This window comes from Pseudomonas sp. GD03862 (genome assembly GCF_029840855.1).
GTDB classification, from domain to species: Bacteria; Pseudomonadota; Gammaproteobacteria; order Pseudomonadales; family Pseudomonadaceae; genus Aquipseudomonas; species Aquipseudomonas alloputida.
The window spans coordinates 1-57671 of the sequence record NZ_JAOCDI010000018.1 but is presented as its reverse complement, the minus strand read 5'-3'; the positions used below and the strand labels follow the sequence as shown (position 1 = coordinate 57671).

The 57671-nt window shown below is 62.2% G+C and carries 49 protein-coding genes, 1 pseudogene and 1 riboswitch (1 of these 51 running past the window's edge); of the genes and pseudogenes, 19 read left to right on the top strand and 31 right to left on the bottom strand.

The window, feature by feature from the left end:
- A protein-coding gene (locus tag N5D53_RS13950) for a LysE family translocator (protein WP_190869193.1) crosses the window boundary here: on the bottom strand, positions 1-187 show its start. Its footprint begins 395 nt before the window's first position; only the first 187 of its 582 coding nucleotides appear in the window; it begins with the start codon at positions 185-187; the stop codon falls past the left edge of the window.
- 291 nt (positions 188-478) lie between these two features.
- Between N5D53_RS13950 and N5D53_RS13945 the strand changes: the two genes are divergently transcribed.
- Positions 479-2050 (top strand): TerC family protein, encoded by a 1572-nt coding sequence (locus N5D53_RS13945; RefSeq protein ID WP_064493275.1) that lies wholly within the window; start codon positions 479-481, stop codon positions 2048-2050.
- Here the strand turns inward: N5D53_RS13945 and rarD are convergent.
- Positions 2013-2900, bottom strand: coding sequence for an EamA family transporter RarD (rarD, locus tag N5D53_RS13940; protein WP_003253870.1), 888 nt, complete (start codon positions 2898-2900; stop codon positions 2013-2015). The genes N5D53_RS13945 and rarD overlap by 38 nt on opposite strands.
- A 33-nt stretch (positions 2901-2933) precedes the next feature.
- Positions 2934-4520, bottom strand: a complete 1587-nt coding sequence (locus N5D53_RS13935) for an EAL domain-containing protein (RefSeq protein WP_104961565.1) — start codon at positions 4518-4520, stop codon at positions 2934-2936.
- A 298-nt stretch (positions 4521-4818) separates the two neighbouring features.
- Here N5D53_RS13935 and hppD point away from each other — a divergent pair, with 298 nt between their 5' ends.
- Positions 4819-5895 (top strand): 4-hydroxyphenylpyruvate dioxygenase, encoded by a 1077-nt coding sequence (gene hppD / locus N5D53_RS13930; protein ID WP_104961566.1) that lies wholly within the window; start codon positions 4819-4821, stop codon positions 5893-5895.
- Between the two features lie 23 nt (positions 5896-5918).
- On the opposite strand, the gene N5D53_RS13925 is transcribed toward hppD, so the two are convergent.
- Both N5D53_RS13925 and N5D53_RS13920 read right to left on the bottom strand, forming a co-directional pair.
- A complete protein-coding gene (locus N5D53_RS13925; protein ID WP_104961567.1) occupies positions 5919-6725 on the bottom strand; it encodes a CSS-motif domain-containing protein in 807 nt (268 codons plus the stop codon).
- Positions 6726-6854: 129 nt separating this feature from the next.
- Positions 6855-7541, bottom strand: coding sequence for a type 1 glutamine amidotransferase domain-containing protein (locus tag N5D53_RS13920; RefSeq protein WP_104961568.1), 687 nt, complete (start codon positions 7539-7541; stop codon positions 6855-6857).
- A gap of 193 nt (positions 7542-7734) precedes the next feature.
- On the opposite strand from N5D53_RS13920, the gene N5D53_RS13915 reads away from it, so the two are divergent.
- Entirely contained in the window at positions 7735-9798 is a 2064-nt protein-coding gene (locus tag N5D53_RS13915) for an ATP-binding protein (RefSeq protein ID WP_266024978.1), read from the top strand.
- 6 nt (positions 9799-9804) lie between these two features.
- On the opposite strand, the gene N5D53_RS13910 is transcribed toward N5D53_RS13915, so the two are convergent.
- The 7 genes from N5D53_RS13910 to gspG all read right to left on the bottom strand — a co-directional run bounded on the left by N5D53_RS13910 (position 9805) and on the right by gspG (position 20444).
- Positions 9805-11421: a response regulator gene (locus tag N5D53_RS13910; protein WP_190869194.1), complete on the bottom strand. Its 1617-nt coding sequence runs from the start codon at positions 11419-11421 to the stop codon at positions 9805-9807.
- A 78-nt stretch (positions 11422-11499) separates the two neighbouring features.
- On the bottom strand, positions 11500-12555 hold the full coding sequence (locus N5D53_RS13905) for a HEAT repeat domain-containing protein (protein WP_129932221.1): 1056 nt from the start codon (positions 12553-12555) through the stop codon (positions 11500-11502).
- A 224-nt stretch (positions 12556-12779) separates the two neighbouring features.
- A complete protein-coding gene (locus tag N5D53_RS13900) occupies positions 12780-14195 on the bottom strand; it encodes a TolC family protein (RefSeq protein ID WP_104961572.1) in 1416 nt (471 codons plus the stop codon).
- On the bottom strand, positions 14192-17371 hold the full coding sequence (locus tag N5D53_RS13895) for an efflux RND transporter permease subunit (RefSeq protein WP_003253849.1): 3180 nt from the start codon (positions 17369-17371) through the stop codon (positions 14192-14194). The genes N5D53_RS13900 and N5D53_RS13895 overlap by 4 nt, the downstream gene beginning before the upstream one ends.
- Before the next feature lie 12 nt (positions 17372-17383).
- Positions 17384-18625, bottom strand: coding sequence for a multidrug efflux RND transporter periplasmic adaptor subunit MexE (gene mexE / locus N5D53_RS13890; RefSeq protein WP_104961573.1), 1242 nt, complete (start codon positions 18623-18625; stop codon positions 17384-17386).
- 191 nt (positions 18626-18816) lie between these two features.
- Positions 18817-20007, bottom strand: a complete 1191-nt coding sequence (locus tag N5D53_RS13885; protein WP_049587690.1) for a type II secretion system F family protein — start codon at positions 20005-20007, stop codon at positions 18817-18819.
- 11 nt (positions 20008-20018) lie between these two features.
- Complete coding sequence (gene gspG / locus N5D53_RS13880) at positions 20019-20444, bottom strand: type II secretion system major pseudopilin GspG (protein WP_003253843.1); 426 nt, start codon at positions 20442-20444, stop codon at positions 20019-20021.
- Positions 20445-20629: 185 nt separating this feature from the next.
- Here gspG and N5D53_RS13875 point away from each other — a divergent pair, with 185 nt between their 5' ends.
- From N5D53_RS13875 to N5D53_RS13860, 4 genes are all read left to right on the top strand, one after another.
- Positions 20630-21223: a lytic transglycosylase domain-containing protein gene (locus N5D53_RS13875; RefSeq protein ID WP_020192387.1), complete on the top strand. Its 594-nt coding sequence runs from the start codon at positions 20630-20632 to the stop codon at positions 21221-21223.
- Between the two features lie 173 nt (positions 21224-21396).
- Positions 21397-22848 carry a HAMP domain-containing sensor histidine kinase gene (locus tag N5D53_RS13870; protein ID WP_104961574.1) on the top strand — a complete coding sequence of 484 codons (1452 nt, stop codon included), beginning with the start codon at positions 21397-21399 and terminating at the stop codon, positions 22846-22848.
- A 306-nt stretch (positions 22849-23154) separates the two neighbouring features.
- Positions 23155-24648, top strand: coding sequence for a HAMP domain-containing sensor histidine kinase (locus N5D53_RS13865; protein WP_104961576.1), 1494 nt, complete (start codon positions 23155-23157; stop codon positions 24646-24648).
- Positions 24617-26044 (top strand): sigma-54 dependent transcriptional regulator, encoded by a 1428-nt coding sequence (locus N5D53_RS13860; RefSeq protein ID WP_104961577.1) that lies wholly within the window; start codon positions 24617-24619, stop codon positions 26042-26044. The genes N5D53_RS13865 and N5D53_RS13860 overlap by 32 nt, the downstream gene beginning before the upstream one ends.
- 14 nt (positions 26045-26058) lie before the next feature.
- Here N5D53_RS13860 and N5D53_RS13855 read toward each other — a convergent pair whose 3' ends face one another.
- The 3 genes from N5D53_RS13855 to N5D53_RS13845 form a co-directional block, all read right to left on the bottom strand.
- Positions 26059-26361: a hypothetical protein gene (locus tag N5D53_RS13855; RefSeq protein WP_020192721.1), complete on the bottom strand. Its 303-nt coding sequence runs from the start codon at positions 26359-26361 to the stop codon at positions 26059-26061.
- A gap of 86 nt (positions 26362-26447) precedes the next feature.
- Positions 26448-27800 (bottom strand): GntP family permease, encoded by a 1353-nt coding sequence (locus N5D53_RS13850; protein ID WP_060489439.1) that lies wholly within the window; start codon positions 27798-27800, stop codon positions 26448-26450.
- 111 nt (positions 27801-27911) lie between these two features.
- Positions 27912-28451 carry a gluconokinase gene (locus N5D53_RS13845; protein WP_010954284.1) on the bottom strand — a complete coding sequence of 180 codons (540 nt, stop codon included), beginning with the start codon at positions 28449-28451 and terminating at the stop codon, positions 27912-27914.
- Between the two features lie 206 nt (positions 28452-28657).
- Here N5D53_RS13845 and N5D53_RS13840 point away from each other — a divergent pair, with 206 nt between their 5' ends.
- Positions 28658-29677, top strand: a complete 1020-nt coding sequence (locus N5D53_RS13840) for a LacI family DNA-binding transcriptional regulator (protein ID WP_003253830.1) — start codon at positions 28658-28660, stop codon at positions 29675-29677.
- Positions 29678-29913: 236 nt separating this feature from the next.
- Positions 29914-31233 carry a PAS domain-containing methyl-accepting chemotaxis protein gene (locus N5D53_RS13835; protein ID WP_190869195.1) on the top strand — a complete coding sequence of 440 codons (1320 nt, stop codon included), beginning with the start codon at positions 29914-29916 and terminating at the stop codon, positions 31231-31233.
- On the opposite strand, the gene N5D53_RS13830 is transcribed toward N5D53_RS13835, so the two are convergent.
- The 8 genes from N5D53_RS13830 to N5D53_RS13795 form a co-directional block, all read right to left on the bottom strand.
- Positions 31199-34480, bottom strand: a complete 3282-nt coding sequence (locus N5D53_RS13830; protein ID WP_104961579.1) for a transporter substrate-binding domain-containing protein — start codon at positions 34478-34480, stop codon at positions 31199-31201. The genes N5D53_RS13835 and N5D53_RS13830 overlap by 35 nt on opposite strands.
- A gap of 13 nt (positions 34481-34493) precedes the next feature.
- Entirely contained in the window at positions 34494-35108 is a 615-nt protein-coding gene (locus N5D53_RS13825; RefSeq protein ID WP_003253824.1) for a response regulator transcription factor, read from the bottom strand.
- 221 nt (positions 35109-35329) lie between these two features.
- Positions 35330-35572: a DUF1272 domain-containing protein gene (locus N5D53_RS13820; protein ID WP_064491192.1), complete on the bottom strand. Its 243-nt coding sequence runs from the start codon at positions 35570-35572 to the stop codon at positions 35330-35332.
- Between the two features lie 66 nt (positions 35573-35638).
- On the bottom strand, positions 35639-36391 hold the full coding sequence (gene cobM, locus N5D53_RS13815; protein ID WP_014590839.1) for a precorrin-4 C(11)-methyltransferase: 753 nt from the start codon (positions 36389-36391) through the stop codon (positions 35639-35641).
- Positions 36392-36425: 34 nt separating this feature from the next.
- Positions 36426-36812 (bottom strand): cobalamin biosynthesis protein, encoded by a 387-nt coding sequence (locus tag N5D53_RS13810; RefSeq protein ID WP_020190465.1) that lies wholly within the window; start codon positions 36810-36812, stop codon positions 36426-36428.
- Entirely contained in the window at positions 36812-37498 is a 687-nt protein-coding gene (locus N5D53_RS13805; RefSeq protein WP_014756910.1) for a CbtA family protein, read from the bottom strand. The genes N5D53_RS13810 and N5D53_RS13805 overlap by 1 nt, the downstream gene beginning before the upstream one ends.
- 9 nt (positions 37499-37507) lie before the next feature.
- Positions 37508-37696: a CbtB domain-containing protein gene (locus N5D53_RS13800; protein ID WP_014590842.1), complete on the bottom strand. Its 189-nt coding sequence runs from the start codon at positions 37694-37696 to the stop codon at positions 37508-37510.
- A gap of 92 nt (positions 37697-37788) precedes the next feature.
- Positions 37789-38012, bottom strand: a riboswitch (cobalamin riboswitch).
- A 119-nt stretch (positions 38013-38131) separates the two neighbouring features.
- Positions 38132-38611: a GNAT family N-acetyltransferase gene (locus N5D53_RS13795; protein ID WP_010954276.1), complete on the bottom strand. Its 480-nt coding sequence runs from the start codon at positions 38609-38611 to the stop codon at positions 38132-38134.
- Positions 38612-38735: 124 nt separating this feature from the next.
- Between N5D53_RS13795 and N5D53_RS13790 the strand changes: the two genes are divergently transcribed.
- From N5D53_RS13790 to N5D53_RS13775, 4 genes are all read left to right on the top strand, one after another.
- On the top strand, positions 38736-39365 hold the full coding sequence (locus tag N5D53_RS13790; protein WP_012052198.1) for a LysE family translocator: 630 nt from the start codon (positions 38736-38738) through the stop codon (positions 39363-39365).
- 21 nt (positions 39366-39386) lie between these two features.
- Positions 39387-40259: an alpha/beta hydrolase gene (locus N5D53_RS13785; protein ID WP_121161606.1), complete on the top strand. Its 873-nt coding sequence runs from the start codon at positions 39387-39389 to the stop codon at positions 40257-40259.
- Positions 40260-40355: 96 nt separating this feature from the next.
- Entirely contained in the window at positions 40356-41243 is an 888-nt protein-coding gene (locus N5D53_RS13780; protein ID WP_121161608.1) for a pirin family protein, read from the top strand.
- 259 nt (positions 41244-41502) lie between these two features.
- A complete protein-coding gene (locus tag N5D53_RS13775; protein ID WP_064491187.1) occupies positions 41503-41763 on the top strand; it encodes a DUF1652 domain-containing protein in 261 nt (86 codons plus the stop codon).
- An 81-nt stretch (positions 41764-41844) separates the two neighbouring features.
- Here the strand turns inward: N5D53_RS13775 and N5D53_RS13770 are convergent, their stop codons facing one another.
- The 6 genes from N5D53_RS13770 to N5D53_RS13745 all read right to left on the bottom strand — a co-directional run bounded on the left by N5D53_RS13770 (position 41845) and on the right by N5D53_RS13745 (position 48651).
- The gene (locus tag N5D53_RS13770; RefSeq protein WP_003253801.1) at positions 41845-42132 is read right to left on the bottom strand and encodes a hypothetical protein; all 288 of its coding nucleotides are present in this window, start codon (positions 42130-42132) and stop codon (positions 41845-41847) included.
- A 169-nt stretch (positions 42133-42301) separates the two neighbouring features.
- Complete coding sequence (gene alkB, locus N5D53_RS13765; RefSeq protein ID WP_104961582.1) at positions 42302-42949, bottom strand: DNA oxidative demethylase AlkB; 648 nt, start codon at positions 42947-42949, stop codon at positions 42302-42304.
- 158 nt (positions 42950-43107) lie between these two features.
- Positions 43108-44553, bottom strand: coding sequence for a curlin (locus N5D53_RS13760; RefSeq protein ID WP_104961583.1), 1446 nt, complete (start codon positions 44551-44553; stop codon positions 43108-43110).
- Positions 44554-44569: 16 nt separating this feature from the next.
- Complete coding sequence (locus tag N5D53_RS13755) at positions 44570-45043, bottom strand: curlin (RefSeq protein WP_020191832.1); 474 nt, start codon at positions 45041-45043, stop codon at positions 44570-44572.
- 15 nt (positions 45044-45058) lie between these two features.
- Positions 45059-47290 (bottom strand): Ig-like domain-containing protein, encoded by a 2232-nt coding sequence (locus N5D53_RS13750; RefSeq protein WP_104961584.1) that lies wholly within the window; start codon positions 47288-47290, stop codon positions 45059-45061.
- A 32-nt stretch (positions 47291-47322) separates the two neighbouring features.
- On the bottom strand, positions 47323-48651 hold the full coding sequence (locus N5D53_RS13745) for a hypothetical protein (protein ID WP_104961585.1): 1329 nt from the start codon (positions 48649-48651) through the stop codon (positions 47323-47325).
- 268 nt (positions 48652-48919) lie between these two features.
- Between N5D53_RS13745 and N5D53_RS13740 the strand changes: the two genes are divergently transcribed.
- The 6 genes from N5D53_RS13740 (at position 48920) to N5D53_RS13715 (ending at position 55325) form a co-directional block, all read left to right on the top strand.
- The gene (locus tag N5D53_RS13740; protein WP_064493220.1) at positions 48920-49831 is read left to right on the top strand and encodes a LysR family transcriptional regulator; all 912 of its coding nucleotides are present in this window, start codon (positions 48920-48922) and stop codon (positions 49829-49831) included.
- A 98-nt stretch (positions 49832-49929) separates the two neighbouring features.
- The gene (locus N5D53_RS13735; RefSeq protein WP_104961586.1) at positions 49930-50859 is read left to right on the top strand and encodes a hydroxymethylglutaryl-CoA lyase; all 930 of its coding nucleotides are present in this window, start codon (positions 49930-49932) and stop codon (positions 50857-50859) included.
- Positions 50860-50883: 24 nt separating this feature from the next.
- A complete protein-coding gene (locus N5D53_RS13730; protein WP_010954265.1) occupies positions 50884-52074 on the top strand; it encodes a CaiB/BaiF CoA-transferase family protein in 1191 nt (396 codons plus the stop codon).
- Between the two features lie 12 nt (positions 52075-52086).
- Positions 52087-52611 (top strand): gamma carbonic anhydrase family protein, encoded by a 525-nt coding sequence (locus N5D53_RS13725; protein WP_104961588.1) that lies wholly within the window; start codon positions 52087-52089, stop codon positions 52609-52611.
- A gap of 67 nt (positions 52612-52678) precedes the next feature.
- Entirely contained in the window at positions 52679-53995 is a 1317-nt protein-coding gene (locus N5D53_RS13720) for an MFS transporter (RefSeq protein WP_076403116.1), read from the top strand.
- A 49-nt stretch (positions 53996-54044) separates the two neighbouring features.
- Positions 54045-55325 (top strand): OprD family porin, encoded by a 1281-nt coding sequence (locus tag N5D53_RS13715; RefSeq protein ID WP_104961590.1) that lies wholly within the window; start codon positions 54045-54047, stop codon positions 55323-55325.
- 2 nt (positions 55326-55327) lie between these two features.
- On the opposite strand, the gene N5D53_RS13710 is transcribed toward N5D53_RS13715, so the two are convergent.
- Both N5D53_RS13710 and N5D53_RS13705 read right to left on the bottom strand, forming a co-directional pair.
- Positions 55328-56485 (bottom strand): DUF6708 domain-containing protein, encoded by a 1158-nt coding sequence (locus N5D53_RS13710; RefSeq protein ID WP_121161610.1) that lies wholly within the window; start codon positions 56483-56485, stop codon positions 55328-55330.
- Positions 56485-57671 (bottom strand): annotated as a pseudogene (locus tag N5D53_RS13705) (hypothetical protein); the annotation flags it as partial. The pseudogene N5D53_RS13705 and the gene N5D53_RS13710, both read right to left, overlap by 1 nt.

Below are 57671 nucleotides of genomic sequence, written 5' to 3'. Positions count from 1 at the left end.
GCAGTTGATGCAGGCCCAGCCCGACCAGCACCAGCAACAGGCAGAACCCCAGCGTGGCGCCGGCCACATGGGCAACGCTGGCGCGCAGGCCATGGCGGGCACCGCTGCCAAGGGCGACGATGTTGACCGGGCCGGGGGAGATCGAGGCCGCAAGGGCGAAGGCGGCCATGGACAGGTATAGGCTCATGAGGAAGATCCGCGTGGTTGGGGAGGCGTTATCCTCGCGTGGCCGGCGTTCTGATGTATTGAACAAAAGTACCTGCGCACGACTCGCGCCTGCAGGGCTAATGGCGATGCAGGGTTGTTACAGGTTTTGTAATAGTTTTGCGCTACTACAGAAACCTGCTGTGCTTGTAGCATCGTTCTCCCAATTTGTTATCAAGGTCTATATGAGCACCTTCGCGGAGCCCCCCAGTCTTCGGCCTTTCTGGCCATCCTTCTCCCGTCCTTGTGACGTGCCCCTCGTGAGTACCCGCTAATGGAATGGCTAGCCGACCCCACGGCCTGGTTAGGCCTGTTGACGCTTATCGTCCTCGAGCTGGTGCTGGGTATCGACAACCTGGTGTTCATCGCCATCCTCGCCGACAAGTTGCCGCCCCATCAGCGCGACCGCGCGCGGGTCATTGGCCTGAGCCTGGCGCTCATCATGCGCCTGGGCCTGTTGGCCAGCATTTCGTGGATGGTCACCCTGACCGCACCGCTGTTCGAAGTGTTCGGCAAGAGCTTCTCTGGCCGTGACCTGATCATGCTGTTCGGTGGTGTGTTCCTGCTGTTCAAGGCCACCATGGAGCTGCATGAACGCCTGGAAGGTCACGTGACCCAGGCCAGCGGCACGCTGCGCCATGCCGCGTTCTGGCCGATCGTTGCCCAGATCGTGGTACTGGACGCGGTATTCTCGCTGGATGCCGTGATCACGGCGGTCGGCATGGTCGATGAGTTGTCCGTGATGATGATCGCGGTGATCTTCTCGATCGGTATCATGATCGTTGCCAGCAAGCCGCTGACCCGCTTCGTCAACGCCCACCCCACGGTGATCATGCTGTGCCTGGGCTTCCTGATGATGATCGGTTTCAGCCTCACCGCCGAAGGCCTGGGCTTCCATATCCCTAAAGGCTACCTGTACGCGGCCATCGGCTTCTCGATCCTGATCGAGCTGTTCAACCAGCTGGCCCGTGCCCGCCGCAAGCGCAGCCTGCAACAGCACAGGCCGTTGCGCGAACGTACTGCCCATGCCGTGCTGCGCCTGCTGGGCGGCCGCCGGGTCGAGGCTGACGAGGTCGGCGAGGAGATTGCCGACCTGGTCGAGGGTGGCGGGGAAGAGGTGCTGTTCGACCGCCGTGAGCGTGTCATGATCAGCGGGGTGCTGAACCTGGCCGAGCGGCCGATTCGTACGGTGATGACTGCCCGTGCCGAGGTTGATGTGATTGACCTGGCGCAACCGGCCGACGCCATTGCCCAGGCCCTGGCCAATTCGCCGTACTCGCGCCTGCCGCTGATCCGCGATGGTCGCGTGGACGAGCCCTTGGGCTTTGTGCACAAGAAGGAACTGCTGAAGGAACTGCTCTCGGGCAGCCAGCCCGACCTGGAAAGCATGGCCCGGGCGCCGTTGAACCTGCTGGAGAGCTTCAGCATCCTCAATGCCCTGGAGCAAATGCGCGGTCAGTCGACCCATATTGCCTTCGTGGTCAACGAGTTCGGTGACTTCACCGGGCTGTTGACCATGACCGACATCCTTGAGTCGATTGCCGGTGAGTTGCCGGATGCCAGTGAGGTTGAAGGCCCGGGCATCGTTCAGGAGGGGGAAGGCTTCGTGGTCAGCGGCGCGCTGAACCTCAGCCAGGTGCAGGCGCGTACTGGCTTCAGCGCCCGTGCTACCGAGGATTACCAGACCCTTGCGGGCCTGGTGATGAGCTTGCTCGACCGCCTGCCGATGGTCGGTGACCGGCTAGCCTGGAATGGCTGGATGCTGACCGTGGAGGCGGTTGAAGAGCGACGGGTACGCCAGGTTCGGCTTACACCGAACGGCGACGCTGACGTAGCAGGTGCTTGAAGCCCTCAAGCACCAGCACCAGTACTGCGGCCCAGATTGGCAGGTAGGTCAGCCACTGATCCGGGCCGATGGTTTCGCCCAGCAGCAACGCCACGCCTACCAGCAGCACGGGTTCGACGTAGCTGAGCAGGCCGAACAGGCTGAATGGCAGCATGCGGCTGGCCAGCACGTAGGCGATAAGCGCCGAAGCGCTGATCGCGCCAAGGATCGGTACCAACACGTACAGCCCGGGGTGTGCTTGCAGGTCAGCGCTGGACAGTGGGCTCTGGATCACGAAGTACAGCGCCCACGGCAGCAGCAGGCACATGTCGCACCACAGGCCGCCCAGGTGGTCGGTGCGGCAGCGTCGGCGCAGCACGAAGTAGACCGGGTAGCCGATCGTTACCAGCAGGGTTTCCCAGGCAAAACTGCCATTTTGGTACAGCTCGTGGCCCACGCCCAGTGCGGCGCAGGCCACGGCTACCGTCTGCAGGCGTGACAGCCGCTCGCCATATACCAGCCGCCCGGTCAGGACCATGGCCAGTGGCAGCAGGAAGTAACCCATCGACACTTCCAGGCTGCGCCCATGCAGGGGCGCCCAGAGAAACAGCCACAGTTGCACCCCCATCAGCCAGGAAGTGCCGACCATGCCGAGCAACAGCACCGGTGTGCGCTTTACCCGGCCCATCAGTTCGCCCACCCGCTTCCAGTCTTTCGAGACAAGCATGAACAAGGTGAGGCAGGGCAGTGTCAGCAGGGTGCGCCAGCCAAAGATTTCTTCGCCATCGAGTGGCTTGAGCAGGGAGGTATAGAAGTACATCACAGCGAACAGGCAGGACGCCATGACCGATGAAACAATGCCTTTTGACACGAATGCCTCGAATACGGGAATTGAGCGGGTTGATCAGCCGCGCATGATCTCAGGGGGCGCATCTTGCGGCAACTGCGTTGCGCCCGGGCGAGTGGCCAGGGCTTCGAGGAACTGGGCGGCCGGCATGGGTCTGGCGAACAGGTAACCCTGCTGGAAGTCCACCCCGTGCGCGGCCAGGTAGTCGCGCTGCATGGCGGTTTCCACACCCTCGGCGACGATGCCCAGGTCCAGCTTTCCCGACAGTTCGATGATGGTCTCGAGAATGTGTACTGACAGCGCATCGGCGCCGATCATGGCAACAAAGCTCTGGTCGATCTTCAGGTAGTCGACCTTGAATTGCCGCAGATAGTTGAGGCTCGACTGGCCGGTGCCGAAGTCGTCGAGGGCAATCATCACGCCCATGGCATGCAGCTTTTCGAACAACTCAAGGGTGACCGGCGTAGGCTCGATCAGCTTGCGCTCTGTCAGCTCCAGGGTCAGCACCACCCGGCCGGGCGGAAAGTGCTGCAGGAATGTGCGGCAGTCATCCAGCAGGCTGAGGTCGCGGCAGTGGTCAGCGGTGATGTTGACACCAATATGGAAGCCGTCTTCCAACAGCCCGGCATAGGGCGCCAGGCTTTGCGCGGTATGTGTCAGCAGCGCGCGGGTCATGGCGACAATCTGCCCGCTGTGTTCGGCATAGGGGATGAACAGGTCGGGGCGAACCAGGCCCTCTCGCGGGTGGTGCCAGCGCATCAGCACTTCCGCGCCAGCCCAGCGGTAATCGCCCTTGCGCACCACCGGCTGAAAATACGGCAGGAATTCATCGGCCTGCAGGGCACGCTCCAGTTCGGCACGCGGAGAGGTGGCGCGGCGAATCTGCCAGCGGCACACCAGCGCCGCCAAGGCACCCAGTACCAGCAGCAGACTGAGCAGGCCAGGGTAGTGGCTGCGTAACAGTTGGCCTTGCTTGTCGGCACTGTAGCCGCCCTGCACGCTGAAAGGGTAGCGGGTTGAGCCAATCAGCACGTTGGCACTGGGGGCCGCAGGGGATACGCCTTTGTGGACCACCCCGTCCTTGCCCATCCAGGCGTCGCCCACGCGGATCTGCAGTTCTTCATCGGGGCCGATCAGGCGCAGTGCAGTCAGCAGGTGGTCGCCATCCACCGTGGTGATTGCACCGTGGTCGCCGTCGCTGGCACGGTAGACCAGCAGCGGGTGGCCCGGCGTAACCGAGTTGCCGTCCATCAGCCATAACTTGCCGTCGACGTAATCGCCAGGATTGACCGGTTCTTCGAACTCGCCGAACAGCGAAGTGCAATAAAGGTTGTTGTGCCTGAACAGGTTGGTCGAGCGCACGAAGGCATTGCGGGTAACCTGGGCCCGTAGCATAAGCTTGACCTGCTCGCATGGGCTGTCAGTCAGTGGAAGCAGCGAATTGGCGGCACGGGACAGGTCGTCGAGAATGTGTTCGACGTGCTCCAGTGCCTGGCGGGTGGTGGCCTGGCTGCTGGCCTGCATTTCGCGCTCGACCTGCCAGTTCATCACGGCCAGGCCGCACATGACCGGCAGCACGCCGACGACCCAGGGCAAGAGCGTGCGCCAGCTGAGTGCGGCGCGGCGTTTGACGGTAAGGGGCATGCTGATCTGACTATCATGAAGTAAAACGAGAGGATAGCCGTTTGTCGCCGCGTACGAGCAACTAAAACGCGACAAACCATTTTACGCAATGTAGAATCGATTTACGAATACAACAATAAGGTCCTTCACTTCCGAAGGATCAAGCCCGCCGAGAATGGGTCCATATGACATACCATGGGTTCAAGCTGATCATAGGTGATTACCTCGCCCGTAGTGTGCGGGGCATTCCGTGCTCACCGCCGTTCCTGTTCCACATCCCACGCAATCAATAATTTTCGCTGCAGATGAGAACACGAACATGGCTGATATCTTTGAAAATCCAATGGGCCTGATGGGCTTCGAATTCATCGAACTGGCTTCGCCGACCCCAGGCGTACTTGAGCCTGTATTCCAGATACTGGGCTTCACCAAAGTGGCCACCCACCGTTCCAAGGATGTGCACCTGTATCGCCAGGGTGGCATCAACCTGATCCTGAACAATGAACCCAAAAGCATCGCTTCGTACTTCGCCGCTGAACACGGCCCGTCGGTATGTGGCATGGCTTTTCGCGTGCGCAATGCCCATGAGGCTTATGCCCGCGCCCTGGAACTGGGCGCTCAGCCGGTAGAAATCGAAACCGGCCCGATGGAATTGCGCCTGCCGGCGATCAAGGGTATCGGGGGGGCACCGCTCTATCTGATCGACCGCTTCGAGGAAGGCAGCTCTATCTACGACATCGACTTCAACTTCATCGAAGGCGTGGATCGCAACCCGGTGGGTGCTGGCCTGAAAATCATCGACCACCTCACCCATAACGTCTACCGCGGGCGCATGGCCTACTGGGCCGGGTTCTACGAGAAACTGTTCAACTTCCGTGAAATCCGCTACTTCGACATCAAGGGCGAATACACCGGCCTGACCTCCAAGGCCATGACTGCGCCTGATGGCATGATCCGCATCCCGCTCAACGAAGAGTCGTCCAAGGGCGCAGGGCAGATCGAAGAGTTCCTGATGCAGTTCAACGGTGAAGGTATCCAGCACGTAGCCTTCCTGACCGATGACCTGCTCAAGACCTGGGATGCCCTGAAGGGGCTGGGCATGCGCTTCATGACCCCGCCACCGCAAACCTACTACGAAATGCTCGAAGAGCGCCTGCCTGGCCATGGTGAGCCGGTCGACCAACTGCAAGCGCGTGGCATCCTGCTCGATGGTGCGTCGCAGCCCGAAGACAAGCGCCTGCTGCTGCAGATTTTCTCGGAAACCCTGCTTGGCCCGGTCTTTTTCGAGTTCATCCAGCGCAAAGGTGACGATGGCTTCGGTGAGGGCAACTTCAAGGCGCTGTTCGAATCCATCGAACGTGACCAGGTACGCCGTGGCGTGCTGAGCACAGACTGATCGCCCCTGGAGTACCGTCGTCGTCATGTTCGTTCGGCGGCGGTACCCCGCCTGTTGGCACGTGCCCTGAACAGGGCCAGGTAGACGATCGAGCCGGTCACGATCCCCACCAGCATCAGTGAGGGGACGATCTGCAGCACCGACTGGCGGATTTCCTGAGCGGTGAAACCCGCTGGGTAGCCACCTTTGACCGTGTATCCATACTTGGCCGACATGGCGCTTGTAAAGAATTCGGACTGTGAAGGGCGTTCAAGGCCGCGGCTATCACCATTGCTCCATATGTAGCGGTCGCCAAACTCGACCAGCAGTGTCAGCCCATCCTGAAAGCCATCCAGTTCGTTGCGAATCTGCATGGCATAGGCTGTCACGATCACGCCATTGTTCTTGCCCTTCTGGTGAAAGTCGACCAGCAGCTTCTGGCGCGTGTCAGGAGGGCCGTAGGACAGTGCGACCCGCTGGCCGGACGACGCGAATGATGAATAATGCTCCAGCGAACCTGAAGCCGTGCTGCAGTAGGGTTGATTGTCTTTGAGCAAGGTCAGCGACCTGACCATGGAGCGGATGGCAACCTGGTCCTGCAAGGCGCTTTTGACGTTATCGCAAGATTCCCCTGCAAATGGCAGGGTGCGCAGGGCCGTCTCGTGCATTCTGTCCAGCGCATTGTCGACGCTGAAAACCGCCTCCTGAACGGAAATGCTGGCGTTTTCCGCAAGTTTCGCTTCCAGCTGGAAAGCCATCACCAGCAAACCGGAAACCACAGGCACCAGCGCCACTGCAATGAGCAGCAGCAGCTCCACCATGCTGCGCCCCGCGTGCATGATTTTCGACATAGGCTAATAGTTCTCCGCTCTGAAACTGTCCGTGGTGAACAGTTGAGCCCTGAGCCTATGTATTTGCTGACCGGGCTGCTGTAGTCCGGCTGCAGTTGAAGCGGTAGGAAAGCGAGCGCCTTGATGTAGCTAACTGCCCTTGAGCTTTTTCAGCACTGCCTCGGCCAGCAAGGCGGTGGAAGCGGGGTTCTGCCCGGTGATCAGCCTGTCATCGTCGACCACGTACGGCTTCCACGGCTCATCATGTTTGCTGTACTCACCGCCGCGCGCCCCAAGTTCGTTCTCCGTCAGGAACGGCACTACGTCGTCCAGTTCGGCCAGTTTTTCCTCTATGTTGGAAAAGCCGGTCACCTTGCGGTCTTTGAGCAGCAGGCAGTTGTTACTCAGCTTGATGTTCAGCAGGCCGACTACGCCGTGACAGACTGCTGCGACAATGCCACCTTTTTCATAGATTTTGCGTGCCAGTTCCTGCAGAGCCTGGCTTTCTGCGAAGTCATACATCACCCCATGCCCACCGGTGTAATAGATGACGCTGTATTCGTTGGCCTTCACCTGCCCTGGGGCCAAGGTACTGCCCAGGCGCGTCATGAAGCGCTTGTCGTCATACCACTGCCAGTCCAGGTCAGGGGCCATCTGCAGGCTTTTCGGGTCGACGGGAACGTAACCGCCCTGTGGGCTGACATAATCGACCGTGTAGCCGGCCTTTTCGACTTTCTCGACAAAGTGAACGGCTTCACCCAGCCACAACCCGGTCGCCCGTTTGAGGGTTGGATACTTCGCTGTATTGGTCAACACCACCAGAATTTTCTTGCTCATGACCCTGCTCCCGTCGCCAACCTGAATGGGCCGGTGCTCCCTGGCCCGAGGGAAAACCTAAATAGCATAGCTGCCACCAGCAACTCCGCCATGGTGTGCCGGACGTGCTGTGCTAACTTGAATCCATCCACGGGCGAGCGTGCCAGGCTTGGCGGCGCTGTGGTCAACCCTGAGCATTGCTGGAGTCACGATATTGGTCGCTAACGGTAAGCCACGCGAGCCCGCGCCGCAGGTCATCCTGCAGTCGCCTGTTTTGCCATCGATCGAGCCGATGGGGGAGCGGATAGCCCAGTTCGACTGGTGGCGTACCTCGCTTGGGCCATTGTCGCGCTGGCCTGCTTCGTTGCGCATTGCCGTGGACATGATGCATTTGTCACCTTTCCCATGTGCGGTGGTCTGGGGGCCGGACCTGTGTGTGGTGCATAACGATGGCTACCGGGCGTTGCGGGCATTACCGGATGCGCTGGGCATGGCGTTCGATACCCTGTGGAGTGATATCTGGCCTGCAGTGGGCCCCTGGGTGTTCAAGGCACTGGAAGGCCACTCGAATTTTGTCGAGGACCCACCCCTGCGTATCGTCCGCAGTGAAGGCGCCGAACCACTATGGTGCGCATTCGGTTATGCCCCCCTGCACGATGAACTCGGTAACGTGGCGGGGTTTCTGCATACGGTGATCGAGACCACGGCCAGCGTCGAGGCCCACCGCCATTGGCGTGAGCAGGTGCAGAGCTTTGAACGCCAGGTTGAGCAGCATGTGGCCGAGCGAGAGCAGTTCTGGTTGCTGTCGCGCGAAGCGATGATGATGCTCACCCCAGAATTGAAACTGCATGCCGCCAACCCTGCCTGGTACCGCATTCTGGGCTGGACACAAGAGCAGGTGCAGACGATGTCGGTGATGGAACTGGTGCACCCGACAGAGCGTACCGAAGTACGATTGGCAGTGTCCGGGCTGTTCCAATGCAGCCACGCGGAGCAGCTGGAGATCCGCCTGCGACACCGCGATGGTCACTACCACTGGTTTCGCTGGAGTGCGAGGTTTGACGGCAGCCTGCTGACGGCGGTTGGCCGGGACATCACCGCAGACCGTGAAGAGGCGGCGCGTCAGGCAGAGGCGCTGATGCACAACAGTGAGCGTATGGAGGTGGTTGGCCAGTTGGCGGGCGGCATGGGCCATGAAATGAACAACTTGCTGTCCGGTATCGGTGGCAGCCTCGAACTGCTGCAGCGGCGCCTGCAGGAGGGGCGGCTGGAGCGTGTGGAGGCCTACGTGGACGTTGCGCGCGACTCGGTGCAGCGTGCCATGGACCTGACCCATCGGTTGATCGCATTTTCCCGCCATCAGCCATTGGCCCCTCGGCCACTGGACTTCAATCGGCAGTTACGTCTGAGCGAACCCCTGTTGCTGCGGGCGCTGGGGGCAGAGATGCGCTTGCACTGGCAACTGGACGTTGCACCTTGGGCAGTGAGCCTGGACGTACCCCAGCTAGAGAATGCCTTGATCCACTTGTGTGCCAATGCGCGTGAAGCGTGCCTGGAACAGGGCAATGTCACCATCAGCAGCGTCAACGAACGGCTGACCGCGTTCTTCCCGGATGAAGGTGGCTTGCCGCCGGGCGACTATGTGGCCTTGCATGTCGAGGATGATGGCCATGGCATGGCCGCGGCGGATATCGCCAGGGCTTTCGAACCGTTTTACACAACCAAACCTCTCGGGCGTGGGGCCGGGCTTGGCCTGTCGATGGTGTATGGCTTCGTCCGTCAGTCGGGGGGGTATGCCTGGATCGAGTCGACGCCGGAGCAGGGCACCAGGGTTTCCATGCTTTTCCCGAGGAGCCATGAGCCGGTTCCGGATGAGCCCGCGCCGGTACCGCTTTCGCAGCGCATGGCACGGGGTGAGCGCCTGCTGCTGGTGGATGACGAGCTTGATCTGCGCGCGGTCATGCGCGAATACCTGACTGAGCGTGGGTTTGACGTCACGGATGTGGGCGATGCCAATAGCGCACTGGAGCGCTTTCGCCATGGCGGCCCTTTCGATCTGGTCATCACCGATATCGGTTTGCCGGGTGGGTTCAGTGGCCGGCAAGTGGCCAAGGCCATGCGCATGCAGCTTGCACAGCAGAAAATTCTGTTCATCACCGGTTATGCGGATCAGTCCATTGAAGCGCAATTGCTCGATCAGCCGGGCACGGCATTGTTGAACAAGCCGTTTTCGCTGGCGCATCTTGCCGATGAAGCGCTACGCCTGCTTGACGTGTAGGGCGCTTCAAGGCTTGCCTAGAATGTGTGTCACTCGAGCCTGCAACTGCTGCAACTCGAACGGCTTGCAGATCAGGTGCATGTCAGCGCCCAGGAAGCCTTCGCGGGCCATGGCCGTTTCCGCGTAACCGGTGATGAACAGCACCGGTAATCGTGGGCGCAGGCTGCGGGCAATTTCTGCCAGTTGCCGGCCGTTCATGCCGGGCAAGCCCACATCGGTGATGAGCAAATCCACCGGTTGTGCCGAGCGCAGCACCTTCAGTCCCTCGTTGGCGTCGGCTGCGCTTTGGCAGGGGAAGCCGTTTTCGTCCAGCGCCTGGCAAAGCAGTTGGCGCACATGGGGATCGTCCTCGACAACCAGCACGTGTCGGCTGTAGCCGTCTTGCCTGGCCGGCACAGGCTTGCTGGATGGCCGGGCCTGGTCGACATGGCGTGGCAAATACAGCTCCACCTGGGTTCCCTGGCCAATCTCGCTGCTGAGGGTGATATGCCCATGGGACTGCTTGCTGAAGCCGTACACCATCGACAACCCCAGGCCAATGCCCTGGCCGGTCGCCTTGGTGCTGAAGAAGGGTTCGAAGGCGTGCTCCAGCGTGCTTTGCGCCATGCCTTGGCCGCTGTCGGTGATTCGCAGGCGCACATAGTCGCCAGTGCGCAAAGCGCCGTCAGCAGCTTGCTCGGTGGCGATGTGATGATTGTTCGCCTCGATGCATAGCAGGCCACCGTTGGGCATGGCCTCGCGGGCATTGAGCAGCAGGTTGTCGAGGGCCTCCTGCAACTGCTGGTCATCCGCCTCCACGGGCCACAGGTCTTTGGCCGCGTGCACTTGCAGGGTTATCGACGGGCTCAGGCGAGCGCCCAGGCGTTCCGCCTTGAGCAAGGTATGCAGGTCTATACGTTGGCTGTGCAGCGATTGACGGGAAGAGAAGGCAAGCAAGCGGTGGGTCAGGCGGGCGGCGCGTGAAACGGCCTCGCGGCCCATGCACAGAACGCCATCCAGGCCGTCGCTGCGGCCTTGGCGCAGGCGCCGCTGGATAAGTTCGAAGCTGCCGCTGATGCTGGTGAGCAGGTTGTTGAAGTCATGGGCGACGCCGCCGGCCAGTTGGCCAATGGCCTCCATCTTGCGTGCCTGGCAGCGGGTGAACTCACTGCGGTCCTGCTCTTCGTCCGGGGTTGAAGGCCGGCTGTCCAGGCGCTGCTGCATGCCATGGAGCTGGTCACGTGTCACGTACTGTCGCCGCCGGTTGCGCAGCGCGGACTGGGTCATGTGCAGCAACTGGGCATTTTGGTAGGGCGCAACCAGCCAGAGCAGATTGCCCACTGGATGGTGATTCACGCCAGCGGCCGACCAGGCGCCCTGGGTCAGCAGCACGATGGGCAAATCCGACCAGCTGGGTTGCTGGTCGATGAATGCCTGCAGCAAGGCGCTTGGGCCTTGGCTGAACACCTGCTCGGCAATGATCGCCAACCCTGCGCCCTCGGTCAGACGCGCCTGCAGGTTGGCCAGGTCGACCGCGCAGAGGCTGTTGATGCCGGCGGAAGTCAGCAGACGTGAGGTATCCGCCGCCAGTTGTGGCGGTGCGAGGATCAAGGCACGTTCATCCAGCGCCAACGAACTGGCCAAAACGACTCTCCTTTAGGGTGGCCTGATACCCACTGGACCCTGGCACAGGCTCAGGGTTCAACTAAGTTCAGGTACTGCCTACAGGCCCTGTTGCAGCACAGGGTCGTCCGGGTTCTGACGCTCCAGCTCGGCGAGCGATACTTGCACGTTCTGCAACTGGCCGGACTCTTTCCAGTACTGAATCAGCAGCACCCGTGCCCGGCGATTGGCTGGCTGCCGATTGAGCACGGTTTCCAGTTGCTTCTGGGCGGCGTCGAGCTGGTCCAGCTCATGCAGGGTGACCGCCAGGGTATAGCGGTAATCGGCGTTGTCCGGGTCCAGTTCGACGGCGCGGGACAGGGCCAGCAAGGCATACTCGGGCTGTTCGTGGCGCTTCAGCCAAAGCCCTAGCTCATACTGCAGAAAGGCCGAGTCGGGGCTCAGCGCCAGGGCTTTGCCCAGCACCTGGCGGGAGGCGTCGTGGTGGCCCTGGCGCTCGAGCAGGCGTACCTGAGTCGCCAGGGCATTGAGGTTGCCGGGGGCAATCGCGAGCGCACGCTGCAGGGCCGCAGCGGCGTGCGTGTAGTCGTTTTCGTGCAGGTACAGGCGCGCCAGGTGCACTTGGGCGTCGGCATCTTCAGGCTGTTGCTCCAGGGCTTGCTGGTATTGCTCCAAGGCTGACTGCAGGGGGCCGAAATAGAGGCCGATGGCGTCGGGATCGAGGCCCAACAGGGCATCCACGGCGGCAAAACGCACGCTTTGCTCACTGTCGTCCAGCAGCGGGCCGAGTACCAGGCTGCGCTGTGCTGGCGGTAACAGGCGGCGGATACTGGCAATGGCCGCTCGACGCACCAGCGGCTCGGCATGTTCCAGGTCCTGGCGGGCCAGTTTCAATGCCTGCGGCGAGGGGTAGTTGGGCAACTCGGCGTACAGCGCCGCACGGCGGATCGCAGGTAGGTCGTTACGCTGCAATTGCTGGTACAGCACCCGTGCGGCGCCGGGCTGACCGTCGTGGGCCTGGCGCAGCGCCTTGGCGTAGCTGTGTGCTGGCAAGGTCGGCGGGGTTGGCGGGGCGTCGCGCCACAGGTAGCCGAACAGGGCCGATACCAGAATCGACAACAGCAGGGCGATCAGGTAGCGGTTGCGTCTGGGCATCGGACGATCCGTGGCGGCGGGAAGGGCAGAGCTTGGGCCAGCCGGGGGGTAAATGCAACCGAACCGGGCACGCCGTTGGCCAGGCGCCAGGCCTGCGGTGGCATTCCATGCACTGCGTATTGGGGTGAATACGATGGCAAACATAAAAAAACCCCGCGGGCCATGGCCTGCGGGGCAAACGGTTGGGGGAGGAGCCAACCAAAGGAGTCGTTGAGGCAGTGGAATCAGTGCGCGCTGGCCACCGTCTCCGGTTGCCAGCCGCCACCCAGGGCCTTGTAGATCGAGACGATGCCGCGATAAAGGTCGACTTCACCCTGAGCTTGTGCATCTTCAGCACTTAGCCGCTCACGTTCGGCATCGAGCAGTACCAGGTAGTCCACGGTACCCTCGCGATAACGAATCGAGGCCAGTTCTGCAGCCTTGCGGCTGGCGTCGCTCTGGCGCATAAGCGACAGCAGACGCTGCTGGGTCTTGTCGTAATCGCTGAAGGCGTTGGCCGACTCTTCCAGCGCCAGCAGCACCTGCTGTTCGTAGTTGGCCAGTGCACCTTCGGCATCGGCCTTGGCGCCGCGCAGGCGGGCCCGCACGCTGCCCAGGTCGAAGGCCGCCCAGGTGATGCTCGGGCCCAGCGCCCAGGCGTTGGCTGCCGACGAGCCGATCTGCGAGCCGCGGGCGGCGGTAAAGCCGAGGAAGCCACTGAGGCTGACGCGGGGGAACAGGTCGGCGGTGGCCACGCCAACGTTGGCGGTGGCGGCCGCCAGCTGGCGCTCGGCGCTGCGGATGTCCGGGCGGCGGCGCAGCAGCTCACCCGGGTCACCGACCGGCAGCGCCTTGGCGATGGCCGGCAGGGCCTTGGGCGACAGGTCTACGCTGAGCGCGTCAGGGCGCTGGCCGAGCAGGGTGGCGATGCGATGCCGCGCCCGTGCCTGTTCGGCTTGCAGTTGTGGCACGGTGGCTTCGACCCCGGCCAGGCGCGCATCGGCACGCACCACGTCGAGGTCATTGCCCACGCCCGCATCGCGCAGGGTTTCGGTGATGGTGCGCGATTCCTGCTGGGTCTTCAGGTTGGCCAGGGCGATCTTCTCGCGCAACTGGGCACCGCGCAGTTGCCCGTAGGCATCGACCAGTTCGGCGATCAGGCTGACCTGCAACTGTTGCAGGTCGGCGGCGGCCACCGCTTCCTGGGCTTCGCTGGCTTCGATCTGGCGCTGGATGCGGCCGAACAGGTCAAGTTCCCAGGCCATGTCCAGGCCCAGGTCGTAGCGCTCGCTGTTCACCCGCTGCGTGGTCTGGCCGGGGATCTGGCCTTTGCCGAGATCGCTGCTGGCACGGCTGGTGACCACCGGGAACGGGTCGTTTTCGGCATCTTCGCGGATCGAACGGGCCGATTTCAGGCGGGCGAAGGCCACGCGCAAGTCACGGTTGCCGTCCAGCGAAGCCTGCACCAGCTGGTTCAGCACCGGGTCGTCGAACTGCTTCCACCACAGGCTCTCGAAGCGGCTACGGTCGTAGGCCTTGGCCTGCACATCGCTGCCCAATTGTGCAGGTTCGGTGGCTGGCGCCTGGTAGTCCGGGCCTACCGCACAGGCCGCCAGGGCCAGTGCCAGCAGGCTTGGGGTCAAGGGTTTGAGCAGGTTCATGCGTGGTTCTCCAGCACTTGAGCGTGTTCAGCCTTGCGGGCCTGGCGACGCTCGACGAAACGGCGGATCAGGAAGAAGAACACCGGGGTCAGGAACAGGCCGAACACGGTCACGCCGATCATCCCGGAGAACACCGCCACACCCATGGCATGGCGCATTTCCGAACCTGCGCCGGAGCTGAACACCAGGGGCACCACACCCATGATGAAGGCGATCGAGGTCATCAGGATCGGCCGCAGACGCAGGCGGCAGGCTTCCAGCACCGCAGCCAGCGGGTCGAGGCCCTTGGCCTGTTCGTCCTTGGCGAACTCGACGATCAGGATCGCGTTCTTGCACGCCAGGCCCACCAGTACGATCAGGCCGATCTGGGTGAAGATGTTGTTGTCGCCACCCGATACGATCACACCGGTGATGGCCGACAGCAGGGTCATCGGCACGATCAGGATCACCGCCAGCGGCAGGCTCCAGCTTTCGTACTGGGCGGCCAGCACCAGGAACGCCAGCAGTACGCACAGCGGGAACACCAGCAATGCGGTATTGCCCGAGAGGATCTGCTGGTAGGTCAGGTCGGTCCACTCGAAGGTCATGCCGTTGGGCAGTTCCTCTTTCAGCAGCTTCTCGATTGCAGCTTCCGCCTGACCAGAGCTGTAGCCCGGGGCGGCAGCGCCGTTGATCTCGGCAGTGATGAAGCCGTTGTAGTGCATGACCCGGTCCGGCCCGGAGGTGTCGCTGACCTTGAGGAAGGTCGCCAACGGGATCATCTCGCCAAGGTTGTTGCGCACCTTCAGTTGGCCGATCTGCTCGGCATCAAGGCGGAACTGCTGTTCGGCCTGGACGTTGACCTGGTAAGTGCGGCCAAAGCGGTTGAAATCGTTGGTGTACAGCGAGCCCAGGTAAACCTGCAGGGTGTCGAAGATGTCGGTGATCGCCACACCGTGGGTCTTGGCCTTTTCCCGGTCGATGGCGGCATCGACTTGTGGCACGTTGACCTGGTAGCTGGTGAACAGGCCTGCCAGCTCCGGGACGTTGTGGCTCTTGGCGATGATGTTCTGGGTTTCCTTGTACAGCGCTTCGTAACCCAGGTTGCCACGGTCTTCGATTTGCAGACGGAACCCGCCAATCGTGCCCAGGCCCTGTACCGGCGGCGGTGGGAAGATGGCGATGTAGGCGTCCTGGATGTCGGCGAACTGGGCATTCAGCGCGGCTGCGATGGCTGCCGCCGACTGGCTCGGGTCCTTGCGCTCATCGAACGGCTTGAGCGGGGTGAACACGATGCCGCTGTTGGGGCTGTTGGTGAAACCGTTGATCGACAGGCCCGGGAAGGCTACCGAGTCGGCCACGCCAGGCTGCTTCAGGGCGATTTCGCTCATGCGCTTGATCACCGCTTCGGTACGGTCGAGGCTGGCCGCGTCCGGCAGTTGGGCGAAGGCCACCAGGTACTGCTTGTCCTGGGCCGGCACGAAACCGGTCGGCGTGGACGAGAAGCCGAGGTAGGTCAGGCCCATCAGGCCGGCATACACGAACAGGGCGATGCCGCTGGAGCGGATGACGCGGCGCACGCCACCGACGTAGCTGTGGCTGGCCCGGTCGAAGAACCGGTTGAAAGGGGAGAACAGCCAGCTGCCCAGCAGTTTGTCGAGGAACCGCGAGAAACGGTCCTTGGGTGCGTGATGGTCCTTGAGTAGCACCGCGGCCAAGGCTGGCGACAGGGTCAGCGAGTTGAACGCCGAAATGACGGTCGAGATGGCGATGGTCAGGGCGAACTGTTTGTAGAACTGCCCGGTCAGGCCGGAAATGAACGCTGCAGGTACGAACACCGCGCACAGCACCAGGGCGGTGGCGATGATCGGCCCGGTCACTTCGCTCATGGCCTTTTGCGTGGCTTCCAGCGGTTTCAGGCCCAGCCCGATGTTACGTTCGACGTTCTCCACCACGACGATGGCATCGTCCACCACGATACCGATGGCGAGCACCAGCCCGAACAACGACAGCGCGTTGAGTGAAAAGCCGAACAGGTGCATGACCGCGAAGGTACCGATCAGCGAGACCGGCACAGCCAGCAGCGGGATGATCGAGGCGCGCCAGGTCTGCAGGAACAGGATCACCACCAGCACCACCAGCACCAGGGCTTCGAACAGGGTGTGCACCACCGCTTCGATGGAGCCGCGCACGAAGATGGTCGGGTCATAGACGATGCTGTAGTCCATCCCTTCCGGGAAGTCCTTTTTCAGCTCGGCCATTTTCGCCCGCACTTCGTCGGAGATCTCGATGGCGTTGGAGCCTGGGCGCTGGAAAATCGGGATGGCCACCGCCGGCTGGTTGTTCAGCAGCGAGCGCAGGGCGTACTGGCTGGAGCCGAGTTCGACCCGGGCGATGTCTTTCAGGCGGGTGATCTCGCCATCGGCACCGGCGCGGATGATGATGTTTTCGAACTCTTCCTCGTTGACCAGACGGCCCTGGGTATTGATCGACAGCTGGAAGCTGGTCGAGCCTGGGGCAGGTGGCGCGCCCAGCTGGCCAGCGGCTACCTGGCGGTTCTGCTCGCGGATTGCCGCGACCACATCACTGGCCGTCAGGTTGCGCGAAGCGGTCTTGTTCGGGTCCAGCCAGACGCGCAGCGAGTAGTCGCCCATGCCAAACAGCTGCACGTCGCCTACGCCGCCCAGGCGCGCCAGTTCATCCTTGATGTTGAGGATGGCGTAGTTGGACAGGTAGAGCATGTCGTAGCGGTTGTCCGGCGAGGTCAGGTGCACGACCATGGTCAGGTCAGGCGAGGCCTTGTCGACGGTGATACCGATACGGGTCACTTCCTCGGGCAGCTTGGGCTGGGTACGGGTCACGCGGTTCTGCACCTGCACCTGGGCGTTGTCCAGGTCGGTACCCAGGGCGAAGGTGATGGTCAGCGTCAGCTTGCCGTCTGCAGTGGACTGGGAGGACATGTACAGCATGTTCTCCACACCGGTAATGGCCTGCTCCAGCGGCGCGGCAACGGTTTCGCCGATGACCTTGGGGTTGGCGCCGGGGAAGTTGGCGCGCACCACCACGGTGGGCGGCACCACTTCGGGGTATTCGCTGATCGGCAGCTGGAACAGCGAGATCGAACCCGCGATCAGCAGCACCAGCGACAGCACCGCGGCGAAGATCGGCCGGGTAATGAAGAATTTCGAGAAGTTCATCGGTAGGGTCCCTTAACCGCGTGGCGCCTGGGCGCTGGCGACTTTCACGTTGTTGCCCGCCACCTTCGGCGCCGGGTTGCTGGCCTCCAGGGCCTGGCGCTGCTGGGCGAGGGCGGCGAGGGTTTGTTCGCTGGCCATCTGTGTTTCTTCCGGGGTTACCGGCGAACCAGGGCGCACGCGCTGCAGGCCCTTGACCACGATGCGGTCGTCCTTGCCCAGGCCGCTGCGCACGATGCGCAAGCCTTCCAGCTTCGGCCCCAGTTCCACGGCGCGGTAGGTGGCCTTGTTGTCCTTGTCCATGACCAGCACAAACTTCTTGCCAAGGTCAGTACCCACGGCTTCGTCGTTGATCAGCATGGCGTCGTACTGGGCGCTGCCGACCAGCTTCAGGCGCGCATACAGGCCCGGGGTGAACTGGCCGTCGCTGTTGTCGAATACCGCGCGGCCGCGGATGGTGCCGGTGCGCGGGTTGACCTGGTTGTCGACGAAGTTCATCTGGCCCAGGTGCGGGTTGCCGCTTTCGTTGGTCAGGCCCAGGTATACCGGAGTGCTCTGGCTACGCTGGCCTTCACGGGCCAGCTGGGTGTACTTGAGGTACACGCGCTCGTCGGCGTCGAAGTAGGCGTAGACCTTGTCGGTGGACACCACACTGGTCAGCGGGGTGACATCGGCGGTGACGATGTTGCCGGCGGTGAACTCGGCGCGGCTGACACGGCCGCTGATGGGCGCGGTGACGCGGGTGAAGCTGAGGTTCAGGCGTGCCAGGTCGAGCTGGGCCTGGATCGCATCGACGCCGGCACGGGCTTCGGCGGCGGCACTGCTGCGCGATTCGGCCAGTTCGGCGGAGATGGCGTTGCTATCACGCAGGCGCTCGCCACGGCGGGCTTCGTTGGCGCTGCGGATGGCGGTGGCCTTGGCCTGTTGCAGTTGGGCTTCGAGGCGGCGGACTTCAGCCTGGAACGGGCGCGGGTCGATTTGGAACAGCAGGTCGCCTTTTTTGACCTGGGCGCCTTCGGTGAAGGCGACCTGGTCGATCTGGCCGGAGACCCGCGGGCGCACTTCGACGGTTTCCGGGGCTTCGAGGCGGCCGGTGAACTCGTCCCATTCGGTGATCGGTTGTTCGATCACCTTGGCCACACTTACCTTGGGCGCGGCGGGAGCCTGCACGGCGTCGGGGGTTCGACCGCAAGCGCTGATCACCACCACTGCCAGGGCAGCGAGGGGGAAGCGCAAAGGTTTGAGTGATTGTTCCATGGAGAACTCCGCCAAAGTATTAGTAGTGGGCGGAGTGTGAGTGTGTTGCGCGCGAGGCACGAATCGAACGGGACGAAGGTTAATATCACGCTGAATGATAAGTGGGGATCAACTATCGATGGCGGCCAGGGTTGGGCGCAGAACACCGCCTGTGTGGGCTTCAGGTTACGCGAAAGCCTGGGCCTGGCCCTTCAGTGAATACTTGAGGCCAGCTCGAAGATCGGCATGTACATGAGGATTACGATCAGGCCGATCAGCAGGCCGATGAAGGTCATCAGCAGCGGTTCGAACAGTTTGACGAACCATTCCACCCAGCGGCCGATTTCCTGGTCATGGAAGTCGGCGCAGCGCTCCAGCATCTCTCCCAGGTTGCCAGACTGCTCACCAGCGCGCAGCAGGCGCAGGGATACCGGCGTCACCAGGTGCCCGGCCGCCAGAGCATCGGAAAGCGGCAGCCCTTCGCCCACCCGCTGGCTGGCCTGCTCCAGGCCCTGCGCTGCTGCGTTGCCGAGCAGGCCGCGGGCCATGCCCATGGCAGTGAGGATGGGGATGCCGCCTTGCAGCAGAATGCCCAGCGAGCGATAGAAACGCGCCAGCTCGTACATCATCAGGCGCTGGTGCAGTGCGGGCAGGCGCCGCAGCTGGCAGGAGGCCCAGTACCGTACACGCGGGTGCCGGCGCAGCAGCCAAAGCGCCGCGACCCCACCGACGGTGCCCAGCGCCAGTGGCGCTTGCTGGGCATGCAGAAACAGGCCGACCTGCATCAGCACCCGTGACAGCCAGGGTAGCTCGGTGCCCATGCCCTCGAACACCTGGCTGAAACGCGGCACCACGTAGCCGAGCAGGAACAGCACCACACCGCCTCCCACCAGCAACAGCAGTAACGGGTAGACCGAGGCACCCACCAGCTTCTGCCGGACCAGGTCCAGGCGCTGGCGATAGCTGATGTAGCGGGTGAGGGCGTCGCCCAGAGCACCGGTGCGTTCGCTGGACTGCACCAGCGCCACATACAACGGCGGGAATACCCGCGGTTGCTGGCCCAGCGCCTGGGACAGCGAGCGGCCCTCGTACAGCTGGCGCACCAGCTCGGCGAGCACCTTGCGCGCTGTCGCTGCCGGGCTCTTCTCCGCCAGGCTTTCCAGTGCGTCGATCAGCGGCAGGCCGGCATTGAGCAAGGTTGACAGTTCCTGGCTGAACAGCACCAGGTCGAATGCCGCTTCACGGCGCCAGGCCATGCCGCGCAGCGCGCCGCCGCTGCTGCGCAGGCTGAGCACACGCAGGCCTTGGTCTTCGGCCTGGCGGCGGGCCTGGTCGGCGTCCTCGGCATCGATCTGCAACTGCACCACGCCCTGCCTACCCAGGGCCTTGAGGCTGTAGCGCATGGCCGCTCTCCTTACTGCCAACTGGTGATTTCGGCGTTTTCCCCATCACCACCCGGCTGGCCGTCCTTGCCCATCGACAGCAGGTCGTACTCACCGCCGTTCTCGCCGGGTTGCCGGTAGATGTAAGGGCGGCCCCACGGGTCTTGCGGCACGGCCTTCTGCAGGTACGGGCCGGTCCAGCGAGCCTCGCCACTGGGGGCGACCACCAGCGCCTGCAAGCCTTGTTCGCTGTTGGGGTAGTGGCCGACCTCCAGGCGATACAAGTCCAGGGCCTTGCTCAGCCCCTCGATCTGCGCCCGCGCTACCTTGGCCTCGGAGCGGCCGAGCTGACTGAAGTACTTGGGTGCGACGATGCCGGCCAGCAAGCCGAGTACTACCAGGACCACCAGGAGTTCAAGCAGAGTGAAGCCACGTTGCGGGTTGGTTCTGCGCTGCATGGTGAAACCCTCCACTGCATGGGGACAAGCGTTGACATGCACCATGCAACAGCCGTGCACGTCTGCCTCGGGGCCTTGCGCCATGCGGCACAGGAAGCGGCACAGTGCTTGCGTCGTGGTGACTGTCCTCGGGTTTTCCGGGGCATTTCCCCCACATCGGGGGCCACGACGAAGAGGCGACCGGCATGCGTGGACTCATCCTTGGTTTGATCTGGCTGGCGGCAGGTGCTGCCCAGGCCGATGTGTACATCTCAATCGATGCCAAGGGTGGCTACGTCCTGAGCAATGTCCATCGACCCGGGCGACACTATGAGAAGGTGATCAACGAGCCGCTGGCCCAGGGTGGTCCGGTCAAAGCGCAGATGATCACCGGCCGCCCTTACGCCGAGGTAGTCGCCACGGCTGCGCGTGTCCACAACCTGCCGCCGGCGCTGCTGCATGCAGTGATCAAGGCCGAGTCCGGCTACAACCCCAAAGCCCGTTCGCGGGCGGGTGCAGTGGGGTTGATGCAACTGATGCCGGACACTGCCCGTGAGATGGGGGTGCAAGACCGCCTGGACCCGGAAGACAATGTGCAAGGCGGGGCACGCTACCTCAAGCAGATGCTCACCCTGTTCGACAACGACATCACCTTGGCCGTGGCGGCCTACAACGCTGGCCCGGATGCTGTATTGCGGCGCGGTGCCGTGCCGCCGTTTGCCGAGACCCGGCGCTATGTGCCCACGGTGTTGCGGGAGTATCGCAAGTTGCAAGGGTTGGCTGACGATTCGCCTTTGTAACGACTGGCTTGCAGATCCCGTATTCCCACAGGGGCCGCGCCACCCTCAGTCTGTATCGGGTAGTGAAGTGAGGAGGGGATAAATACCCTTCGGCGGATGCCATTAATTTAATACCATGGTTTCCCCAAGTCTGGGCTATAACCTTCTAAAGGTGCCCAACTGAGGTGTCCGTTATGGACGTCGCCCCTCGTTCCGACACTATTGACGTGCCTGCCGGTAACGAGTTGGCCGTCCCGCGCAAGCCGTTCAACCTGCTGCGCTGGTATGCCTGGGTCAGTCTCGCCATCATCCTCTCGGTGGCTGCCGGCTTGGGGCTGATTTCCAGCCGTTTCATCATCGACGAGAGCGTCGAGCGTGACGCGTTACTCACCGCACAGTTCATCACCTCCATCGCCGATGCCGAAGTGCGCCATGTGTCGATCCCCAATGTGCGGACCATGGGCGAACTGCTGGACCCGCGCACCGACCGCAATAACTTGCCCGACGTCGACCCGCAAGCCCGGCGCAAGGCCCGCGGCGAGTTCCTTGACCATATCGCTCACCTGCCCGATATGCTGCTGGCCAATATCTATGCTTTGGACCATACAGTGATCTGGTCCACCAACCCGGCACTGATCGGCAAGCTGATTGAAGGCGACGAAGACTTGAATCGGGCTTTCGAGTACAAGATGCGGGTTTCGGCCAGCTACCACAATTTCGAACAGGCCCGCTCCGAGCAGAAGTTCATCATCCCGCCCCGGCAGCTATTGATCGAGAACTATATTCCGCTGTTCGATGCCGATGGCGAGCAGGTCACAGCGATGGTCGAGATCTATAAAGAGCCCCATGACCTGATCGCACGCATCGAGCATGGCCTGGTCCTGATCTGGTTGGCCATCACCGTCGGCGCTGCACTGGTCTATATCGGCCTTTACGGCATCATGCACCGCGCTGCACGGCTGCTGGCGGTGCAGCAGAAACGCCTGATCAGCAGCGAAACCTACGTGGCACTGGGTGAGGTGTCTTCGGCGGTGGCCCATAGCCTGCGCAACCCGCTGGCCAGCATCCGCTCAAGTGCCGAACTGGCCCAGGCGTTCGACGAAGGCCCGGCGCAACTCCAAGTCAACGATATCATCAGCCAGGTCGATCGCATGTCGCAGTGGATCCGCCAGATGCTGCAGTCACTGCGCCCGCTGAACGACGAGGCGTTGGCGGTGGACTTGCCGCAGGCGTTGCAGGAAAGCCTGCAGACCTACGCTGTGCCGCTGGCGCGCGGCGGGGTAAGCCTGGACCTGCAACCGTTACCGGCCGTGCAGGTGTTGGGGCACCCGGTATTGCTGCGCCAGGTGTTCAGTAGCCTGATCGCCAATGCCCTGGAGTCGATGGAGCAGGGCGGGCGGTTGCGTATCGAGGTGGTACGTCACAACCGGCGTAGCCTGACCTTGCGCCTGTCCGACAATGGCAAGGGCATGAACGAAGAGCAGCAGCGTATGGCTTTTCGGCCGTTCTTCACCACCAAACAGGGTGGGCTGGGGGTGGGGCTGGTGCTGGTGAAACGCATCATGGAACGTTTCGGCGGTACGGTCCGGCTCAGCAGCAGTGAAGGCCATGGCACAAGGGTTTCGTTAAGTTTCCGACTGGCGTGAATTCGTCAAATGACATCAAGATGGTTCAGTAAGATGTTGATATCAAAAGGATTTATGTTTTTGGGTGATAATCACCCAAATGTGGGGGTTAATCCTCTAATTAATCTTAATAAGTTCTGGCAACCTACTGAAAAATAACATTTTTAATTTTGCATGTTGCTGATGGCCAAGTTTTTGCAGCGAAGTTTGTGAAGCGCGACACGCGACAAATGGCAGCTGCGACTGCCCAGGTGGATTGCTACCCAGTGGCTGTTGCCATTGGCCTTGATGCAGTTCTGAACGTACGCCCTGCGCGGGAATCACGGGATGCAGATGCTGGAAGACGAAGTGCCCGACAAGGCCAATGCGACCGCCAGCGGACGGCCCGTACCCTTGCGTGAATTCAACCTGCTGCGCTGGTTTTCGGTGATCAGCCTGTTGATCATTACCTCGGTGGCAGGTGGGCTGGGTTACGTTTCGACGCGCTTCGTGGTGCGCGACAGCGTGGAGCGCGATGCCATGCTTACCGCGCAGTTCATTCAGGCAATGGCCCAGGCCGAAGTGCGGCATTCGCAATTGCCGCCTGGCACCACCATGGGCGAGTTGCTGGACCCGCGGCTGGACCTGCAGCACTTGCAGGTCACCCCGGCCCTGGCCGAATCGACCCGGATCGAGTTCCTCGATCATGTCGAGCACCTGCCGGACACCTTGCTGGCCAATGTCTATGCCCGCGACCGCACCATTGTCTGGTCCACCAACGTGGAGCTGATTGGCAAGCGGATAGAGGCTGATGGCGATCTTGAGCGCGCCTTCCGCTCGCGCAAGGCGGTATCGGCCAGCTATCACAAGGTTGCGGACGATCGTGAGGAGCAGAAGTTTCAGCGCGCACCACGCTACCTGTTCATCGAGAACTACATCCCGCTGTTCGACAGCCAGGGTGAGCAGGTACTGGCCATGGTGGAAATCTACAAGGAGCCGCAAGACCTCATCCGGCGCATCCAGCGCGGCTATGTGCTGATCTGGGCCTCGACACTGGTGGGTGGGGCGTTGATCTACTTCGGCCTGTTCTGGATCGTGCGCCGGGCGGCACACATGCTGCACCTGCAGCAGGACAGGCTGGTGGCAAGCGAAACCTACGTGGCGCTGGGTGAAATGTCGTCGGCAGTGGCTCACAGCATGCGTAACCCGCTGGCCAACATACGCTCCAGCGCCGAACTTGCCCAGGAAACCGCCAACGCTGCTGCGCAGAAGAACATCACTGACATCATCAGCCAGGTCGACCGCATGTCGCGCTGGGTGCGCGACCTGCTGGTGTCGTTGCGCCCGGCCAGTGACGAGCCCGAGGCCGTGGACCTGGTGGCGGCTATCGAGGACACCCACCTGGCCTTTGCCCAGCAGATCGAACGCAACGGCGTGCGCTTCCATTTCGAAGGGCCTGACGTGCAATGGGTGGTCAGCCAGCCGCTGCAGCTCACGCAGATTCTCAACAGCCTGTTTTCCAACGCCCTGGAGGCCATGCCCGCTGGCGGGATGCTCAATGCCCAGGTCAATGTGCAAGAAGGCGTGCGTGCCGAGTTCGTGCTGACCGACACCGGCAAAGGCATGAGCCAGCAGCAGGAACGGATGGTGTTCAAACCGTTCTTCACGACCAAGCAGGGTGGCCTCGGTGTAGGCCTGGCCCTGGTCAAACGCATCATGGAACGTTTTGGCGGCTCGGTCAGCCTGAGCAGCCGCGAAGAGGAAGGAACCCGCGTCAGCCTTACATTCAATATTGCAGCGGGAGGGGAACATGGAGCACAGCATCCTGGTCGTCGAGGATGATGAAATCCTTGCCGACAACATTCGCACCTACCTCAGCCTCAAGGGCTACGAAGTCATCGTGTGCCACAGCGCGGAGCTGGCGTTGGAGCAGATCAAGCGGGCGCAACCTGACGCGGTGCTGACCGACAACTCGTTGCCAGGCATGAGCGGGCACGACCTGCTGCGCACGCTGGTGGCCCAGGTGCCGGACCTGAAAGTGATCATGATGACCGGCTACGGCAATGTCGAAGATGCCGTGCAGGCGATGAAGGAGGGCGCCTTTCATTACCTGACCAAGCCGGTGGTACTGGCCGAGCTCAAGCTGACCCTGGACAAGGCCCTGGCTACCGAGCGCATGGAGCGCACGCTGTCGTTCTACCAGGAGCGCGAGGCGCAGAAGTCCGGGTTGCAGGCTTTGATCGGCGAGTCGCCGGTGATGCTCACCCTCAAGCACACCCTGCGCCAGGTACTCGATGCCGAGCGGCGCATGGCCAGTGACGACCTGCCACCGGTGCTGATCGAAGGCGAGACCGGTACTGGCAAGGAACTGGTGGCCCGTGCCCTGCATTTCGATGGTTCGCGCAGTAAAGGGCCTTTCATCGAGTTCAATTGCGCTTCGATCCCTGCCAACCTGCTTGAGGCCGAACTGTTTGGCCACGAGAAGGGCGCGTTCACCGATGCCAAGGAACGCCGGGTAGGCCTGGTGGAGGCTGCCGATGGCGGTACCTTGTTCCTTGACGAGATCGGCGAAATGGACCTGGTGCTGCAGGCCAAGCTGCTCAAGTTGCTGGAAGACCGCAGCATCCGCCGGATTGGTGCCGTGAAGGAACGCAAGGTGGATCTGCGGGTGATCAGCGCCACCAACTGTAATCTGGAGCAAATGGTGCAGCAGGGCAAATTCAGGCGTGACCTGTTCTTCCGCCTTCGCATTATCGCCCTGAAGGTGCCGCGCCTGTATTCGCGCGGGCAGGACATCCTGCTACTGGCACGGCATTTCCTTGCCCACCATAGCCGGCGCTATGGCAAGCCGAACCTGCGCTTTTCGGCCGAGGCCGAAAGCCTGCTGCTCGGTTATAGCTGGCCTGGCAATGTGCGTGAATTGCGCAACATGCTGGAGCAGACCGTGTTGCTGGCGCCGAACGAGGTGGTGCAAGCGCATCAGTTGAACCTTTGCATGACCTTGGTTGACGAGCCGTTGGTGCAACAGCCGATGGCGGCCATGTTCGAAATGCCGCGGCACGAGCCAGAACCGGGTACAAGCCTGCCTGACATGGAGCGTGACCTTGTCTGCAAGACCCTGGACCGCACCGACTGGAACGTGACCAAATCGGCGCGGATGCTTGGGTTGTCGCGGGATATGCTGCGCTACCGGATCGAAAAGCTGGGGCTGACCCGGCCTGACAAGCGTCAGTGGTAGTTCAGGCCGGGTCGTCAGGGGTTACCTGTGCCTGAGCTGCCTTCTCCTTGCCGGCCGGTACCTTCCGACCCACTGCCCTCCATCCCCGGCAGATCGCGATTGTCATTCTGCTTGGCTGGCGGGCTTTGCGGTTCGTTGCCCTGTATGCGCGGGTCGGTGGCCCGCGGCAAGGGCTTCTCGATCGGGTTGAGGGTGCTGTCCACGCCGGGTTGTGGCGCCGTATTGTGCGGGTCGTCGGGGTAGGTCGGACCTGTGCCGACAGCAAAGGCCAGCGGCGAGGCGAGCAGGGCAATCGACAGGAAGATCGAGCGGGGCATGGCAGGCTCCTTTGCTGTACGGGTAAGGCTCATACTTCCCTTTGGCCTTACCCGAACCGTCAAGGTGCCATTACCCCGATCAACGGTCACACCACCAGCGACAGCAACATGATGAAAATGATGCCGACGATGGACAGGATCGTCTCCATCATGCTCCAGGTCTTGAAGGTTTCTGCCACGGTCATGTTGAAGTACTGCTTCACCAGCCAGAAACCGGCATCGTTCACATGCGACAGGATCAGCGAGCCGGCACCGGTGGCCAGTACCAACAGCTCACGGTTCACCCCCGGCACCAGGTCGATCACCGGTGCCACGATACCCGCGCCGGTGATGGTGGCGACCGTTGCGGAGCCGGTCGCGATGCGGATCACCGCCGCCACCAGCCATGCCAGCATGATCGGCGAAATTTCTGCCTGCACAGCCATCTGCCCGATCACGTTGCCTACGCCGGTATCCACCAGCATTTGCTTGAAGCCACCGCCAGCGCCGACGATCAGCACGATGGCGGCAGTCGGTGCCAGGCTCTGGTCGAGCATCTTCATGATCTGCTGGCGGTTGAAGCCGCGGGCCGAGCCGAAGGTGTAGAAGGCCAGTAACAGGGCGGCGAGCAGGGCGGTGATCGGGTGACCGATCAGGTCCATCCACTGGCGCACGATGTGCTCGGCAGGCAGTACCACGTCTGCGAACGTTTTCAGCAGCATCAACGCGACCGGTAGTAGTACGGTGATCAGGGTAATGCTGAAGCTTGGCAGGTTGCCCTGATCGGAGTCCTTGGCGATCTGGTCCATCAGCTCCTGGGACGGGTTGCCCGGGATGTAGCGGGAAATGAAGTTACCGAACAGAGGGCCGGCGATGATCGCGGTGGGCAGTGCGACGATCAGGCCGTAGAAGATGGTCTTGCCAATGTCAGCGTGGAAAATGCCGATCGCCAGCAAGGGGCCCGGGTGTGGTGGCACCAGCCCGTGCACCACCGACAGGCCGGCCAGCAGCGGAATGCCGATTTTCACCAACGAGACGCCCGAGCGCCGGGCGACGATGAACACCAGTGGAATCAGCAGCACAAAGCCGATTTCGAAGAACAGCGGGATGCCCACCAGGAAGGCGGCGAACATCATCGCCCAATGCACGTTCTTCTTGCCGAAGGCGCGGATGAGGGTTTGCGCGATCTGGTCGGCACCACCGGAGTCGGCCATCAGCTTGCCGAGCATGGTGCCCAGGGCGAGCACGATACCGACGAAGCCGAGTACGCCGCCAAAACCGTCCTGGAACGATTTCATGACCTTGGCCACCGGCATGCCGGAAGTCAGGCCCAGGAAGCCGGCCGCGAGGGTGAGGGCGACAAAGGGGTGAACCTTGAAGTGGGTGATCAGCAGGATCAGCCCGACGATGGTAACCAGCGCGTCGAGCAGCAGGAAGGTATCAGTAGCCAGTCCGAACATGGTTTGAAGGCCTCGGTCTTATCGTTGTTTTGGGCGTAGCTTTTTGGAGTCTTTGCCGCGTTTACGGGTTGGGGTAGCGCTGTCTTTGGTGAGACGGAAAAGCCGCCGAGGTCAGGCGGTTTGCGCCAGGCCCGGCTCACCGCAGTGCTTTAGCCAGTGGTCCACCGCTTCGGCCAGTGCTTCGATCGGTTGGGTGGCGTCCAGTGCCAGCGTCAATGGCTCGCCGCGTGGCGATTCCAGGGCCGCGAACTGGCTGTCGATGAGGCTGGCCGGCATGAAGTGCCCTGGGCGAGCCAGCACGCGTTTTTCGGCCTCGGCAGGCGACAGTTCGAGGAACACGAACACCAGCCCGGGCATGGCATCGCGCAGGGTGTCGCGGTAGCGGCGCTTTAGTGCCGAGCAGGTCAGGATCGGGCGTTCACCGGCCTGGGTGGTGGCTTGCAACTCTTCACCAAGGCGGACCAGCCAGCCGGCACGGTCGCTGTCATCCAGCGGGATGCCAGCGCTCATCTTGCGGATGTTTTCGGCAGGGTGGAAAGCGTCGCCTTCGATCAGGCGGCCGCCGCTTCTGGCAGCAATGGCGGCGCCGATGCAGCTTTTGCCACAACCGGCCACGCCCATCACCACAATGGCGGACAGGGGAGAATTCATCAGTACCTCCTGCGGGTGAGATAGCGCTGTCTCGCCGTTGACGAACAGCCACCTCCCCGGTGTTATTGGTCTTGTCCTTACGCAGTATGGACGCCTGGTGGCGAGCGCGTGGTGGCTGCTACCAAAGATTACATTGCCTGCATCCTGAGACAGCGCTACCTTAGTGGCCGTTCCCTCTCCTTGCAAGTAGTAAAATTACAACATTCATGTCCCGCACCGGCTCCCGAACTACAGGTCGTCCCACCCTGGCCGAAGTTGCCAGGCTTTCCGGGGTTTCCCCGATTACCGCTTCGCGCGCCTTGCGTGGGGTCAGCACCGTTGCGCCTGACCTGGTGGAAAAGGTCATCGCCGCAGCGGCGAACCTTGGCTATGTTGCCAACCCGGCCGCCCGGGCGCTGGCCTCGGCACGCAGTCAGTCGGTGGTGGTGTTGATCCCGTCGTTGTCCAACCAACTGTTCATCGACACCCTGGAGGCCATCCACGAGGTCATGCGCCCTCGTGGGCTAGAGGTGCTGATCGGCAACTATCACTACGACCTTGCCGAAGAAGAGAACCTGATCCGCAATTACCTGGCCTATCAGCCCTGCGGCATTTTGCTGACCGGCTTCGAGCGTAGCGATGCTGCCCGGCAGATGCTGGCTGCCAGCGGCGTGCCGTGTGTGCACATGATGGAGCTCAATGGCGAGCCAGGGGCTTTGTCGGTCGGCTTCTCGCAGCATCAGGCCGGGCGTGCTGCTGCACGGCACCTGATCGAGCGCGGGCGCAAGCGCCTTGCATTCATTGCCGCGCAGCTGGACCCGAGGGTGATGCAGCGTGCCGAGGGTTTCCGTCAGGCTTTGGCAGAGGCTGGTTTGCAGGCTGCCGAGCTGGAGGTGTTGGCCCCGGAGCCATCGTCGATTGCCCTGGGCAGTGTGCTGTTCAGTCAACTGATGCAGCAGGCGCCGGATGTCGACGGCATCTTCTTCTGTAACGACGACCTGGCCCAGGGCGCGGTGCTGCAGGCCTTGCGTCAAGGGGTGGAGGTGCCACGCCAGGTGGCGATGGTCGGTTTCAACGATTTGCCTGCGTCGGCGCATATGGTGCCGCGGCTGACCTCCATTCGCACACCACGGGCTGCGGTGGGGCGGGGCGCGGCACAGGCGCTGCTGGCGTTGCTGGATGGCAAGCGGGTGACGAATGCGCAGCAGGATCTGGGCTTTGAGCTGATGGTGCGCGAGAGCACCTGAGAGTGCCCGCCAAGGCCTTCTCGCGCGACTCCCACAGGAATGATTGGCCCGAAACGAAGGTGTAGCGGGTTTACCTGCGAAGCGTGCGTTGCGGGGCATGGCACCGGCTGTGCCGGTGTTCGCGGGTGAACCCGCTCCTACGGGGGGGCGCGCTGGTTCAAGACAGGCGCTGTAGATGCCACGACTTGCCAACGGCGATCTATGCTCAGAAAACCGCGCATAGGGAGCCCCGCGTCATGTTCGATTTCCATCGCAAGTCTGATTTGGCAGAAATCCAGCGCACCCGCCAGGCGTTGGCCGATGCACAAGCCAAACTGGCCGCTATCGGCCGTTCCATGGCGATGATCGAGTTCGCCCCTGACGGTACTATTCTCGACGCCAACGAGCGCTTCTGCCAGGCCATGGGCTACGGCGCCGACGAGCTGCGTGGCAAGCACCACCGGCTGTTCTGTGAGCCGGACTATGCAAAAAGCGCCGAGTACCAGCAACTGTGGCGCGAGTTGGGGCAGGGCAAGGCTATCAGCGGTACGTTCGAGCGTATCGACAAGGCGGGGCGCGAGGTCTGGCTGGAAGCCAGCTACATGCCCGTGCTGGACGAGCACCGGCAAGTCACCAGCGTAATCAAGGTGGCGTCGGACATCACCCAGCGGGTAGTGCTGGAGCACGAGAGCGAAAGCCTGCTCAAGGCCATCAGCCGCTCCATGGCGGTGATCGAGTTCACTCCCCAAGGCCGGGTGATCAAGGCCAACCAGAATTTTCTCGACACCATGGGCTACCGCCTCGATGAAGTGGTTGGCCGCCACCACGGGCTGTTCTGCCTGGCGCATGAACGCGAATCGGCCCAGTACCGAGAGTTCTGGGCTTCGCTGAACCGTGGCGAATACCACTCGCACCGCTTCGAGCGCGTCAACAAGCAAGGCCAGACCGTTTTTCTGGAGGCCTCCTACAACCCGATCTTCGACAGCAAGGGCCGCCTGTGCAAAGTGGTCAAGTTTGCCAGCGACATCACCCATCAGGTCTGCACCCAGCAAAGCGCCGCCCATGCCGCCCATGCCAGCTCGGTGCAGACCGATGCCTGCGCGCGCAAGGGGACCGAAGTGGTGCAGCAGGCGGTGCAGGTAATCGAGCAGATTTCCCAGGAGCTTAACGACGCTGCGCGCAGCATCGACGCGGTAAACAAGCAGTCGGATGTGATCGGGCAGATTGTGCTGACCATTCGGGGCATCGCCGACCAGACCAACCTGTTGGCCCTTAATGCAGCCATCGAGGCAGCGCGTGCCGGCGAGCACGGGCGCGGCTTTGCCGTGGTGGCCGATGAGGTGCGCAACCTGGCCGCGCGAACCAGCAAGGCCACCCTGGAAATCGTCGATGTGGTGCGGCAGAACCACGACCTGTCGCTATTGGCAGTGGCCAGCATGCAATCGAGCCTCAACCGCACCGGTCACGGCGTGGCGCTGGCCAATGAGGCGGGGACGGTGATCATGGAAATCCAGCAAGGCTCACGGCACGTCGTGGACGCCATCAGCCAGATAACCTCGACGCTGCAATTGCATTGAGCGCCTCGCGCATCTCGTCAAGCAGTGCCTGCAGGCTGAGTTGCAGTTGCGCGCGCTGTTCGACGGTCGGCAGCCCTTTTGCGTGGGCGTGTTCGATAGCTTCACAGTCTTTGACCACAGTGCGCACCCTGATCATTTTCGCGCCACCCTTGATGCGGTGGGCAAGGGCGCGCACGGTTTCATCAGGGGCGTCTGTTGCCAAGGCTCTCAGGGCGGCCAGGTCTTCACCGACGCTTATCGACAATTGCTCCAGCAAATGCCGCGTCAACTGTTCGTCGTCCTGGGTCAGGTGACGCAGTTCGGCCAGGTCGAACCCACTATGGAAAGGCTCCGGCGACGGCTGTTGAGGGCGCACCTGGGGCAGATGGGTCTTGAGCGTGCGCAGACCAATCGGCTTGAACAGGCATTCGTCCATGCCGCTGGCCAGGCAGCGAGTACGCTCCTCGGCCTGGGCGTTGGCGGTCACGCCAAGAATACGGCCTGCTGGCAGGCCGCGCTCACCCTCCAGGCTGCGAATGCGCCGGGTGAGCTCATGCCCGTCCATGACCGGCATGCTGCAATCGGTGATCACCAGGTCGAAGCGCGCTTCCTGCCAGCGTGCAAGGGCGATCTCGCCATTCTCCGCCAGTGTCACATGGTGCCCCAGGGTTTGCAGTTGCCGTTCCAGCAAAAGCAGGTTGGCCGGGTAGTCGTCGACCACCAAGATATTGAGCGGGCCGCTGTTACTTTCATGTGTGGTGAGTTGCGGGTCCGCTTGTGCCGGTGCTTCGCAGACAGGTAACCGCAGGCTGACTTGTACCCGGGTGCCAACACCCTCGACGCTCTGAAGGCTCAGGGCGCCGCCCATCAGTTCGGCCAGGGTACGGCTGATGACCAACCCCAGGCCTGCCCCTTGACGTGCCCTCGGGCCATCGACCTGAACGAAGGCACTGAACAGCCTGGCCTGGTCGGCGGGGCTGATGCCGATGCCGGTGTCGCGCACATTCAGCTCGATAGCCAGAATGCCGTGGCCGGCAACTTTGGGCAGCAGCAGGCATGCCTGCACTTCACCACGGTCGGTGAACTTGATGGCGTTGCTGATCAGGTTGGACAGAATTTGCTTGAGTCGCAGTGGATCAGCCAGCACCCATACCGGCTCTGCAGGCAGCTCGCCGTGTAGATGCAACCCTTTGGCCCGGGCATTGCCTTCGAACACCCGCAGCGTGGCGCGCACCAGTTCGACCAGATTGGTGGGTACTGGCTGCAGGCTGATGTGCCCGGATTCGATGCGGGAAATGTCGAGAATATCGCCAATCAGCTCAAGCAGGCCAATGGCCGAATCATGGGCGGTCTGCAAGGTCTGGGCGTCGCTGCGGCCGCTGCGGCTATCTTCCAGGGCCAGTTCCAGCAGACCGATCACGGCATTCATCGGGGTGCGGATCTCATGGCTCATGGTGGCCAGGAAGGTGCTTTTGGTCTGGCTGGCCTGTTCGGCATCGTCCTTGGCCTGGCGTAACTGCTCCAGCAGCCCGCGGCTCAGCGCGAGCTGTGCCTGCAGCGCGTGCTGTGCCTCGGTGCGCTGGTTGATCAGCTTGCGCAGGTAGCTGTTCCAGAACACCACCCCGGCCAGCAGCAGGGCCGATAGCACCAGCACCTGCAAAGCCAGGGTGCGGTAGTCGCGCCAGGGGCTGTCGCTCACCAGTGTGCTGGTGCGCCAGCGGTTGATCAACTGGTCCAGTTCTTCAGGTGGAATGCTTAGCAGCGCCTTGTCGAGAATGGCCTGCAATTGGGGCTGGTCGGCGGCTACGGCAAAGGCGGCAATGGCCGGAGCGTCGTCGAGCATGTTGGCGATGCGCAAACGGTCCTTGAACACATGGCTGATGTAATAGGCAGCATTGATATGGCTGCTCAGGGCAGCGTCGGCAACACCGTTGGCCACGGCCTCCATCTGGCCCAGTGGGTTGTCAACTTCGACTATCTCGGCCTGCGGGTATCGCTGTTGCAAAACGGCCTGCTGCGGTGAGCCGCGCACCAAGGCGATGCGCTTGCCATCCAGGGCCTTGGCCTGTGCAGGTGATTCACCGTCGTTGCGGGTAACAAGCACGCGCGGGCTGACCAGGTAGGGGCGGGTGTAGCGCAGTTGCTTCAAGCGGTCGGCACCATAGCCCAGCGCCCCGATCATCTGTGCCTCGCCCCGCACCAGGCGGTCGATCATGGCCTGCGATGAAGCACTCTCGACGGGTGTGAACTGCAGCCCCGTGCGCAGCGAGATCTGCTTGAGCAGGTCCAGGGTGATACCGCTAGGGCGGTGCTGAGCATCGTTGAACGTCAAGGGTGCCAGCGAGGTATTGACCAGTACGCTGATAGTGGGGTGGGCGGTGATCCAGGATTCTTCTTCTTCGCTCAAGGCGGTGAGGTGGCGCTGCAGCAGCAGGCTGGTGTTACCACTGCTCCAGCGGCGCAGAATGTTCAGGCGTTCACTTTCGCTTATGCGTGACAGCGCCTTGTCCACCAGCCGATGCAGGCGCGGGTTGTCGCTGGCGATGGCGAAGGCAAAAGCCTCTGGGGCCAACTGAGAGAAATGGTCGATTTTCAACGTGCCCTGAAAACTTTTGCCGATCATGTAGTCAGTGCTGATGGCATCGCCCAGATAGGCGTCTGCCTCGCCCAGCGCCACGGCAGCGAGCCCGGCCAGGGTCGAGCGGTACAGGCTCAGTTGCGCCTTGGGGTACAGTGTGCGAACGCTGACGGCCGGCAGGTAGTGATCGACCATCGCCAGGCGCAGGCCGGCGAGCTCGGGCGTACTTTTCAAGCTGCGCCCTTCACGGGTGACGATCACTGGCAGGTCGTCGGCATAGGGGGTGCTGAGGCTTAGCTGGGCGTCCGCCGCCTCGAAGGCGTTGGAGCTACCCAACAAGTCGATACGGCCATCACGCAGGGCGGTGATGGCCTCGTGACGGCTGTCAAAACGACGTACTTCAATGGGGATATCCAGCTGTTCGCCGATGATGCCGGCGTAGTCTGCGCTCAGTCCCTCATAGTCATGCTGGCTGACGTTGATTTCGAACGGGGGGTAATCGGGGCGCGCACTGCCCATTACCAGGCGTTCGCGTTGTTTCAGCCAGTGGCGATCATCGCCGGATAACGTCAGTGGGGCAGCGGCACTGATCGAGCGCGCCAGCAGATGGCGTGGTTCACTGCTGGCCTGCAGTTCCGTGGAGTTGGCCAGACCGATAGCCAGAAGGACGCTCGCCAGCAACTGTTTCATGGCAGCCGAGCGCTCAATAGACGCTGTTGCGCTTGGCCAGGTCGACCATTTCCACCAGTGACTCGGTCTTGAGCTTTTCCATGATACGGCCCCGGTAGGTGCTGATGGTCTTGGCGCTGAGGTTCATGCAAGTGCCGATGTTCTTGTTGTTCTCACCGCGCGCAAGGCGCCGCAGCACTTCCATTTCTCGGTTGGAGAGACTGGCCAGGCGCACCGGCTCGCTCTCCAGCGAGTTGCTGTTGACCGACATTTGCGGAAAGGTCGAATAACCTTTGGTCAGGGCCTTGAGGGCGAACAGCAGGGCCTCGTGGTCCTCTTCCTTGGTGACGAAGGCGCCTATTCCGGCATCCAGGCAGCGACGCACATACAGATCGGTGGCCTGGCCGGTCAGCACCATGATCTTCGGTACCGGCTCCAGGCTCTGCAATCGCTTGATGACTTCCATGCCGTCCAGGCCAGGCAGGCCGATGTCGAGAATGACTACGTCCGGGCGCAGTTCGCGGGCTACCTGAGCCACTTCACTGCCATTGCCGACCTCGCCGATGACATGGAAGCGCTCGCGCTCGAGCAGTAGGCGCAACGACAGCCGGACAATAGGGTGGTCGTCGACGATCAGCACGGTTGTCATGAGGAAAACTCCTGTAGGGATGTGGTCCGCTTCCTGGAACACTCAGGAATACGTCTGCAAGTGGGGTTATCGGAAGCGCTGCACGATACGACCATTCCCGAGGTTTGGTAATGCCGAGTATAGAAGTGTTGAAATCCCCAGTGCTTATTGTTGAAAAGTCCTACAAGAAACAGGAAAGACATCACCCTGAAACAGCGGTGATGCCGGTGCTTTGCAGTTGTTCAGACGCAGGCGGCGTGCGGTTTGTGTATCCGCAGCGTGGAGGCAGGGTTGTTGGCCAATGCCTGACCGACCCGCGTCGGGCGGGCTACCAACTGCCCGGTACAATTCGGGCAGCGGCCTTGGAAGCGGGTTTCGGCACAGGCACGGCAGAACGTGCATTCGAAGGAGCAGATCATAACGTCGGGGCTGTCACCCGGCAGGTCGGCATCACAGCACTCGCAGTTGGGGCGTAGTTCCAGCATGGGCATGACTCCTGTTCGCAGGCGGGAACCCGGAGTCTGCTACGCCCGAGGCAAGGCTGGCAATGTTCAGTCGCCAGGGCGGTACAGGTGGGCATGCCCGGCGCGGTACAAGGCCGATTCGGCGAACGGTGTATCCCCCAGGACGTGGCCTACCAGGATCAGCGCCGTGCGCCGGAAATCCTTGGCCGCTACGCGTTCGACGATATCGCCGAGGTTGCCGCGCACCCAATCCTGATCTGGCCAGGTGGCCCGATGCACCACCGCAACCGGGCAGTGCGCGCCGTAGTGCGGCATCAACTCATCGACAATGCGCGACAGGTGCTTGACCCCCAGATGAATTGCCAGGGTGCTGCCATGGCGCGCCAGGTCGCCTAACTGCTCACCCGGCGGCATGGGCGAGCTGTCGCCATAGCGGGTGAGGATCACGGTCTGCGCCACTTGAGGCAAGGTCAGCTCGCAGCCGAGCAGGGCGGCGCTCGCTGCCGTGGCGGTAACACCGGGGATGATCTGGTAATCGATGCCCAGCGCTTGCAGGTGGCGAATCTGCTCACCGATGGCGCCGTACAGGCTGGGGTCGCCGCTGTGCACCCGGGCCACATCCTGACCTTTTTCGTGTGCGCTGCGCATGGCAGCGATGATCTGTTCCAGGTGCAGTTCGGCGCTGTTGATCACGGTTTCGGCCTGGTGGCCTTCGAGCACGGCGGCGGGTACCAGTGAACCGGCATAAATGATCACCGGGCACTGACGAATCAGCCGTTGGCCCTTGACCGTGATCAGCTCCGGGTCGCCGGGGCCGGCACCGATAAAGTAGATGGTCATGCAAAGTCCTGGCAAGAAAGAGGGGGCGAAACGCTCAGCAGGCCAGGGCGAGCGTCGCCGGGCCCAGTACCTGGCGCGTCAGCAGCAGCCTGGCCGTACCCTGCCGCTGGCTGGCCAGGGCCAGTGCCGCGCTCTCGGCTACGCCCCAGCAGCCACTGTGCCGGTGGGCAACGGCGGAGCGGTGGCTGAGCAGTGGTTCATAGGGTTGCAGTTGCGCGCCATGGTACAGCACCAACGGTAAACCGAGGTGCTCTGCCAGTTGCAACAAGCCGGGCTCGTCGGCCTTCAGGCTGATGCTTGCGATACCGCGCAGGTCAGCCAATGCCAGGCCCTGTTTGTCCAGGGCCTGGCACAGCAAGCGTTGCAAGGTATCCGCCGGGCAACCCCGGCGGCAGCCAAAACCGGCATAGAAGGCAGGCATCAAGCCTGGCTGGAACGGCGGAACAGCCAGGCGCTGAGCAGGCCCAAGGCCAGCCAGAAGGCGGCGTTGGTCAGCCAGGAGGCGACTTTGAACTGGGTTTCCAATGCTTCAGGGGCCAGGCTTTCGTGCACCTCGGGTTGCGGTGCACCGATCACATGAGGAATGACCAGCAGCACGGCGCCCAGCGCCTTCAGCAACCAGTGGCGGGCGAACACCAGCAAGGCCAGGCCCAGCGCTGTGGCACTGGCTGTACCGACCCACCAGGTTTGGCGTTGTCCCAGGTCGGCGGCCGCCGTACCCGGCAGTTCTGGTGGCAAGCCCAGGGTTGGGGCCAGGCAGAACACGGCGAAGCCAGCCAACCCCCACAATGCGCCAGTGGCGGCGCGTTTGGGCTCGCGAAGGCTGTACAGGGCGGCGAGGATCAGGGCGAAGCCGACCGCAACCACCAGATTACCGCCTGTGGTGGACAGCACGCGCTGCCAGCCGTCTTCCGGCGACCAGGCTTCGGCGCTGTGTTCATGAGCGGCAACTTCGCTACCGTGTTCGTGGTGTGCGGCCGGGGCCGAGGACTCGTAGGTTTCCGCCTCCAGAATCAGCGGAGCCACCCAGAAGCTTTGCAGCAAGGTCAGCAACAGGGCTGCAAGGAGCCCGCTGAAGCCCGCAGTACGGGCAATGCGCGTGATCATCAGGCGTACTCAGTGGCAGGGGAAGGCGGCGCTGTGGCGGGTGTCGTGGGCGGCGTTGTGCACGGCCTCGATGTGCGAGAACCCGGCAAAGTAGACCAGGCACAGACCCAGCAAGCTGGCACCGACGGCGATGGTTACACGCTGGCTGAGCGTAACGGGGGTAGCAAGGCTGTGTTGTTTGGCGCTGGTGACGGGCATGACGCGATCCTCTGCTTTTTGTGGGCAATGGGCGAGCGCGGCAGCCCCGGACGTGGTCGCCCAAGGGAATGCAACAGCGCCCGCCCACCGCGGGGTGTTCATGAACGCCAGGCCGGTCTCCGGGCTTGCGAGGAAGAGCTGGGCTCCTGGAACGCGTCACCTTCCCATGCCGTACTACGAGGCACAGTGGTACAGACGCTTCACTCGCTTACCGTTGCGGGGGCAGCACCGGCATTGTCCGGCCCTGCTGAAGGGCCTGGGACGCACCGGTTTCCCGTTTCACCCCCTGAGGGGCACCTGAACGCGAGGCATAAGGAGAGCATGGGGCGGGCTTGGCGTCAATGTCATACAGCGCGCGAGGCCGTTGAACAGCAGGTACGGCAGGCTCAGGCCTGCAGTCTTCTTCCTGCAGGCAGAAGTGCAGAAACCGGGCGATCACCCGCGGGCGAATGCCGCCAGCTTGTCGCCATCCAGGCGGTAGCGCACCCACTCATCCTGCGCCTCGGCCCCCAGTTTCTGGTAGAAGCCGATCGCTGGCTCGTTCCAGTCCAGCACACTCCATTCCAGACGCCCACAGTTGTTCGCCACCGCTTCGCGGGCAATGTGCTGCAACAACTGCCGGCCGGCACCATCGCCGCGATGTTCGGGGGTTACGTACAGGTCTTCCAGATAGATGCCATTGCGCCCGAGCCAGGTCGAGTAGCTGTAGAAGTACACGGCAAAGCCGATTGCACGGCCATCACGCTCGCACATCAGGGCGTGCACAGTGCTGCCTTCGTCGAACAGGCTGTGCTCGATGTCGGCAAGGGTGGCGACCACCTCGTGGCGGGCGCGTTCGTACTCGGCGAGTTCGGTGATGAAGGTGAGGATCTGCTCGGCATCGGTACGCACGGCAGGGCGAAAGGTGAGGCTCATGGTGACGGCTTCCTTGGTCCGGATTGGCGATACAGTGATTTGTATCTGTGTAATTTAATCAAACTGTAACGGTCGCTGGGAGTGGCGGCTCCGGTAGTGTGACAGCACCTATAAAGAAAGTGGAATGCCCGCCATGCTTGCCTCTGCCGACCTGCTGACTGCCTTTGTGCTGTTTGCCTTCGTATCTTCCATCACGCCTGGCCCCAACAACACCATGTTGCTGGCCTCGGGGGTGAACTTCGGCGTGCGCCGCTCGGTCCCTCATGCCTTGGGTATCAGTTTTGGTTTCATGATGATGGTGCTGGCCGTCGGCCTGGGGCTGGGGGAGGTATTCAAGGCCTGGCCACCCCTGTACACGGTGCTGCGCTACGCTGGCGCCGCCTATCTGCTGTACCTGGCCTGGAAGATCGCCACTTCCGGGCCGGTCGGCACGGCCGCGTCCAGTGCCCGCAAACCGCTGGGCTTCTGGGGGGCGGCGGCGTTCCAGTGGGTCAACCCCAAGGCTTGGGTGATGGCGGTAGGGGCGATTACCACCTACACGCCAGCGCAAGGCTATGTAACCAACGTGATCGTCATTGCGGCCTTGTTCGCTTTGGTCAACTTGCCCAGCGTGGGGGTATGGGTGATGTTCGGCAGCGCCCTGCGCAACCTGTTGCAGAATTCGCGCTGGCTGATGCTGTTCAATGTCGTGATGGCCCTGTTGCTGGTGATTTCCCTGTACCCGCTGCTGTTTGTAGAATCAGCGTTTTCCTGACCCCGAGAGTACAGTAAGCCGATGCAGTTGATTCCCTGGTCCCACGAATGCGCCGAAGGTTTCACCCTGCGTGGCTGGCGAACTCCGGCCAGTGGCAAACCGCTGCTGCACTTTCTGCATGGCAACGGCTTCTGTTGCCTGGCCTACCAACCGTTGCTGATGCGCCTGGGCGAGCATTTCGACCTGTGGCTCTGCGACGTTCAGGGGCATGGGGACAGTGATCATGGTGGGGTGTTTCGCGGCTGGAACCGCACCGCTGCCCTGGCGGTGGAGGCCTTTCAGGGCGGACGTGGCGAGTATGGCGACGTACAGCGGTTTGCCGCAGGGCACAGCTTTGGTGGCGTGCTCACGGGGCTGATTCTGGGCAGTGAGCCGCAACTGTTCGCACGTGCCGTGCTGCTCGACCCGGTACTGTTCAGCCGACGCATGATCGGCGTGATGGGGGCGGCAGCCCTGGTCGGCCTGCATCAGCGTCACGCCCTGGCCCGCAAGGCCGCCAGCCGCCGTAGCCACTGGCCCGATCGCGAGTCGGCGTTGGCCTCGCTGGAAGGGCGCGGCATCTTCAAAGGCTGGACCCATGCGGCACTGCAGGCCTATGTCGAGCATGCGATCGGTGAATGTGGCGAGGCCGTGGTGCTCAAATGCCGGCCCAGCCGTGAAGTGGAGATCTTCAGTTCATTCCCTAAACGCATGTGGGCCAGTCTGGCCGCAATCACGACACCGACACGGGTGTTGTACGGAGAAGACACCTATCCCTTCGTGCCACACTCGGTGAATCGCTTGGCGCTGCTGAACCGCAATGTGACCGCACGGCAAGTTCCCGGTGGGCACTGTTTCATGCAGGAAGACCCGGCCATGGCGGCCGAGCAGGTGCTCGATTTCTTGCAGGGTTGACTGTTCTGTACGTGGAACGATGCATGCCATTTTAGCCAGCTACCGCGTGATTGGCATCATTGATAAGGTTATCTCAGCCAAGAGAGGAGCCTTCTCATGAAAACGATTCTGGGTATTCACCGCAGCCCCCACGCCCATTGGGTGGGTGATGGTTTCCCGGTGCGCAGCCTGTTCACCTACGACAACCTGGCCAGCCAGATCAGCCCGTTCCTGCTGCTGGATTACGCCGGCCCGCATGATTTCGCCCCGACCCAAGCACGACGCGGCGTAGGCCAGCATCCGCATCGCGGCTTCGAGACCGTGACCATCGTCTACCAAGGTGAACTGGAGCACCGTGATTCCACCGGTGCTGGCGGCTTGATCGGTCCAGGTGACGTGCAGTGGATGACGGCGGCCAACGGCATCATTCATGAAGAGTTTCATTCCCCGGACTTTGCACGCAGTGGCGGCACGCTGGAAATGGTCCAGCTGTGGGTGAACCTGCCGGCGCGGGACAAGCGTGCAGCGGCCGGCTACCAGACGCTGCTGGCCGGCGACATTCCGGTGGTAGCGCTCGACGGTGATGCCGGGAGCTTGCGGGTGATTGCCGGTGACTACCACGGCCACCAGGGGCCGGCTCGAACCTTCACCGCGATGGACGTGTGGGATTTGCGGCTCAACGCCGGCGCGGCCTTGCAGTTGCCAGTTGCTGCCGGTCGCAATGCGGCGCTGGTGGTGTTGCGTGGTAACGTTCGAATCAACGGCGAGCGCGAAGCAGGCCCGTCCAGCCTGGTGCTGCTCGACCGGGAGGGTGTAGATGTAGCCGTCGAGGCGCTGGACGGCGCAAGTGTGCTGCTGCTCAGCGGTGAGCCGATCGACGAGCCGATCGTTGGCTACGGCCCGTTCGTGATGAACAGCCAGGCGGAGATTGCCGAGTCGTTCGATGATTTCCATGCCGGGCGGTTTGGGCAGATGCAGGACGAGAGGGGAGGCGCCGCACACTGATGCTGTTAATTGGTTGGCCTTTCCCGGCTGGGGCCTGGCCAACGCCTAGTTGACCGAGACCACTCGTCGTTAAGTCTGCTAATGCATTCGAACACTCGGCCGCCGCGGGGAATCTTCCACTAAGGTGCTAGAGGATTCCCCGCATGCTCATTGCCGGGGAGCATGGTCAGCTGGCCGAGCATGCGCAATATCAATTGGCGCCCCGCCCGACAAAGGCGTACTTCCATACAACAGACCATCCCACAGAGAGGGTCGTACCATGTCGTTGATAGGCGTTTCTATGCTAGAGATGCGGCAACTGATCGAGCAGGCCTGCTTGCCAGACCGCTGTGAAGTGAGTTGCCCGGATGGCGCGCACTTGACCATCCGCCTGGGCCAGGGCCAGGATCTCGACCAAGGCGTGACCCTCAGCGGGGTCGCGCTGCAAGACCTCAACAGTTGTCGTGACCTGGTCAACCTGGTGGAGCAGCTGCATGCGTTGCGTGACAGCCACCCGGCGCCACTCAAGGCGATTGCCTGAGCGCGCCTGTCGTGCCCCGGTCAGCCCAGGCTGGCCGGGTATAAGCAGCCACGAGCGCGGCCACGGCCGCCGTTGATCGGCTTATTGCAGTTCCAGCAGCAGGTTCAGGCCACCGTCGCCGCACTTTCCCTTCTCGCGAACCACGCCGTGATAACTCCGCCCATCCCAGACGAAGGCCACACTGTGAGCTCGGTCGATCTTGTCAGGCAGTGGGGGGCAAACGTGCAGGCGCAGCCCTGGGCGACCTTGCAGGTTGAGGGCGGCGAGCTGGCATTGGCATTCCACTCGTTGCGCCACCGGGCCGAACAGGGTGTCGCGTACGTAATCGAGTTGCAGCGAAGCATTGGGTGCGCGGCCAGGCATCTTCATCGGTACATGGCTCCGTTACAACGGCTCGAAGAACCACACGGGTTGGGCATGGCAGGCTCCATACAAAAGAAAGGCGGCTTATCATTCGAAGCTTGCCTGGCCAAGATGTTCAATGTGTTTCATGTGCGTTCATCTTGTTTTGCGCTGGCTGGCAGATGACGGCCCCTGTTCAGGCACCCGCCTTGCGCAAGGTCAGGTTGATCCGCCGTTCGCCCAGGCGCGGATGCACACCGGGCTTGATCGGTAGCACGCCGTGAAAGCGCAAGCGGTCTTCGCCACCCCACACCAGCACATCGCCGTGGCTCAGCGCGATGCGCTGAGCCTTGTCGGCACGCTGCAGGCCGCCGAACAGGAACACCGCCGGTAAGCCCAGCGACACCGACACGATCGGCTGGCCGAAATCCTGCTCGTCGCGGTCCTGGTGCAGACTCAGGCGTGTGCCCGGCAGGTAATGGTTGACCAGGCAGGCATCCGGCACAAAACCGTCAAACCCGGCCATGGCTGCGGCGCGGGAGGCCAAGGCGAGCAGAACCGGGGGCAGGGCGGGCCAGGGCTGGCCACTGAGTGGGTCGCTGGGGCTGTATCGGTAGCCATGTTGATCACTCACCCACCCCAGCGTACCGCAGTTGGTCAGGGCCACTGCCATGCGCAGGCCTCCTGGGGTGTACATGTGCCGGAACGGCGCAGCACGCAGCACCGGACGCAGGGCATCGAGCAGCGCCTCGGTTTCGGCCAGGGCGAAGCCGGGCAGCAGCACGGTGTGGCTTGCCAGGCGTTGCGGCTGGGGGCCGAACAGGTCGAGGTCGGACTGGATCATGTGGCTGCACATCTTCGAGCGGTTTGCCATTGTACCCGACAGCTACACGTCAGGGGATTGCACACGCCGGCCGGATCGAACGATGGCAGAGGACGGGATGACAGAAAAAGGAACCGCGGCACCAGGGAGAGGAGCACCGCGGTTCAAGGGGGAGCGGTTTACTGCTGGGTCACAGTGGCCAGGTTCGCGCTGCCCAGCTGGGTGATGGTGGCGGATTGGGCGACACCACTCTGGTCGACGAACGCCTTGTTGCTTTGGCCTCCCTGGGTCACGTAGGCGACGTTGATGCTGTCAGTCTGTTTGATGGTGGCTTCGTTTCCGCTTCCGTAGAGTTGGTTGGTGTAGCTCTGGTTGCTATAGCCGGACTGGTCGAGCGTGATGGTGTTGCCGGTGCCCTGGCTGCTGCCGTAGGCATAGTTGTCGGTACCACGCTGGTCGGCGATCAGAATGTTGTCAGTGCCGTTCTGTTCGAAGTACAGCTCGTTGCTGACATCATCCTGCTTGGTCGACATCTGGTTGCCTTTACCCGTCTGGGTCAGCGTGGCCAGCTGGTCAGCGCCCTTCTGGGTCAGATTGACGCCGTTGCCATTGCCAGCCTGGTTGATGGTGGCGTTCTGGTTGGTGCCGAACTGGCCACCCATCTTGGCGCCTTTCCAGTTACTGGCGGTGATGCTGTTGCCATTGCCTTGGGTGTTGATGGTCAGGTTGAGGTTTTCACCGTTCTGATAGGTGAAATGCAGGTTGTTGTTGCCGGTCTGGGTAATGGTGGTGGTCGAGTTGTTGGTCTCGAACTGGTCCGACCAACTGGCGTTGGCATTGCCTTGCTGCGACAGGCTGACCTTGTTGCTGACGCCGAAGCTCTGGTCGATATAGCCTTCGTTCGACTGGCCGGTCTGGACCACGGAGGCCTGGCTACCGATCTGTGTGTCCTGCCACACTTCCACAGAGTTGCCGCCCCCGTACTGGCCAATGGCAATGGTGCCGCCAGTGCCTTCGCGCTGGTCGCCATAGGCCCAGTTGTCGTGGCCTTCCTGATAGACCTGGATATCGCCATCGACATGGTTCAGGTGCTCGGCGGTGGCGTAGTTGTCCTGGCCGGTCTGGTTGACGGTGCTGCGATTGTTGCTGCCACCGAAGGTCTGTTCGATAAAAGCCTCGTTGCGCTGGCCGGATTGCCAGCTGGTGGCTTTGCTGCCTTCCTGGCTGTCCTGCCACACGGTGGATTTATTGCCGACGCCTTGTTGGGTTTGCAGCGATTCGTTGTTCGACCCAATCGACTGGCTGGCGAAGGCATCGTTGTAGCTGCCTCCGGCTTGCTGGGTGATCTGGCTGCCGTTCTCGAACAGTTGCTCAGCGTAGCCGGCGTTGTACTGGCCGGTGGCGCTCTGCTGGATATCGCTGGTGCTTTCGGCCTGCACGGCGAGGTGGTTGTGGCCCTTGCCAGTCTGGTTCTGGGTGGCCGAGGCGAAGGATGCCTGGGTCTGAGAGACTTCGGCGATGTTTTCCTTGCCGTCCTGGGTCTGGGACGAGGTGCTGTCAGCAGCCATGGCCTGACCTGCGAGGGCCAGGACGATAGCGGCACTTAACGGAGCGAGCTTGTACATGGTGGTGCCTCCAGGTCTATCGGTATTGGGTGATCTGAACATGCTGGCCATTGCCAGCCTGGGTCACGGAGCTGTTGAGCCCTGAGCCGGACTGCACGATGCTGGCGCTGTTGTCGTTGCCGATCTGCTCGATGGCGGCGTTGTTGCTGCTGCCGCTCTGGCGAATCGACGCACTGTTGCCATTTCCCTGTTGGCTGATGATGGCCATCAGGTCACTGCCTTCCTGCAAGATGTACGCTTCCTGGGCACCGCCGGACTGGACGATACGGCCCAGCAGGGCCTGACCGTTCTGGTCGAGGGCGGCGCGGTTGCCTGACCCTTGCTGCTCGATCACCGCAGCCTGGCCGGCACCGGCCGGCAGCAGGCGGATGATCACTGGTTCACCGAGGTCGTTGCCGGGTGCAAGGTCGGCATTGTCCATCAGGTCCTCTGCCCAGCAGGCCTGGCCCGCCAGGGCCAGGCAGAGCAACAGGGAGTACAGCCGTTTCATCGAAGCCTCCGGCTTTTACTGCACGACTACGTTGACAGTGCGCGTGGTGCCTTGGCTGGTGGTGATCGTCGCCGTCGGTGCCGCAGTCGGGATGATCGTGGTGCTATTGCTTACCACCAGGCGCCAGCGGCCGGTCAGCGCTACCGTGGCCGTCCCCAAGGTCTGGACGCCCGTGGTAGTGGTTACCCGCACGGTTACGGTATTGCCGGTGGTCACCGACGAGGTGCCACTGATGTCCCAGTTGTAACGGTTGTTGGAGCGCGCCGTGACCGTGGCTGTCGTGACGGCGAAGGTTTCTGCGGCAGGCCGAGGCGACACGTTGACGGTGACCGTACTTGGGGTGGACAGCCCCCCCAGCGAGTCACGTGCCTGGTAGGTGAAGGTGGTGGTGAAGGCTGTGGTTACAGTGGCCGGTGGGGTATAGGTCACGGTTGTGCCGTCGGTGCTGACCGTGCCACGGCCGGCGGCCGGCTGGGTGATGTTGGCCACACTCAGCGGTACGTTGCCTTCTGGATCGGTGTCGTTGGCCAGAACGTTGATGGTCAATGGCACGCCCAAGGTGGCAACGGTTTCCGGGTTGGCAGTCGGTGCCTGGTTAGGTGCGACGTTGATGGTGACCGTGGCCGGTTCCGACTTCAGGCCCTTGGCATCCACCGCCCGGTAGCTGAAGTTGGCTACCAGCGGTTGTGTGGCCCCGGTCGGCGGTGTGTAGGTAACCGAGGTGGTGCCGTTCAGCACGACGCCGCCAAGGCCGGTCCCGGGTTGGGTCAGGTCGCTGATGGTCAGCGGCACGTCGCCATCCGGGTCGCTGTCGTTCAGCAGCAGGTTGAGTGTGATCGGTACACCGACACTGGTGCTGCCGACATCGGCCTGGGCCAGCGGTGGCTGGTTGGCGGCCTCGACCGGGGCGCTGCCGACCACGATCACCGGCTCCACATCACTACCGCCATGGGCAGACTTGACCGTAACGGTGGCGGGCGGTTGAGCCAAATCGTTGACCGTGATGCTTTGCAGTGTGCCCGATTTCGACATGCGGCCGTAGCCTTGGGCGAGCAGGTCGGGGACCGTTACTTCGTCGCTGGAGCTGGCCTCGATCAACAGACGTTTGTTGGCCCAGTCATAGCGTGCGGTGCTGACTTTGACCACGTCGCTGAGCTTGCTCGAGAGCGCAGTCGGCTGGGTGCCGCCGACTGCGTTGCTGGCGGTGACAACCACCACCGCTGGCGGCACCGACTGGTTGAACTGCTGGCTGAAGAACAACCCGTTGTTGTCCGAAGTCAGGGTGAACTGACAAGGCGAAGGCGGCGTGCCGATCAGTGCCAGGCCATTGCGCATGCACAAGCTGGCCTCACTCGGGGCCTTGGCGAACACTTCCACGCGGGTGCCGCTGCCGTTGCGCGAATAGGTGGCGCGCTCCAGGGTGACCGGGGTTTGTGCTCGCTGGTCCAGCACCTTGCCAGACACGGTGAACGTGTTGGTCTGAATGGCGCCCGCGGGCCCTTCGATGCGCACGAAGTTGGTATTGAAGGGGCTACCCGTGACCGCTTCGGTGATATTGGGGTCGCCGATGAAGGTTTCGGTGGTGCCCGTGTCAGGGTTGACCTCTGTATATGGCCCGCCAACCCCCTTCAGCCAAGGGCCGATCGCCCCCCCCAGCGCCCCCTGGAAGTTGCCCGGAGCACCGATACCGATGTCCCGGGTGATGTTGATCGCGCGACGACCTGCCGTGGTGACGTTGACCGTCTCCACCCCGTAAGGGTGCGTGATGGTGTAGGTACCGGTGCGTGGGACCGATGCGCGGATACGGATGCGGGCGAAACTTTGCTGATCACCGTCTACCGGGTTTTCAGCAGCAAAGGCTGCCTCTATACCGGCAACGTAGACCTCCAGCTCATATCCGCTGTTACCGACTTGTGGTATCGAGGTTTCGGCCAGGAACCAGAACATCTCGGGTGGCCAGTTATCTGGAAATACCAGCGGCAGGGCATCGTCATAGACCCCGGGCTCGGGCAACAAGGTGCACATGTAGGCGGGCGCCCCGGGTGCGCCTGGCGCACGGGTGCTGGTGGCACGCGACTGGCACAGCTCCAGGGATTGGTCGAGGCTGTCCTTGTACCACATCGGATAGCCACCTGTGGCGAAGGTGTAGGGCCCCGGATCGACATCAGACAGCGCGGCGAACGCGGCGCTGGTAACGGTAAGAGAGAAACCGGCGGCCAACAGCGCACGGCGCGACCAAGTGTTCATGCTGCCTCCTTGAAGGCTGAGCCTTTGTCTGTTCATGGCACCAGCACCACGTCTTCGGAGTCGCTACCACCGTTGGCGCTGGTGACCTGCACCTTGGCCGGCGGAATGGGCGAGAGGGTCATGCTCAACGTCTTCACGGCGCCGGTACCGCCCAGGTTGCCGATCAGCGTGCCGTTGCCGGTATGTGCGGTAAGTACTGGAGGTGTTGTTTCGTCACTGGTGCTGGCCACCAGGGTCAGCTCGCCGGTGGACAGGCGGTACTGGGCCTGCGTGATGGTGACCAGGTCGGTCAGGGGAACGTTGCTGGTGGTCAGGCTGCTGGTCGGGATTGCCACGCTGTTGTCAGCGGACAGTGTCACGATGGTTCCGGCCGCCGGGTTGAGGGCTGACTGGGCGTACCAGGCGCCGGTGCCGTTGGCCTCGGTGAGGCTCAGGTTGGGGGTCTGGCTGGTCAGGGTGACGCTTGCCGGTGGCGGCGGGGCCAACACGAAGATGTCTTGCTGGGCGATCAGGTCGCCGTTCTCGGTATGGCGTGAGTAAGTGCTGCGTTGTGGCATCAGCGGGGTTGGCAGGACCACTTCGGAAAGCTTGCCCGAGACTGCGAACAGCTCGGTGCGCAGGTCGATGCCACCAGGGCCTTCGATGCGTACGTAGTTGGTGTTGAATGGGCTGCCCGTTACCGGTTCTTCCAGGTTCGGGTCACCGATGAAGCGCTCGTTGCCTTCGGTGTAGGGGCCGTTGACACTGCGCAGGAACGGCCCGACATCGCCCTTGAGTGCGCCGGTGAAGTCGCCTGCGCCGGCGATGCCGATGTCGCGGGTCATGTTGATCGCCCGGCGCCCTGCAACGGGCACATCGAACACTTCAACACCATAGGGGTGGGTGACCACGTAGGTGCCCGCGGTGGGTACGTCGACCCGGATACGGACCCGGGCGAAGCTGACCTGGTCACCCTCGACAGGTTCCTCGGCGGCGAATGCCGCTTCGATCGCCGTGCCATAGCTGAGGTCGATGCCACGCGCAGCGTCGACGATTGCAGCGTCGGCAGTGAACCAGAACGCTTCGTCAGGGAAGTTGGTGGGGAAGACGATGGGTTGGGTATCGTCGAACACACCAGGTGTGGGCAGTAGCGTGCACATGTATGAGGGTGCGCCAGGTGCGCCTGCGACCCGGGAGCTGACGGCCTTGGTCAGGCACAGGTCGAGGGTACGACCGTGGCTGTCCTGGTACCAGGCGGGGAAGCCGCCGTTGGCTGGGACGTAAGCGCCTGGATCGACAGCGTTCAAGGCGGCCTGCGCGGGAAGCTGGAGAATGCCGGCGAAAATCGCCACTGCCAGCGGGTGGGGTATCGGTCGGTGCATGAGTCAATTCCTCCTGCAAACGGGCCCATGGACTTGGGGCGTCTGGGAGGAGATCGGCAAGAGCTGTGCCAACACCTGAAAAATGCTTTGCAGGCCTTGTGGTGCAGGGGCTACAGATTCTCAGTAGGGCTTTATGCCAGCCGCTGGCGGTGGGCAGCGTTCCCCCAAGGTTGGGGATTGGGGGCCGGTAATTCAAACCCGGTTTTAGAAGCCAATGCGGTTTTTGCTACAGTGCTACGGCGGTCCCTTCCCCAAGCCGAGCCAAGCGATGCAACCCCTCGACCACCTTTCCCTGAACCTGTTCATCGTCGTCTGCGAAGAAGGCACCATCGCCCGCGCAGGCGAGCGCGCGTTCATGGCGCCGTCCGCCGTCAGCAAACGTATTTCAGACATCGAGGCGCGCTTTGGTACCGCCTTGCTCAAACGTAGCAAGCGCGGCGTGGAGCCCACCCCGGCGGGGCTTGCACTGCTGCGCCATGCCAGGGAAATGACCCGCGCCATGGAACGCCTGGACAGCGAGCTGAGCGAATACGCACACGGCGCGCGTGGTCATGTGCGGGTGCTGGCCAATGTATCGTCGATCATGGAGTTTCTGCCCGAAGAACTGTCAGCGTTCATGCTGGAATACCCACTCATCCAGGCCGATATCGAAGAGCGCTTCAGCGCCGATGTCGTTCGTGGTGTGGCCGAGGGCACTGCAGACCTCGGTATCTGCCGCAAATCCATGGCGGTGGGTGACCTGGATTTCGTACCGTATCGGCAGGATCACCTGGCCGTGGTCGTTGCTGCTGACCACCCGTTGGCCGGCCGCAGCCAGATTGCCTTCGAGGAAACCCTGGGTTACGACCACCTGGGGCTATCGGCCTTTGCCACATTGAACGCTTTCATGCGTAAAAGCGCTGAACAGTCAGGCAAGGCGCTGCGTTTTCGTTCGTACGTGTCGTCGTTCGACGCGGCATACCGTCTGGTGCAGTTCGGCCTTGGCCTGGCGGTGTTCCCGCAAGAGGCCGTATCCCGCTATGCGGCGTTGTTCGACCTGCGGGTCATTGCGCTGACTGACGACTGGGCGCTTGGCGAATTCGTCATCTGCATGCGCGACCGGCACACGCTCTCGCTGTCGGCTCGGCGCCTGCTTGACCACCTGTTGCTGCGTGCACCGGCCTGGCAGGTCGCGGGCTGATCCATCGTGGCTGACGATGGATCAGCCCGCGAAACACGTCTTTTCTGCCCGTCATCCAGCTCTTAGTCTGGCGCAACGCTTCAGACAGAGAGACCGCGATGACAACAATAACAATCAATGAAGTCGGCCTGCGCGATGGCTTGCAGAGCCTGCAAGTGATCATGCCGACAGCAGCCAAACGCCGCTGGATCGACGCCGCTTACGGCGCCGGCGTGCGTCATATGGAAGTCGCGTCGTTCGTGTCGGCACGCTTGCTGCCGCAGATGGCCGATGCCCGCGAAGTGGTGGCTCACGCCCTCACGTACCCGGACCTGCAAGTAACCGTGCTGGCTCCAAACCTTCGTGGCGCAAGGGACGCACTTGAATCGGGTGCACACCGCATCGTCGCCCCGGTATCGGTGAGCACGGCGCACAGCCTGGCCAACGTGCGCCGCACGCCAGTGGAGATGGTCGAGGAACTGGGGCGCATGTGCCAGCTGCGTACTGAAATGGGCCTGCATGGGGTGCAAGTCGTGGCCGGCATGTCAGTGGCCTTTGGCTGCACCCGCCAGGGCGAGGTGCCGCTGGCTGACCTGTGTGCGTTGACCCGCCAGGTGATCGAAGCCGGTTGCGACCTGGTCTCCCTGGGGGACACCACTGGCTATGCCAATCCGGGCCAGGTGGCAACGGTGCTTCGGGCCGTACGGGAGATTGCAGGCGACCGTCTCAAGGCCGCGCACTTCCATGACACCCGGGGCCTGGCCTTGGCCAACAGCCTGGTGGCGGTGCAGCAGGGCATTGGGGAACTGGATGCCTCCCTGGCGGGCCTGGGAGGGTGCCCGTTCGCCCCTGGCGCGTCTGGTAATACCGTGACCGAAGACCTGGTGTTCATGCTGCAAAGCATGGGCTACGACACCGGCATCGACTTGCCTGCACTGATCGAAACCCGGCAGGTACTAAGCGAAGCGCTACCGGGCGAGCCACTTTACGGCTTCATCGCCCGGGCCGGATTGCCGCTCAACTTCGCCAACACACACCGCCACGCCTGAATTGCCCGTAAGAGGAGCACCACAATGTCCAGACTTCCCTTGGACGGCATCCGTGTCGTTGAGATTTCGCATATGGTCATGGGCCCGACGTGCGGCATGATCCTCGGCGACCTTGGCGCCGAAGTCATCAAGATCGAGCCGGTACGCGGCGACGGCACACGCCGTTTGCTGGGCGCAGGGGCGGGCTTTTTCCGCACTTTCAACCGCAACAAACAATGCATTGCTGTCGATGTTGAAACGCCCGAGGGCCGTGAGGCCGTGCTGCAACTGATCGACACCGCCGATGTCTTCATCGAGAACTTCAAGCCCGGGCGTATGCAGAAGCTGGGTCTGGGCTACGACGCACTGTGCCAGCGCAATCCAGGGCTGATCTATGCCTCGCACAAGGGGTTTCTCAGCGGGCCATACGATAACCGCCTGGCGCTGGATGAAGTGGTGCAGATGATGGCCGGTCTGGCCTACATGACAGGACCGGTAGGGCGCCCGCTGCGCGCAGGCAGCTCGGTGAACGACATCATGGGTGGCATGTTCGGCGCCATTGGCGTGCTGGCCGCACTCAACGAGCGCCACAGCACCGGCAGGGGCCGTGAGGTGCAAAGTGCCCTGTACGAGAATTGCGTGCTGCTGGCTGCCCAGCATATGCAGCAGTACGTGGTCACCGGTGAAGCCGCAGCGCCGATGCCGAACCGCATCAGTGCCTGGGCCATCTATGACGTGTTCACTTTTGCCGGTGGCGAGCAGATGTTTGTCGCCGCCACAGGGGAAGGCCAGTGGCACGCGTTATGCCGGGTACTGGGGCAGACCGCTTTGCTTGATGACCCGACCCTTGGTAGCAATAACGACCGCGTGTTGCAGCGGCCACGGCTGCTGGCGCACCTGGCCGAGGTGTTTGCGCCGCTGGACGCCGGGCAGTTGGCGTTGCAGCTGGAAGCCAACGGCATTCCTTTCGCGCCGATCCGCCGCCCTGAAGAGTTGTTCGAGGACCCCCACCTGCTACAGAGCGGTGGCATGGCCGAGCTGCAACTGGAAGACGGCAGCCACACACCGATGCCGTTATTGCCGCTGTCACTGGACGGCCAGCGCCTGCAGCCACGGCGGGCGATCGCGAGGATTGGTGAGCACACCCGCCAAGTGATGCGTGAACTGGGTTACAGCGACGCGCACATTGCCCAGCTGTGTGCGGCGGGCGTGCTGAAAACAGACGACGCGGCTTGAGGAGGCCTTGAGATGGCGATCTACCAATATGACAACCTTGCACCCAACCTGCACCCGGAAACGTTCATCGCCGAGGATGCCAGCGTCATCGGCGACGTTACCCTGGAACAAGGCGTCAGCGTATGGCCGCAGGCCGTGCTACGGGGCGACAACGAAGCGATCTGTATCGGCCAGCACAGCAACGTGCAGGAGGGCGCTGTCTTGCATGCCGACCCCGGCTTTGCGTTGACAGTGGGGCAAGGTGTCACCATCGGCCACCAGGCCATGCTGCACGGCTGCACCATCGGCGATGGCGCGCTGATCGGCATTCAGGCGGTGGTGCTCAATGGCGCGGTCATCGGCAACAACTGCCTGGTGGGTGCCGGCGCCATCGTCACCGAAGGCAAGGTGTTTCCCGACAACTCGTTGATCCTGGGCGCACCTGCCAAGGTAGTGCGCGAGCTCACTGCCGAAGCCATCGCCGGTATGCAGCGCAATGCGACGGAGTACGTCGCAAAAGGCCAGAGCTTCAAGGAAAAGCTGATCCGTATTCGCTAAAAAACCTGCTGGTGACGCCCTTCGAGACGTCGCTGCTCTCCAATAATTACAAGAATGGAGATTCACCATGGTTGCTTTGACCGGCGAACTGGCGCGTGAGCGCAACGACAGTCACATTAATGAGCTGCTGCTATACCGCCGTGTGGCCTGGCGCATCATGCCGCTGGCTATCATCTGCTTCCTGTTCTCCTACTTCGATCGCATCAACATCAGTTTTGCGAAGACACAAATGCAGCAGGAACTGGGCCTCAGCGATGCTGCCTACGGCCTGGCCGCGAGCATGTTCTTCGTCGGCTACGTGCTGTTCGAAGTGCCCAGCAGTCTCGGCCTGAAACGCTACGGGGCTCCGGCCTGGATCTGCCGGATCATGGTGTCCTGGGGCCTGGCGACGGCTGCGCTGGTATTTGCCTATACCCAGTACACGCTGTACTTCCTGCGCTTTCTGATCGGCGTCATGGAGGCCGGTTTCGGCCCGGCGATCCTGTTCTACCTGGCATGCTGGTTCCCGCGCAAGCACCTGGCGAAGATGAATGGCCTGTGGTTCCTGGCGGTGCCGCTGGCCGGAGCGGTGGGGGGCCCGGCTGCGGGCTTTTTGCTGGGGACAATGGACGGCGTGTTGGGCCTCGCTGGCTGGCACTGGTTGTTCCTGATGTCCGGGCTGCCGTGTGTGCTGCTGGGCCTGCTGGTGCTGTGGAAGCTGGACCGCGATATCGAGGCGGCGAAATGGTTGAGCCGCGAGGAGAAGGACCTGCTGGCGGAGAACCTTGCCCAGGACAAACGCGCTGCAAAACCGATACTCGGCTCGATCTGGCGGGTGTTGCTGACCCGTGAAGTGGCGATCATGGCGTTCATCTACTACGTGGTCAAAACCGCGTCCTACGGGCTGAATTTCTGGATGCCGCACCTGATCAAGTCCTCGGGGGTGCAAGACATGCTGTGGGTTGGCGTACTGTCGGCATTGCCCTATGCGGTAGCGTGCATCGGCATGGTGTTGCTGACTCGCCACTCCGACCGCACCGGCGAGCGTAAGCGCTATCTGGTGTACTGCCTGCTGGCGGCCGCCGTCGGTTACCTGCTGGCGTGCCTGTTCTCCGACTCTCCCTTCGCGATGATGACCGCGCTGGTGCTGGCCACTGCGGGCACCTTTATCGCTATCCCGATCTTCTGGACCATTCCACAGTCGACGTTCTCGGGGCTGGCAATTGCTACCGGCACCGCCGCGATCAACTCGGTGGGACAGCTGAGCGGCATCGTTGCACCAGTGATGGTGGGCAAGATCAATGACCTTACCGACAGTACCTACATGGGCATGCTGTCAATCGCGCCGCTGATCCTGGTCGCATGCCTGGTGGTGATGCGTTACGTGCGCAACCCTAAAAGTTGATTGGCGCTGAGTCTTCGAACAACAACAAGAACAAGAGCAAGGCATACCAATGATCGTGATCTTTCGGCGAGCATCGCTGGTGCTCTCGGTGCTTTACTGCGCCTGTCAAACCGCCCAGGCTGCCTTTATCCATGACGGCAGTGGCAGCCTGGAACTGCGCAATTTCTACTTCGACCGCGACTTTCACGGTGACAGCGCCACGCAATCGCGGCGCGGTGAATGGGCCCAGGGCCTCATGCTGCGCTTGCAGTCTGGCTATACCGACGGCGTGGTTGGCTTTGGCCTGGACGCAGCCGGCATGCTGGGGCTCAAGCTGGACTCCTCGCCTGACCGTAGCGGTTCCGGCCTGTTGCCGCGAGGCAGCGACAAACGCGCCGCGGATGACTACGCCAAGGCCGTGGCTACCTTCAAGGCCAGGCTGGCGCAGAGCGAATTGAAGGCGGGGGGCCTGAGCCCGCAACTGCCATTGCTGGCGTCCAACAGCAGCCGCTTGTTCCCCCAGTGGTTCAACGGTGTGCAACTGGTGAGCAAAGACTTGGACCGGTTTACGTTCACCCTGCTGCAGGTGGATGCCACCAAATTGCGTGACTCCACCGACTATGAGGACCTGACCGCCATGGCGCAGCAAGGGGCCTATTCGGCGGCGGTCACCAGTGATCGTCTGCGCTACGCCGGCGTCGATTACCAGCCGTTGAACAACCTGACCCTCAGCCTTCACACCAGTGCGCTCGAAGACCTGTTCCGGCGTGATTTTGCCGGGTTCAAGTTCAAGACCCGCCTAGGGCCGGGGAATGTGTTCACCGAGTGGCGCTGGTTCAATGCAAGGGAGCAGGGCCGGGCGTTGCTGGGCGGAATCGACAATCAGACCCTCAGTACCAACTTCGGGTACAGCGTTCAGGGCCAGACGTTCAGTGGCGGCTATCAGAAAGTGCGTGGGGATACGGCATATGCCTACGTGGGGGGCACCGATACCTACCTGTTCAGCGAACAGCAGGTCAGCACATTTGCCTTGGCCAACGAACGGGCGTGGATGCTGCGCTACGACTACAACTTTGCTGCCGTGGGCATCCCCGGGCTGACGTTCAACGTGCGTTATGTAAAGGGCGATCAGGTGGCCCCGCAACGCATTGCCAGCGTCAAGGGCAGGGCATTGGCCGCTGGCGACGGAGAGGGGCGGGAATGGGAGCGGACTACGGATATCACCTATGTGGTGCAGTCGGGGGCGCTCAGGAATGTGTCGCTGCGTTGGCGCAATGCGAGCATGCGCTCGAATTTTGCCGATGCAGCGGATGAGAACCGGGTGATCGTCGGGTACACGTTCGAATTCTGAATTCAGACACAATCTTCGTTGGGTGCAGCTGGTTTCGCTTGCGCTTTGGATCTGCGCGGTTTGCGTGGTTTTTTCGCTGGCCGCTTGCCGGGCTTGAGCTGCCAGCGGTCGGCGTTGGCGAGCAGGCGTGCCTGGATTGCGGGTGGGTAGTCGCTCAGGGTTGTCACGGGTGGGACTGGCTTGCCGGGCAGGCCGGCCTCGCGGATGACCTTCGGCCAGCGCGGTCGCCAGCACAGCAGCAGGCTGAGCCAGTGGCCGGTGCCGATGATAACGAAAGCGGGCCAGACAAACAGCAGGACAACTTTGAACAGCCAGTTGCTCTTGCGGAAGAAACGCCCAAGGCCTTCGAACTGGGCGCTGAATGCCTGGATGGGTGAGGGTAGCTGGGTGCTCAGGCGGGGGCGGGGGACGGCGTGTGGGCCTTCTTCCATGTAACGGCGGATGAATTCCCACTCATCACGCAGTTCGCTGCCGCCTTGGCCTTGTTTGCCGAGCAGGGTCATTTCCATGTGGGGCAGGCCGGTGCGGCTGGGGTGCCAGACCAGGCCTAGTCGCATGCCCATGCTGAGTGAGTCATCTTCTGGGTCGATGGCTGTACTTCCTGTTGTTTTCCATGGGAAGGTTACGATGCCGCCGCAATAGCCGGGGCGGTGGAGGTGGACCTGTTGAGTTTTTCGATTGAATCGAATGAGCAGATGGCGGCTGGTTAGCATTTCCAGCCTTGAAAGGCTAAATCCATATTTTGCATATATATAATAGGTGGCACCCCCTAGCAAGATCATGTAAGTGCTAAATAAAACTGAAAATACGGAAAGAAACTCAGGCTGGGTTGCATTTATATAGATTGAGCCAAGGGTTATGTTTAGCCATGAGTAGGTCATTGGTCCCAAGCTGCCCAAGGTCATTAAGGTGATGATGCCGCGCTTCTCTTCCGAGCCACCGCATCGCATCTCTAGGAAATTTTCATTGAAGGAATAAACAGGGCCGCGTGCGCGAGGGTTTTCGCTTACCTTCCGAAAATGGACTTCCTCTTCCAGGTCACCTTCGTAAAAGTCACGCATTGCGCGATTTTCTGCTGGCGTCATTTCGGCTACGTACGCCTTGCGCGCAGCTTCGGACTCGATTGCCATCCGCCAGAAACCCCATTCGATTAGATACACTATAAGACCTCGCTGAAAGCGGAATGAAGCTCCTTTAATTCTTCATGTTCTTCATAAGGCTTAGCTGTTTTTCTGATTCGGAAACAGCAGCGCCTACACCACTTTTCCAATGCATCATCTTCAAGGAGGTAAATTGCGATCGTCAGGACGAGCCCTATCCAGAAAGCTCCGACTACCAATCGTGCGAGCAGAAGGCGCGCAGCTTGGGTTCCTAATTTTTTTGCAAGCTCACCCATAGAGGATGCCAACATTCTTGCAAATTTAGTCTTGGCGTTATGGGATAGATAATCAAAAAAAGGCTTCGCTATGGCAATGGCAGTTCCCAGTTCGCCTATAGATAACGTCAATGTTGCCATCGCGCGCGTGTGGTAGGCTCCGGCCAATGTCCATGATTTTGTTGAAGCGCTTGCTGCTTTGAAGTTTTCCGCTCCGTCAGCGAAGTCCCACCACGCCAAGACGAATCCTCCCGTACCAGCTAACGCAGCTCCCCACAGCTTCAACCTACCCAAGGTTGCCGCAGCCCCTCTGCCGGTCACACTTTTCGCGCCATATCGGATTGCCACCTGATCCACATAGCTGGCGCCAACTTCAAAGCCCGCCGCTGCCGTGGTCATCGCGGCTGCCAGGAGTTCGGTCTTCACTCGCGCATCACTGTCGGGCAGCTCCCGCGCCTTGAACGCCATCAGCATGCCTTCCAGCAGGCAGACCAGACCGGCGGCACGCACTTTATAGAAGTCGCTCTTCTGACTGTCCGCCTGCATCAAGCCTTCAGCCCACGCCTGATCCAGATAGCGCGCAATCTGGCCACCACTGCGTAGTGAATTAACCGGTTGCCCGCTACGTGCAGCTTCACTCAGGCGTACGTCGACAGCTGTTTCATGTACCGAAGCAAACAACGCCAGGCGCAGTCCATGGTGCAATGCTCGGTCTGCACTGTTTGGGGCTCCGCTACGCAGCACCTGTCGCCCAAGCGCGACGAACCATCCATACAAGCCGATGCTGGCGCTGTTGTTCCGCTTCTGCAGTTCCTCGTACAGCGCGTTCATACGTCCGAAGGCATTCGCTGCCGCATGTGCTCGCTTGGCAAGGCCTTCGGCCAGCGTGTAGTTGAATTCCGAGGGCGGTTCGGCCTTGGCGGCCTCAATCAGTGCCGCCAGCTCTTCCCGGATGTCGTCCTGGTTGTAGC

Coding starts and splice junctions, on each gene's coding strand:
- N5D53_RS13840 (WP_003253830.1), top strand. CDS start 28,658: ATGTCCCGCACCGGCTCCCGAACTACAGGTCGTCCCACCCTGGCCGAA.
- N5D53_RS13810 (WP_020190465.1), bottom strand. CDS start 36,812: ATGCCTGCCTTCTATGCCGGTTTTGGCTGCCGCCGGGGTTGCCCGGCG.
- N5D53_RS13850 (WP_060489439.1), bottom strand. CDS start 27,800: ATGTTCGGACTGGCTACTGATACCTTCCTGCTGCTCGACGCGCTGGTT.
- N5D53_RS13715 (WP_104961590.1), top strand. CDS start 54,045: ATGATCGTGATCTTTCGGCGAGCATCGCTGGTGCTCTCGGTGCTTTAC.
- N5D53_RS13770 (WP_003253801.1), bottom strand. CDS start 42,132: ATGAAGATGCCTGGCCGCGCACCCAATGCTTCGCTGCAACTCGATTAC.
- cobM (WP_014590839.1), bottom strand. CDS start 36,391: ATGACCATCTACTTTATCGGTGCCGGCCCCGGCGACCCGGAGCTGATC.
- N5D53_RS13795 (WP_010954276.1), bottom strand. CDS start 38,611: ATGAGCCTCACCTTTCGCCCTGCCGTGCGTACCGATGCCGAGCAGATC.
- N5D53_RS13805 (WP_014756910.1), bottom strand. CDS start 37,498: ATGATCACGCGCATTGCCCGTACTGCGGGCTTCAGCGGGCTCCTTGCA.
- N5D53_RS13740 (WP_064493220.1), top strand. CDS start 48,920: ATGCAACCCCTCGACCACCTTTCCCTGAACCTGTTCATCGTCGTCTGC.
- N5D53_RS13750 (WP_104961584.1), bottom strand. CDS start 47,290: ATGAACACTTGGTCGCGCCGTGCGCTGTTGGCCGCCGGTTTCTCTCTT.
- N5D53_RS13855 (WP_020192721.1), bottom strand. CDS start 26,361: ATGCCCCGCTCGATCTTCCTGTCGATTGCCCTGCTCGCCTCGCCGCTG.
- N5D53_RS13800 (WP_014590842.1), bottom strand. CDS start 37,696: ATGCCCGTCACCAGCGCCAAACAACACAGCCTTGCTACCCCCGTTACG.
- N5D53_RS13745 (WP_104961585.1), bottom strand. CDS start 48,651: ATGCACCGACCGATACCCCACCCGCTGGCAGTGGCGATTTTCGCCGGC.
- N5D53_RS13900 (WP_104961572.1), bottom strand. CDS start 14,195: ATGAACCTGCTCAAACCCTTGACCCCAAGCCTGCTGGCACTGGCCCTG.
- N5D53_RS13895 (WP_003253849.1), bottom strand. CDS start 17,371: ATGAACTTCTCGAAATTCTTCATTACCCGGCCGATCTTCGCCGCGGTG.
- alkB (WP_104961582.1), bottom strand. CDS start 42,949: ATGATCCAGTCCGACCTCGACCTGTTCGGCCCCCAGCCGCAACGCCTG.
- N5D53_RS13825 (WP_003253824.1), bottom strand. CDS start 35,108: ATGACAACCGTGCTGATCGTCGACGACCACCCTATTGTCCGGCTGTCG.
- N5D53_RS13865 (WP_104961576.1), top strand. CDS start 23,155: ATGCAGATGCTGGAAGACGAAGTGCCCGACAAGGCCAATGCGACCGCC.
- N5D53_RS13905 (WP_129932221.1), bottom strand. CDS start 12,555: ATGCCCAGACGCAACCGCTACCTGATCGCCCTGCTGTTGTCGATTCTG.
- N5D53_RS13790 (WP_012052198.1), top strand. CDS start 38,736: ATGCCCGCCATGCTTGCCTCTGCCGACCTGCTGACTGCCTTTGTGCTG.
- N5D53_RS13925 (WP_104961567.1), bottom strand. CDS start 6,725: ATGTCGAAAATCATGCACGCGGGGCGCAGCATGGTGGAGCTGCTGCTG.
- N5D53_RS13885 (WP_049587690.1), bottom strand. CDS start 20,007: ATGCGCTACAGCCTCAAGGCCCTGGGTAGGCAGGGCGTGGTGCAGTTG.
- N5D53_RS13775 (WP_064491187.1), top strand. CDS start 41,503: ATGTCGTTGATAGGCGTTTCTATGCTAGAGATGCGGCAACTGATCGAG.
- N5D53_RS13870 (WP_104961574.1), top strand. CDS start 21,397: ATGGACGTCGCCCCTCGTTCCGACACTATTGACGTGCCTGCCGGTAAC.
- N5D53_RS13845 (WP_010954284.1), bottom strand. CDS start 28,451: ATGAATTCTCCCCTGTCCGCCATTGTGGTGATGGGCGTGGCCGGTTGT.
- N5D53_RS13860 (WP_104961577.1), top strand. CDS start 24,617: ATGGAGCACAGCATCCTGGTCGTCGAGGATGATGAAATCCTTGCCGAC.
- N5D53_RS13780 (WP_121161608.1), top strand. CDS start 40,356: ATGAAAACGATTCTGGGTATTCACCGCAGCCCCCACGCCCATTGGGTG.
- N5D53_RS13835 (WP_190869195.1), top strand. CDS start 29,914: ATGTTCGATTTCCATCGCAAGTCTGATTTGGCAGAAATCCAGCGCACC.
- N5D53_RS13820 (WP_064491192.1), bottom strand. CDS start 35,572: ATGCTGGAACTACGCCCCAACTGCGAGTGCTGTGATGCCGACCTGCCG.
- hppD (WP_104961566.1), top strand. CDS start 4,819: ATGGCTGATATCTTTGAAAATCCAATGGGCCTGATGGGCTTCGAATTC.
- N5D53_RS13735 (WP_104961586.1), top strand. CDS start 49,930: ATGACAACAATAACAATCAATGAAGTCGGCCTGCGCGATGGCTTGCAG.
- N5D53_RS13935 (WP_104961565.1), bottom strand. CDS start 4,520: ATGCCCCTTACCGTCAAACGCCGCGCCGCACTCAGCTGGCGCACGCTC.
- N5D53_RS13920 (WP_104961568.1), bottom strand. CDS start 7,541: ATGAGCAAGAAAATTCTGGTGGTGTTGACCAATACAGCGAAGTATCCA.
- gspG (WP_003253843.1), bottom strand. CDS start 20,444: ATGCAGCGCAGAACCAACCCGCAACGTGGCTTCACTCTGCTTGAACTC.
- N5D53_RS13785 (WP_121161606.1), top strand. CDS start 39,387: ATGCAGTTGATTCCCTGGTCCCACGAATGCGCCGAAGGTTTCACCCTG.
- N5D53_RS13720 (WP_076403116.1), top strand. CDS start 52,679: ATGGTTGCTTTGACCGGCGAACTGGCGCGTGAGCGCAACGACAGTCAC.
- N5D53_RS13755 (WP_020191832.1), bottom strand. CDS start 45,043: ATGAAACGGCTGTACTCCCTGTTGCTCTGCCTGGCCCTGGCGGGCCAG.
- mexE (WP_104961573.1), bottom strand. CDS start 18,625: ATGGAACAATCACTCAAACCTTTGCGCTTCCCCCTCGCTGCCCTGGCA.
- N5D53_RS13725 (WP_104961588.1), top strand. CDS start 52,087: ATGGCGATCTACCAATATGACAACCTTGCACCCAACCTGCACCCGGAA.
- N5D53_RS13730 (WP_010954265.1), top strand. CDS start 50,884: ATGTCCAGACTTCCCTTGGACGGCATCCGTGTCGTTGAGATTTCGCAT.
- N5D53_RS13760 (WP_104961583.1), bottom strand. CDS start 44,553: ATGTACAAGCTCGCTCCGTTAAGTGCCGCTATCGTCCTGGCCCTCGCA.
- N5D53_RS13875 (WP_020192387.1), top strand. CDS start 20,630: ATGCGTGGACTCATCCTTGGTTTGATCTGGCTGGCGGCAGGTGCTGCC.
- N5D53_RS13945 (WP_064493275.1), top strand. CDS start 479: ATGGAATGGCTAGCCGACCCCACGGCCTGGTTAGGCCTGTTGACGCTT.
- N5D53_RS13830 (WP_104961579.1), bottom strand. CDS start 34,480: ATGAAACAGTTGCTGGCGAGCGTCCTTCTGGCTATCGGTCTGGCCAAC.